Annotated in this window: 54 protein-coding genes, 2 tRNA genes, 1 pseudogene and 1 riboswitch (1 of these 58 cut by a window edge); of the genes and pseudogenes, 29 read left to right on the top strand and 28 right to left on the bottom strand. The window is 58.9% G+C overall.

The window, feature by feature from the left end; genetic code table 11:
* Positions 1-380, bottom strand: partial view of a DUF2946 family protein gene (locus ACOYNB_RS10650; protein WP_422839049.1) — the 5' portion only. The gene continues 16 nt to the left of window position 1, outside the view; only the first 380 of its 396 coding nucleotides appear in the window; its start codon is at positions 378-380; its stop codon lies off the left edge, out of view.
* 112 nt (positions 381-492) lie between these two features.
* Between ACOYNB_RS10650 and ACOYNB_RS10645 the strand changes: the two genes are divergently transcribed.
* Positions 493-1,119, top strand: coding sequence for a class I SAM-dependent methyltransferase (locus ACOYNB_RS10645; RefSeq protein WP_422839048.1), 627 nt, complete (start codon positions 493-495; stop codon positions 1,117-1,119).
* A 16-nt stretch (positions 1,120-1,135) separates the two neighbouring features.
* On the opposite strand, the gene ACOYNB_RS10640 is transcribed toward ACOYNB_RS10645, so the two are convergent.
* Positions 1,136-1,582, bottom strand: coding sequence for an OsmC family protein (locus ACOYNB_RS10640; protein ID WP_422839047.1), 447 nt, complete (start codon positions 1,580-1,582; stop codon positions 1,136-1,138).
* A gap of 11 nt (positions 1,583-1,593) precedes the next feature.
* Positions 1,594-2,463, bottom strand: a complete 870-nt coding sequence (locus ACOYNB_RS10635; RefSeq protein ID WP_422839046.1) for an MBL fold metallo-hydrolase — start codon at positions 2,461-2,463, stop codon at positions 1,594-1,596.
* Between the two features lie 73 nt (positions 2,464-2,536).
* Between ACOYNB_RS10635 and ACOYNB_RS10630 the strand changes: the two genes are divergently transcribed.
* From ACOYNB_RS10630 to ACOYNB_RS10605, 6 genes are all read left to right on the top strand, one after another.
* Positions 2,537-2,908 carry a metalloregulator ArsR/SmtB family transcription factor gene (locus ACOYNB_RS10630; RefSeq protein WP_374257570.1) on the top strand — a complete coding sequence of 124 codons (372 nt, stop codon included), beginning with the start codon at positions 2,537-2,539 and terminating at the stop codon, positions 2,906-2,908.
* Between the two features lie 25 nt (positions 2,909-2,933).
* Positions 2,934-3,296: a TIGR01244 family sulfur transferase gene (locus ACOYNB_RS10625; RefSeq protein WP_422839045.1), complete on the top strand. Its 363-nt coding sequence runs from the start codon at positions 2,934-2,936 to the stop codon at positions 3,294-3,296.
* Positions 3,293-5,083, top strand: coding sequence for a SulP family inorganic anion transporter (locus ACOYNB_RS10620; protein WP_422839044.1), 1,791 nt, complete (start codon positions 3,293-3,295; stop codon positions 5,081-5,083). The genes ACOYNB_RS10625 and ACOYNB_RS10620 overlap by 4 nt, the downstream gene beginning before the upstream one ends.
* A gap of 42 nt (positions 5,084-5,125) precedes the next feature.
* Positions 5,126-5,314 carry a YgaP family membrane protein gene (locus tag ACOYNB_RS10615; protein WP_374257573.1) on the top strand — a complete coding sequence of 63 codons (189 nt, stop codon included), beginning with the start codon at positions 5,126-5,128 and terminating at the stop codon, positions 5,312-5,314.
* A gap of 79 nt (positions 5,315-5,393) precedes the next feature.
* Positions 5,394-5,747 (top strand): carboxymuconolactone decarboxylase family protein, encoded by a 354-nt coding sequence (locus ACOYNB_RS10610; RefSeq protein WP_374257574.1) that lies wholly within the window; start codon positions 5,394-5,396, stop codon positions 5,745-5,747.
* Positions 5,748-5,763: 16 nt separating this feature from the next.
* A complete protein-coding gene (locus ACOYNB_RS10605; RefSeq protein WP_422839043.1) occupies positions 5,764-6,453 on the top strand; it encodes a class I SAM-dependent methyltransferase in 690 nt (229 codons plus the stop codon).
* Between the two features lie 23 nt (positions 6,454-6,476).
* On the opposite strand, the gene ACOYNB_RS10600 is transcribed toward ACOYNB_RS10605, so the two are convergent.
* The 5 genes from ACOYNB_RS10600 to ACOYNB_RS10580 form a co-directional block, all read right to left on the bottom strand.
* Positions 6,477-6,767, bottom strand: a complete 291-nt coding sequence (locus tag ACOYNB_RS10600) for a metal-sensing transcriptional repressor (RefSeq protein ID WP_422839042.1) — start codon at positions 6,765-6,767, stop codon at positions 6,477-6,479.
* Between the two features lie 132 nt (positions 6,768-6,899).
* Complete coding sequence (locus tag ACOYNB_RS10595) at positions 6,900-7,118, bottom strand: YgaP family membrane protein (RefSeq protein WP_422839041.1); 219 nt, start codon at positions 7,116-7,118, stop codon at positions 6,900-6,902.
* A 34-nt stretch (positions 7,119-7,152) separates the two neighbouring features.
* Positions 7,153-10,449, bottom strand: a complete 3,297-nt coding sequence (locus ACOYNB_RS10590) for an efflux RND transporter permease subunit (RefSeq protein ID WP_422839040.1) — start codon at positions 10,447-10,449, stop codon at positions 7,153-7,155.
* A complete protein-coding gene (locus ACOYNB_RS10585) occupies positions 10,446-11,543 on the bottom strand; it encodes an efflux RND transporter periplasmic adaptor subunit (protein ID WP_422839039.1) in 1,098 nt (365 codons plus the stop codon). The genes ACOYNB_RS10590 and ACOYNB_RS10585 overlap by 4 nt, the downstream gene beginning before the upstream one ends.
* A gap of 73 nt (positions 11,544-11,616) precedes the next feature.
* A complete protein-coding gene (locus ACOYNB_RS10580) occupies positions 11,617-11,997 on the bottom strand; it encodes a DUF3592 domain-containing protein (RefSeq protein ID WP_422839038.1) in 381 nt (126 codons plus the stop codon).
* A 139-nt stretch (positions 11,998-12,136) separates the two neighbouring features.
* Between ACOYNB_RS10580 and yfbR the strand changes: the two genes are divergently transcribed.
* From yfbR to ACOYNB_RS10565, 3 genes are read left to right on the top strand one after another with little or no spacing between them, the layout of a single operon-like run.
* A complete protein-coding gene (gene yfbR, locus ACOYNB_RS10575) occupies positions 12,137-12,745 on the top strand; it encodes a 5'-deoxynucleotidase (protein ID WP_422839037.1) in 609 nt (202 codons plus the stop codon).
* A gap of 6 nt (positions 12,746-12,751) precedes the next feature.
* Positions 12,752-13,714 carry a 3'-5' exonuclease gene (locus ACOYNB_RS10570; protein ID WP_422839036.1) on the top strand — a complete coding sequence of 321 codons (963 nt, stop codon included), beginning with the start codon at positions 12,752-12,754 and terminating at the stop codon, positions 13,712-13,714.
* Positions 13,715-13,722: 8 nt separating this feature from the next.
* Positions 13,723-15,366 (top strand): SulP family inorganic anion transporter, encoded by a 1,644-nt coding sequence (locus ACOYNB_RS10565; RefSeq protein WP_422839035.1) that lies wholly within the window; start codon positions 13,723-13,725, stop codon positions 15,364-15,366.
* Between the two features lie 48 nt (positions 15,367-15,414).
* Here ACOYNB_RS10565 and ACOYNB_RS10560 read toward each other — a convergent pair.
* The 12 genes from ACOYNB_RS10560 to ACOYNB_RS10505 all read right to left on the bottom strand — a co-directional run bounded on the left by ACOYNB_RS10560 (position 15,415) and on the right by ACOYNB_RS10505 (position 26,680).
* A tRNA-Asn gene (locus tag ACOYNB_RS10560) sits at positions 15,415-15,490 on the bottom strand.
* 50 nt (positions 15,491-15,540) lie between these two features.
* Positions 15,541-15,616: transfer RNA gene (locus ACOYNB_RS10555), tRNA-Asn, on the bottom strand.
* 96 nt (positions 15,617-15,712) lie between these two features.
* The gene (locus tag ACOYNB_RS10550; RefSeq protein WP_422839034.1) at positions 15,713-17,869 is read right to left on the bottom strand and encodes a TonB-dependent siderophore receptor; all 2,157 of its coding nucleotides are present in this window, start codon (positions 17,867-17,869) and stop codon (positions 15,713-15,715) included.
* Positions 17,870-17,951: 82 nt separating this feature from the next.
* Positions 17,952-18,059: riboswitch (TPP riboswitch) on the bottom strand.
* A gap of 30 nt (positions 18,060-18,089) precedes the next feature.
* Positions 18,090-19,166, bottom strand: a complete 1,077-nt coding sequence (locus tag ACOYNB_RS10545; RefSeq protein ID WP_422839033.1) for an NAD(P)/FAD-dependent oxidoreductase — start codon at positions 19,164-19,166, stop codon at positions 18,090-18,092.
* 31 nt (positions 19,167-19,197) lie between these two features.
* Positions 19,198-19,521 carry a ferredoxin FdxA gene (gene fdxA, locus ACOYNB_RS10540; protein ID WP_374257589.1) on the bottom strand — a complete coding sequence of 108 codons (324 nt, stop codon included), beginning with the start codon at positions 19,519-19,521 and terminating at the stop codon, positions 19,198-19,200.
* 65 nt (positions 19,522-19,586) lie between these two features.
* The gene (gene cobA, locus ACOYNB_RS10535) at positions 19,587-20,402 is read right to left on the bottom strand and encodes a uroporphyrinogen-III C-methyltransferase (RefSeq protein WP_422839032.1); all 816 of its coding nucleotides are present in this window, start codon (positions 20,400-20,402) and stop codon (positions 19,587-19,589) included.
* Between the two features lie 54 nt (positions 20,403-20,456).
* The gene (locus tag ACOYNB_RS10530) at positions 20,457-21,782 is read right to left on the bottom strand and encodes a sulfate adenylyltransferase subunit 1 (RefSeq protein ID WP_422839031.1); all 1,326 of its coding nucleotides are present in this window, start codon (positions 21,780-21,782) and stop codon (positions 20,457-20,459) included.
* Positions 21,782-22,735 carry a sulfate adenylyltransferase subunit CysD gene (gene cysD / locus ACOYNB_RS10525; protein ID WP_422839030.1) on the bottom strand — a complete coding sequence of 318 codons (954 nt, stop codon included), beginning with the start codon at positions 22,733-22,735 and terminating at the stop codon, positions 21,782-21,784. Before cysD ends, ACOYNB_RS10530 begins: the two co-directional genes overlap by 1 nt.
* 33 nt (positions 22,736-22,768) lie before the next feature.
* Positions 22,769-23,515, bottom strand: coding sequence for a phosphoadenylyl-sulfate reductase (locus ACOYNB_RS10520; RefSeq protein ID WP_422839058.1), 747 nt, complete (start codon positions 23,513-23,515; stop codon positions 22,769-22,771).
* A gap of 57 nt (positions 23,516-23,572) precedes the next feature.
* Positions 23,573-24,079 (bottom strand): DUF934 domain-containing protein, encoded by a 507-nt coding sequence (locus ACOYNB_RS10515; RefSeq protein ID WP_422839029.1) that lies wholly within the window; start codon positions 24,077-24,079, stop codon positions 23,573-23,575.
* 24 nt (positions 24,080-24,103) lie between these two features.
* Entirely contained in the window at positions 24,104-25,813 is a 1,710-nt protein-coding gene (locus ACOYNB_RS10510) for a nitrite/sulfite reductase (RefSeq protein WP_422839028.1), read from the bottom strand.
* 87 nt (positions 25,814-25,900) lie between these two features.
* A complete protein-coding gene (locus ACOYNB_RS10505) occupies positions 25,901-26,680 on the bottom strand; it encodes a sulfite exporter TauE/SafE family protein (protein ID WP_420816871.1) in 780 nt (259 codons plus the stop codon).
* Positions 26,681-26,894: 214 nt separating this feature from the next.
* On the opposite strand from ACOYNB_RS10505, the gene ACOYNB_RS10500 reads away from it, so the two are divergent.
* The gene (locus tag ACOYNB_RS10500; protein WP_422839027.1) at positions 26,895-27,719 is read left to right on the top strand and encodes a patatin-like phospholipase family protein; all 825 of its coding nucleotides are present in this window, start codon (positions 26,895-26,897) and stop codon (positions 27,717-27,719) included.
* Between the two features lie 18 nt (positions 27,720-27,737).
* On the opposite strand, the gene ACOYNB_RS10495 is transcribed toward ACOYNB_RS10500, so the two are convergent.
* Entirely contained in the window at positions 27,738-28,238 is a 501-nt protein-coding gene (locus ACOYNB_RS10495) for a DUF192 domain-containing protein (RefSeq protein WP_422839057.1), read from the bottom strand.
* Positions 28,239-28,326: 88 nt separating this feature from the next.
* Here ACOYNB_RS10495 and ACOYNB_RS10490 point away from each other — a divergent pair, with 88 nt between their 5' ends.
* The 8 genes from ACOYNB_RS10490 (at position 28,327) to ACOYNB_RS10455 (ending at position 36,016) form a co-directional block, all read left to right on the top strand.
* On the top strand, positions 28,327-30,705 hold the full coding sequence (locus tag ACOYNB_RS10490; protein WP_422839026.1) for a heavy metal translocating P-type ATPase: 2,379 nt from the start codon (positions 28,327-28,329) through the stop codon (positions 30,703-30,705).
* Between the two features lie 12 nt (positions 30,706-30,717).
* Entirely contained in the window at positions 30,718-30,879 is a 162-nt protein-coding gene (gene ccoS / locus ACOYNB_RS10485; protein ID WP_422839025.1) for a cbb3-type cytochrome oxidase assembly protein CcoS, read from the top strand.
* 65 nt (positions 30,880-30,944) lie between these two features.
* On the top strand, positions 30,945-32,372 hold the full coding sequence (ccoN, locus tag ACOYNB_RS10480; protein ID WP_422839024.1) for a cytochrome-c oxidase, cbb3-type subunit I: 1,428 nt from the start codon (positions 30,945-30,947) through the stop codon (positions 32,370-32,372).
* A gap of 13 nt (positions 32,373-32,385) precedes the next feature.
* Entirely contained in the window at positions 32,386-33,015 is a 630-nt protein-coding gene (gene ccoO / locus ACOYNB_RS10475; protein WP_420816428.1) for a cytochrome-c oxidase, cbb3-type subunit II, read from the top strand.
* Positions 33,016-33,027: 12 nt separating this feature from the next.
* The gene (locus tag ACOYNB_RS10470; protein ID WP_374258569.1) at positions 33,028-33,165 is read left to right on the top strand and encodes a cbb3-type cytochrome oxidase subunit 3; all 138 of its coding nucleotides are present in this window, start codon (positions 33,028-33,030) and stop codon (positions 33,163-33,165) included.
* Positions 33,166-33,179: 14 nt separating this feature from the next.
* Positions 33,180-34,115: a cytochrome-c oxidase, cbb3-type subunit III gene (ccoP, locus tag ACOYNB_RS10465; protein ID WP_422839023.1), complete on the top strand. Its 936-nt coding sequence runs from the start codon at positions 33,180-33,182 to the stop codon at positions 34,113-34,115.
* Positions 34,116-34,249: 134 nt separating this feature from the next.
* Positions 34,250-35,737, top strand: a complete 1,488-nt coding sequence (gene ccoG / locus ACOYNB_RS10460; protein ID WP_422839022.1) for a cytochrome c oxidase accessory protein CcoG — start codon at positions 34,250-34,252, stop codon at positions 35,735-35,737.
* 24 nt (positions 35,738-35,761) lie between these two features.
* A complete protein-coding gene (locus tag ACOYNB_RS10455; RefSeq protein WP_422839021.1) occupies positions 35,762-36,016 on the top strand; it encodes a nitrogen fixation protein FixH in 255 nt (84 codons plus the stop codon).
* Positions 36,017-36,117: 101 nt separating this feature from the next.
* Here the strand turns inward: ACOYNB_RS10455 and fnr are convergent, their stop codons facing one another.
* Positions 36,118-36,921: a fumarate/nitrate reduction transcriptional regulator Fnr gene (gene fnr / locus ACOYNB_RS10450; protein ID WP_422839020.1), complete on the bottom strand. Its 804-nt coding sequence runs from the start codon at positions 36,919-36,921 to the stop codon at positions 36,118-36,120.
* 97 nt (positions 36,922-37,018) lie between these two features.
* Between fnr and hemN the strand changes: the two genes are divergently transcribed.
* From hemN to icd, 3 genes are all read left to right on the top strand, one after another.
* The gene (gene hemN, locus ACOYNB_RS10445; protein WP_422839019.1) at positions 37,019-38,446 is read left to right on the top strand and encodes an oxygen-independent coproporphyrinogen III oxidase; all 1,428 of its coding nucleotides are present in this window, start codon (positions 37,019-37,021) and stop codon (positions 38,444-38,446) included.
* Positions 38,447-38,473: 27 nt separating this feature from the next.
* On the top strand, positions 38,474-39,271 hold the full coding sequence (locus ACOYNB_RS10440; RefSeq protein ID WP_422839018.1) for a sulfite exporter TauE/SafE family protein: 798 nt from the start codon (positions 38,474-38,476) through the stop codon (positions 39,269-39,271).
* 157 nt (positions 39,272-39,428) lie between these two features.
* Positions 39,429-40,682: an NADP-dependent isocitrate dehydrogenase gene (gene icd / locus ACOYNB_RS10435; protein WP_374258557.1), complete on the top strand. Its 1,254-nt coding sequence runs from the start codon at positions 39,429-39,431 to the stop codon at positions 40,680-40,682.
* A gap of 201 nt (positions 40,683-40,883) precedes the next feature.
* On the opposite strand, the pseudogene ACOYNB_RS10430 reads toward icd, so the two are convergent.
* Positions 40,884-41,078 (bottom strand): annotated as a pseudogene (locus ACOYNB_RS10430) (cold-shock protein); the annotation flags it as partial.
* Between the two features lie 247 nt (positions 41,079-41,325).
* Here ACOYNB_RS10430 and clpS point away from each other — a divergent pair.
* Together clpS and clpA are read left to right on the top strand one after the other, a co-directional pair.
* On the top strand, positions 41,326-41,679 hold the full coding sequence (gene clpS, locus ACOYNB_RS10425) for an ATP-dependent Clp protease adapter ClpS (RefSeq protein ID WP_422839017.1): 354 nt from the start codon (positions 41,326-41,328) through the stop codon (positions 41,677-41,679).
* Positions 41,676-43,994, top strand: coding sequence for an ATP-dependent Clp protease ATP-binding subunit ClpA (gene clpA / locus ACOYNB_RS10420; RefSeq protein ID WP_422839016.1), 2,319 nt, complete (start codon positions 41,676-41,678; stop codon positions 43,992-43,994). Before clpS ends, clpA begins: the two co-directional genes overlap by 4 nt.
* A 70-nt stretch (positions 43,995-44,064) precedes the next feature.
* Here the strand turns inward: clpA and ACOYNB_RS10415 are convergent, their stop codons facing one another.
* The 5 genes from ACOYNB_RS10415 to ACOYNB_RS10395 are packed head-to-tail and all read right to left on the bottom strand — an operon-like array spanning position 44,065 to position 48,361.
* Positions 44,065-44,853 (bottom strand): UDP-2,3-diacylglucosamine diphosphatase, encoded by a 789-nt coding sequence (locus ACOYNB_RS10415; RefSeq protein WP_422839015.1) that lies wholly within the window; start codon positions 44,851-44,853, stop codon positions 44,065-44,067.
* A 4-nt stretch (positions 44,854-44,857) separates the two neighbouring features.
* Complete coding sequence (locus tag ACOYNB_RS10410; protein WP_422839014.1) at positions 44,858-45,358, bottom strand: peptidylprolyl isomerase; 501 nt, start codon at positions 45,356-45,358, stop codon at positions 44,858-44,860.
* A 2-nt stretch (positions 45,359-45,360) separates the two neighbouring features.
* Complete coding sequence (locus tag ACOYNB_RS10405; RefSeq protein ID WP_422839013.1) at positions 45,361-45,915, bottom strand: peptidylprolyl isomerase; 555 nt, start codon at positions 45,913-45,915, stop codon at positions 45,361-45,363.
* Positions 45,912-47,255: a L,D-transpeptidase family protein gene (locus ACOYNB_RS10400; RefSeq protein WP_422839012.1), complete on the bottom strand. Its 1,344-nt coding sequence runs from the start codon at positions 47,253-47,255 to the stop codon at positions 45,912-45,914. The genes ACOYNB_RS10405 and ACOYNB_RS10400 overlap by 4 nt, the downstream gene beginning before the upstream one ends.
* Entirely contained in the window at positions 47,252-48,361 is a 1,110-nt protein-coding gene (locus ACOYNB_RS10395; RefSeq protein WP_422839011.1) for a tetratricopeptide repeat protein, read from the bottom strand. Before ACOYNB_RS10395 ends, ACOYNB_RS10400 begins: the two co-directional genes overlap by 4 nt.
* A gap of 268 nt (positions 48,362-48,629) precedes the next feature.
* Between ACOYNB_RS10395 and cysS the strand changes: the two genes are divergently transcribed.
* The 5 genes from cysS to ACOYNB_RS10370 all read left to right on the top strand — a co-directional run bounded on the left by cysS (position 48,630) and on the right by ACOYNB_RS10370 (position 54,500).
* The gene (cysS, locus tag ACOYNB_RS10390) at positions 48,630-50,012 is read left to right on the top strand and encodes a cysteine--tRNA ligase (protein WP_422839010.1); all 1,383 of its coding nucleotides are present in this window, start codon (positions 48,630-48,632) and stop codon (positions 50,010-50,012) included.
* Positions 50,012-50,716, top strand: coding sequence for a DNA-3-methyladenine glycosylase family protein (locus tag ACOYNB_RS10385; protein WP_422839009.1), 705 nt, complete (start codon positions 50,012-50,014; stop codon positions 50,714-50,716). Before cysS ends, ACOYNB_RS10385 begins: the two co-directional genes overlap by 1 nt.
* Positions 50,717-50,746: 30 nt before the next feature.
* A complete protein-coding gene (locus tag ACOYNB_RS10380; protein WP_374258541.1) occupies positions 50,747-51,718 on the top strand; it encodes an acetyl-CoA carboxylase carboxyltransferase subunit alpha in 972 nt (323 codons plus the stop codon).
* 17 nt (positions 51,719-51,735) lie between these two features.
* Positions 51,736-53,106, top strand: a complete 1,371-nt coding sequence (gene tilS, locus ACOYNB_RS10375; protein ID WP_422839008.1) for a tRNA lysidine(34) synthetase TilS — start codon at positions 51,736-51,738, stop codon at positions 53,104-53,106.
* Positions 53,107-53,243: 137 nt separating this feature from the next.
* Positions 53,244-54,500: an aspartate kinase gene (locus ACOYNB_RS10370; RefSeq protein WP_374258537.1), complete on the top strand. Its 1,257-nt coding sequence runs from the start codon at positions 53,244-53,246 to the stop codon at positions 54,498-54,500.
* The last annotated feature ends 113 nt before the right edge of the window (positions 54,501-54,613 follow it).

Raw genomic sequence — 54,613 nt, 5'->3', positions numbered from 1 at the left:
GGCGGGGCGCGGCTGCGTGCGTGGCGCATGTCGGGCGCACGAGGCACGGATGACTGTGTCATCCGATCTAGGATCTCGGCAGGGAAGACTGCGGCATACAACTCAGCGCTGTAACCGACGTGAATGCTTGGCGTACCACCCACCGCACAAACCGCGCAGTGAAGTGCCGAGCCCAATACCCCCGATGACGGTGCAGTCGGTGATCGCCTGGACTGCGGTTGCGTGGAGCAAATCTCAAACTGACCACCCAAACCCGCCAGGCGCTGGGCTGAGTGATATGCGCTGACCTGAGTCGCCGCCAACTGTGAGAACAGTGCAAGCAAACCAATCCACGCGGTCTGGCGAGCGCGCTGACGCATGGAGTGAATGGTGGTTTGCATGGAATGCATTCTACGTGGGTCGATGTCGTGGGGTTAGCGCCAGATCAAAGGTGCAGTGTGTTAAGTTCACATACGGTCCCAGGTATGTTGAACCTTCATTTTCATTTTTGCAATGAGCAACAGCGCACGTGATTTCTGGAATGCCAAGTTTTCGGGCGAAGGCTTCAAATACGGTGAACGTCCCAACCAGTTTTTGACTGAGCAAGTGCAACACTTGAAGCCCGGTGGCGCCGTGCTGGTGCCTGGTGATGGCGAGGGCCGAAACGGTGTGTGGCTGGCCGAGTCGGGTTTTCGGGTGACCTCTGTGGATTGTTCGGAGGTTGGGCTGGAGAAGGGACGTTTGCTTGCCGCCAAACGGCAGGTGGCGGTTCAATGGGTCCATGCCGATGTGACCGCATGGGCGCCAGCAGAAGCGAGCGTTGATGCGGTGGTGCTCTGTTATTTGCACCTGCCATCAGCCAGTCGTTCGCTGGTCATCGGGCGGTTGGCGAGGGCGCTGAAAGACGGCGGCGTGTTCATCCTGGAAGCATTCCATCCCAGCCAGTTGGGCCTCACCAGCGGGGGGCCGAAGGACGTGGACTTGCTCTACACCCTCGAGGCTTTGCGCTCTGATCTGCGTGCTGCCGGTATATCTGGAGATGAGTTGGTCGCAGACGAAGTCGAAACGAGCTTGGATGAGGGGCCCTTCCACCAAGGGGTGGCCCGAGTCACACGCCTGGTTTGGCAGCGTCAAATCTGAGTTTTGCGACAGCGCCTTACTTCAGTCGGTGCTGCGTCGCATCCCACACCTCCACAGCAATCGGGATGCCTTGCCCGACGCTTTGTGTGACGGTGCAATACGCCTCGAATTGGTCTAGCACGCGGTCGAGGTGTTCCAGTTGCCCAGCGGGGACACCCAGTCGCAACTGCGCGCGCATGTTCAGCACGCGCATGCGACCCTCGGGGTTGCGACCCACTTCTGCTTCGACGTCGCACTGAATCGGCTCAGGGCTCTGCTTGAATTTGCGCAGTGCAAAGAGCAGGGAATCTGAAAGACAGTTGCCCACCGCTGCGCACAGTATCTGAACCGGCGAGGGACCTTGCCCCGTGCCCAGCGGAGCGGGCTCATCACTGACCAGTACCGGCATCTGCTCATCGAACTGAATGTGGAACCGATAGTCCTGCGCTTGACGCAATGAGACATGGATCAACTTCTCAGGCATGTGCTCCTCCCTCAAAACACGTTGACGGGCAACTTCAGATAGTGCCGGCCGTCGGACTCTGCTGGGGGCAGTTGCCCAGCGCGGATGTTGACTTGAACAGACGGCAGGATGAGGTTGGGCATGGCCAAGCTTGCGTCGCGCGCCTGTCGCATGGTCACAAAGGCGTCTTCCGTCACACCATCACGCACATGGATGTTGTGGGCTCGCTGATCACCCACCGTGCTCATGGCCTGGGCTGAGCGCCCTTGCGGTGGATAGTCGTGACACATGAACAGCCGTGTCTCGGCAGGCAAAGACAAGATGCGTTGGATCGACCGATACAGTTGGTGCGCGTCGCCGCCAGGGAAGTCGCAACGTGCGGTGCCGACGTCCGGCATGAACAGGGTGTCTCCCACGAACACGGCGTCGCCGATCACAAAAGCCATGTCGGCAGGGGTGTGCCCGGGTACGTGCCACGCTTGGCCCTCGAGGGCGCCAAAAGAGAAGGCTTCACCATCGTCAAACAAGTGATCGAACTGCGATCCGTCGGTGGCGAAGTCCGCTTCAAGGTGAAAGAGTGTCTTGAACACGGACTGCACACGGGCGATGTCTTTGCCAATGGCAACTTTGCCGCCTACTTGTGCTCGCACGAAAGGGGCGGCCGACAGATGATCAGCGTGAGCGTGCGTTTCGATGATCCAGTCAATCGTCAGGCCTTTGGCTTTGACAAAGGCAATGACTTCTTCCGCGCGGGCCGTGGCAGTGCGGCCACTCTTTGCGTCGAAGTCCAGGACGGGATCCACGATGGCACCGTGACCACCGTCTCGGTCGTACGCCACATGGGTGTAGGTCCAGGTTTGTGGGTCAAAAAAGGACTGAACGTTAGCGGGGGTGCCGGTCATCACGAAATGCTGTGTGGGTGTTGTTCTCTTTACTTTATTGACAAACAATATGTCTGTCAACATAATGAAAAACATGAAAGTGTCTGAGCTTGAAACCCCTTGTGATCGCGTGACCCTGCCGCCGCCCGACTTGGTGGCGCTGCAGGCGTCTGCCGAAAAGGCGAGCGCGTTGCTCAAAGTCATGGCGCACACAGATCGCCTGGTCTTGTTGTGCCGACTGGCACAAGGTGAGTTTTGCGTGAGTGAGTTGGAGGCTCATCTCGGGATCCGCCAGCCGACGTTGTCGCAACAACTCGGTGTGTTGCGTCAAGAGGGCCTGGTTGGAACGCGCCGCGAGGGCAAGCACATTTACTACCGGCTGGTCAGCGAAGACGCGGCAGCGGTGATGCAAGTGCTTCACCACCGCGTGTGTGGTGCTGCCATGGGTGGCGCAGGTGCTTGCTGATCTTTAATCAAGTAAAGGAATGGAGATGACTTTGACCGTTCAACCCCGCCAGGTTTGCCCGGAATTTGCTGTGTGTGGTCAGATCGCCGTGGCAGACGTGGCCAAACTGGCGCAGCAGGGCTATCGCAGCATCATCAACAATCGCCCCGACGGGGAAGGTGGCCCGGCTCAACCTAGCAGTGCCGACATCGAGGCGGCGGCCAAGGCGGCAGGCATGGCGTACGTGCATTTCCCAGTGGCCAGCCTCATGATCACACCAGAACAAGTGTCGAAGTACCACGCCTTGTGTGCGGACTTGCCGCACCCCATCGTGGCATTTTGCGCTGCTGGTGGTCGAGCCAATGCACTGTTCCAGGCCACAGGCTGCCAGGTTGGTCGCTCTGCATGACCATGATCAGTAGGCAGCCTGTCAGGCTTCCGGTGCAAGCCGGGGCGCCATGGCGGTTGCCTCCGCCGTGGTGGCCTGCATGGCGCCGCCACGATCTGCCCGGCGATGTGTCCGCAGGGCTGGTTGTGGCAGTCATGCTGGTGCCCCAAAGCTTGGCTTACGCCATGCTGGCCGGTTTGCCGCCGCATGTGGGCTTGATGGCCAGTTTGCTGCCATTGCTGGCGTATGCGGTGTTTGGCAGCAGTGCGGTGTTATCGGTGGGCCCGGCTGCAATCACTTCTTTGATGGTGGCACAGTCGCTGTCACCGTTGGCCGATGTGGGCTCTTCTGCTTATATGGCGTTGTCTGCCCTGCTGGCGGCAGGGGTCGGCTTGTTGTTGATGCTCATGGGCGTGTTGCGCATGGGCTTTTTGTCGCAACTCATGAGCCGTCCCGTGGTGCAGGGCTTCACGGTGGCTTCGGCGTTGTTGATCATGGCCGGACAGTTGGCCCCCATCCTGGGTTGGTCCCGCTTTGGGTATAACCTGCCACAAATGCTCCAGTCCGTGGCGCAGCATGTGCAATGGGCATCAGATCGCCCTTGGATGGATGTCCGCTTTGGCGACTTTGCCGTGGGGACTTCTGCATTGTTGTTGCTGTGGCTTGGTCCCAGGTTGCTGACCGTCTTGTGGCGGGGCGCAGGTGGCTCAGCCGCGGCATTGCAAATCGCCGTTCGCATGTGGCCTTTGGCGGTGTTGGTGACCAGCACGGCCATCGCGGGCTTGATCCATCGGCACACCACATGGTCGGTGACGCAGGTTGGCGAAGTCCACATGACGCTCGACGCGATGGGGCGAACCTTTGCGGGCCTGGGGGACTTGCCCCATCTGCCGGTGATCAGTCTGTTGGTGCCGGTCGTGCTGGTGAGCTTGGTGACCTTTGTCAGTAGCATGTCGGTTGCCCAAACTTATGCCATCAAGTCAGGCGCGCGGGTGGATGCCGATCGTGAGTTGCTCGGCTTGGGGCTAGCCAATCTGGGGAGCACCTTGATGGGCGGCATGGCCGTGGCCGGCGGCTTGTCGCGAACCGTCGTCAACGAGGCAGCCGGTGCGAAGAGCCCATTGGCCGGCGTCATCACCACAGGCGTGCTGGCATTGATGTTGTGCGTGTTGATGCCTTGGTTGGCTTGGTTGCCGCGTGCGGCGTTGAGCGCCGTGGTCATCATGGCGGTGGTGGGCTTGGTCGAGTTCGGCGGCTTGCGTCGGGCATGGCGCTATGACCGCGCAGAGGCTTGGTCCTTTGTCACCACGGCATTGGGTGTCCTGTTGATCGGATTCGATGTCGGCATCCTGATGGGCATTGCCTGGTCCTTGGGGACCTTGATCTGGCGGCACAGCCAGCCTCACATGGCGGAGGTGGGGCGTCTGCCCGGAACCCATCACTTCCGTAATGTGGCCCGCCATGAGGTCGAGCGCTTGCCCGGCGTCCTGATGGTGCGTGTGGACGAGAGCCTTGATTTCACGAACATTCAGCAAGTGGAGCAGCGTTTGTGTGAGCTCGTCCATGGCAGTGACCCGATCCGGTCTGTGGTGTTGTTGCTGTCTGCCGTCAATCACATCGATCACTCGGCGATGACGGCACTGATTGAACTCGACGATGCGCTGCAAGCACAAGGCATGAGTTTGATGCTTGCCGAGATGAAGGGGCCGGTCATGGACCGCATGCAGCGGGGTGATCTGGACCAGCGATTCAAGGGCCGCATTTATTTGAGTGCACAACATGCGTGGGAAGACCTCGTTGTGCGATGAGTTTTTTTGGCGGGGCGAGTCCCCAGTTTTGAGGAGAAGAGCATGAAAGCAAATGTTGGTGGTATCGATCGCATTGCTCGCATTGGTGCGGGTGTGGTGCTGGTGGCTCTGGCCGCAACGGGCACCGTGGGCGTATGGGGCTGGATCGGCGTCGTGCCTTTGGCAACGGGTTTGACCGGCTGGTGCCCGGCCTATCTGCCTTTCGGTCTGAACACCTGCAAGACCAAGTGAGTGCGCGCGGTGGGTCCCACCGCGAAGCCATCCGCAAAGGGCTCCATGAGGGGCCTTTTCAACACGCTGAATTCAAACCATGAGCACTTTTGATCACACCGGTCTGATGCAAGACATCAATGCCTGCCTGGCACCGTTCCGCAAGTCGCAGAGCGAGGCCATGAAGGGGTTCTCGCAGCTGGCACAGGCGTCCATGGCAGAAGGCGCCATCAGTGCCAAGCACAAAGAGCTGATCGCACTGGCGATTGGTGTCAGCCAGCATTGCTCCGGGTGCATTGGCTTTCACGTCAAAGCGCTTCACAAGCTGGGCGGCACGCGTGCCGAGCTAGAGGAAATGCTCACGGTGGCGGTCTACATGGGCGGCGGTCCGTCCTTGATGTACGCCGCAGAGGCCCTCAAGGCATGGGATGTGATGACTGGCGCGACGGCCTAATAACAGGAGCGACAGCATGAGCGAGCCGCTGATCCATGACGAGTTGGACGTGTTCATGGCCTTGGTGCCATGTCGAAACCAATCCATCATCGAGCTGGGGTGCGGCAGCGCACGCATGGCACGTCAACTCTTGCTGAAAGAACCCTCCGTGACATATGTCGGGATGGAGGTGGATCGCATTCAGCATGACAAGAATCTGGCACAGCCCCAAGCGGGGATGACCTTTTTGTATGGCGCAGCCAATGCCATTCCGTTTGATCCTGCGACATTTGATGCGGCGGTCATGCTGAAGTCTCTGCACCATGTCCCGCTCGATGAGCTGGATGCCTCGCTGCAGGAGATTGCGCGCGTCCTCAAGCCGGAGGGGCTGCTGTACGTCTCAGAGCCTGTTTACGCAGGTGATCTCAATGAGATTGTCAAAGTGTTCAACGATGAGGGCGCGGTGCGTGCCGAGGCTCAGTGTGCGTTGGACCGCGCCTTGGTGTCAGGGCAGTGGACGCTCGTTGCGGAGCGACGCTTCAATATGCCAGTTTGTTTTGCGAACTTTGAGCAGTTTGAGCAACGCATGATGCGGCCGACTTTCAAAGATCATCGCCTCACGGCAGACCTCATTGAGCGCACGCGAGCCGTGTTTGAGCGATATGCCGAAGCAAGCGGCCTGACCTCAACACGACCCATGCATGTGCGCTGCTTGCGCCGCGCCTGAGTCGGTCATCGGAATCGACGGAATCAGCGGATCTTGCCGAGCAGCGTTTCGATTTCTTCCAGCATGGCGTCCATGTTTTCAGGCTCCTGGCCTGCACAGGACAACTTCTCTTCCATCTGCTGCTGCATGAAACACATGGTCATGCGCACATAGGTGCTGTCCAGCGCCTTGCGCACCGCTGCCATTTGCGTGGCGATGGGCAGACATGGTTCACCCTCTTCAATCATGCGCTGAATGCCGCGCAACTGCCCCTCCGCCCGTTTCAGACGATTGAGGATGTCGTTGCGGCTTTTGTCGTTGTGAAGGGCTGCCATGGCGCAAAGATCCGGCTCGTCAGGAGAAGGTGAAGGACTACCCTGCATTTTGCAACGCCTTTCAACGCAAAGCACAAACCGGATCAAGGCAGATCACAGCGTTTCCTGCTATTTCTTCCCGCAAATTGAGCTTCAGCAACAGTTGCTGGCGTCTTTGAATCCGAGTTTGCGCAACAGGATGGCCATGGGGCAGAAGTTCGTGAATCCGAACTGGAACAGGTTGGCGCCCACGAAAGCCGTGAAAGCCAATGCCCATTTCGAAATGAACAGTGGGCTGCCCTCTACGCCGAGTGCGAGCGACAGCATGATGAACATGCCGGCCACAATGCGAATCATCCGTTCAACAGTCATGTGAGTACTCCTCTTTGAAATTGATGCGACGGCGTCAGGCCGCCTCAAGGCGGCGACGGTATGCCGCGTAATACAGCACTGGGATCACGATCAGCGTCAGCAGCGTTGACACCAGAATCCCGAAAATCAAGGACACCGCCAGGCCGTTGAAGATCGGGTCGTCCAGGATGAAGAAGGCACCGACCATCGCCGCAATGCCAGTCAGGGCAATCGGCTGCGCACGCACCGCAGCCGAGTTCACCACCGCGTCCTTGAATGCCATCCCTTGCTTGACCTGCAACTCGATGAAGTCCACCAACAAGATGGAGTTGCGAACGATGATGCCCGCAAGCGCAATCATCCCGATCATGGACGTTGCGGTGAACTGGGCGCCCAGCAGTGCGTGACCAGGCATCACGCCAATGATCGTCAGGGGGATCGGCGCCATGATGATCAATGGTGTGCGGTAGGACTTGAATTGCGCCACCACCAACAAGTAGATCAGGATCAGGCCCACGCCATACGCAGCGCCCATGTCTCGGAATGTCTCATAGGTGATTTGCCACTCGCCGTCCCACTTCAGGCTGTAGCTTCTGAATGGATCGCTGGGTTGCTTGATCCAGTACTCATCGATGCCGCCCGTGTTAGGCAAAGCGGCGTCGCTCAACTTGTCGCGGATGGCAAAGAGACCGTACAGGGGCGAATCCAGCTTGCCTGCCATGTCGCCAAACACGTAGCTGACAGGCAGCAGGTCTTTGGTGAAAAGCGGCTTGTCAATCACGCCTTGTTCCACCCGTACCAACTCTGACAGCGGAACCAATTGACCATTGGCGGCGCGCAGCGGCACATTCAACAGGGCATCCAGCCCCACTTGTGACTCGCGCGGCAATTGAATGCGAACGGGCACCGGCATCTTGGACTGGCCATCGTGCAGGTACGCCGCATCCGCGCCAGACAAGGCTGCTTGCACCGCCTGGGCCACTGCGGCAACCGGAATGCCCAGGGATTCCGCACGCTGACGCTTCACACGCAGGAACACACGCGCGGCGTCTTCCTTCAGGCTGGTGTCAATGCCGACGATGTCGGCCGTGTCAGCAAAGCGCTTCGCTACGCGTTGAGCCAATGCCTGGCGGCCCGACTCGTCAGGGCCATAGACCTCCGCGACCAGCGGCGACATCACAGGAGGGCCAGGAGGCACTTCCACGACCTTGATGCGTGCGCCGTGCCGTGCCGCAATCTTCTCCAGATCGGGGCGCAGACGTTGGGCGATCGGGTGGCTTTGTTGCTTGCGGTGATGCTTGTCCACCAGATTGACTTGCAGATCACCTTGCTCCGCATCGGCGCGCAGGTAGTATTGGCGCACCAAACCATTGAAGGTGATGGGCGATGCCGTCCCAGCATAGCCCTGGATGTTCAGCACCTCGGGTTGCTTGGACAAAAACGCGCCCATGTCCTGCAGGACCGCAGCGGTGTCTTCCAGTGGTGTGCCCGCGGGCATCTCCACAATGACCTGGAACTCGCTCTTGTTATCAAAAGGCAGCATCTTCAGGATGACGCCCAAGCCGGACGAGGGGATGGTGGCCAGCCCCACCGACATCATCACTGCGGCCACGATGCCAAGGCCCATGGCCCAACGCTTGCCGCGATGCACCAGCAGCGGCATCAAGACCCGGTCGAAAATGCGATGCAGTTTGCCCGCCAGGCCTGTCGGGGCGACAGGTTGCGCATGGGCATCGTCGCTGTGGACGGTGTGCGATCGCATCAGCTTGAGCGCCAGCCACGGGGTCACGGTGAACGCAATGCCCAGCGAGATGGCCATCCCCAGGCTGGAGTTGATCGGGATGGGGCTCATGTAAGGCCCCATCAGGCCGCTGACAAAGGCCATCGGCAGCAGCGCTGCAATCACGGTCAGCGTGGCCAGAATGGTGGGGCCACCGACCTCATCAACGGCCAAGGGGATGATCTCGCTCAGTGGCTTGCCCGGTGTCAACTGCTGATGACGATGGATGTTTTCCACCACCACGATTGCGTCATCCACCAAGATGCCGATCGAGAAGATGAGGGCAAACAAGGACACCCGGTTCAAGGTGAATCCCCACGCCCACGACGCAAACAAGGTGGCCGTCAGCGTCAGGATCACGGCAGCGCCCACAATCACGGCCTCGCGGCGCCCCAGGGCCAAGCCCACCAGCAAAATCACCGAGCCGGTGGCAAAGGCCAGCTTCTGAATCAGCTTGTTGGCCTTTTCGGCAGCGGTTTCACCGTAATCGCGTGTGATCTCAAACTCGATGTCTGCCGGAACGACCGTGTTGCGCAACTCCTGAAGGCGTTGGCGCGCAGCGTGGGCCACATCGACGGCGTTTTGCCCAGGCTTCTTGGTCACCGTGAGCGTGACGGCGGGGAACGAACGGCCAGCCGTGTCAGGTGCACCGGCGCTGTTTTCGTGTTGAGCGCTCGCGCCAGGGGTGTACCAAACGTGGCGTGTCGGCTGTTGTGCACCAGCCAAGACATCGGCCACTTCCTTCAGATAGACAGGTCGCCCCTTGCTGACCCCCACGACGAGCTCGGCCACGTCGTCGGCCGAACGCAAGAACTCACCCGTTTCCACCGTCAGCAACTGACCGCGCCCGTCGGGTGTGGGCGACAGCACGCTGCCTGAAGGCAGACTCAGGTTGGCGGCAGCCAGAGATTGCTGGAGTGAGCTCAAGTCCACGCCGCGTTCCCGCAAGCGGCTGGGGTCTACCTGAACCATGACAGCCTGGCCTGGTCCACCGATGGTTTGAACCTCTCGGGTGCCAGGCACACGCTTGAGTTCGGCCTCCATCGTTCTGGCAATGCGTTCCAGCGTCACGGACGGCTCGGTTTGCTTGCTCCACAAGGTCACGGCCAGCACAGGCACATCGTCAATGCCCTTGGGCTTCACGATCGGCGGCAATGCGCCCAAGTTGCGCGGCAACCAATCCTGATTGGCATTCAGAACGTCATACAAGCGCACCAAGGCATCGGTCCGGGGGACGCCAACCTTGAATTGCACAGTGAGGATGGCGACACCGGGGCGCGCGACCGAGTAGGTGTGCTCGATGTCGGCAATCTGTGACAAAACCTGTTCGGCAGGACGGGCCACCATGTTTTGAACATCTGCGCTGGAAGCACCCGGAAAGGGGATCAGCACATTGGCCATCGTCACGTTGATCTGAGGCTCTTCTTCTCTGGGCGTCACCAAGACGGCAAACAAGCCAAGCAGCATCGCCACAATCGCCAACAATGGCGTCATGGCGTTGCTCTGAAAAGCACGGGCCAGTCGCCCGGCAACCCCCAGGCTGGTCACGGATGAGTCGTCGTGGTTCATCATGGCTTGGCGGGGAGAGCGTTGAGCAAACCGGCCTTGAGTGCATCGGTTGCGATGACATCACCGCTGCGGATGCCGCTCAACACGGTGACCGGGCCATTGGCGTTGGCGGGGGTGCCGGTGCGGATAGCCTGCAGCGCAAAGCGTCCGTCACGCACCACGTACACGCCTGTGAGTTCACCGCGACGCAACACCGCTGCGCCTGGAACAGTTAACAACTGCGTGGCCGCTGGGGCGCTGCCTTGTGCCTGAACGCTGCCAGCAAAACGGATCCGGACGGTCTGCCCGGGCAACACATTGACATCAGGCAGGTCCAGTCGCCATTCGACGGTTTGTGACACGGGGTCGGCACCCGGGAGCGCGATCACGTGCGTTGGCTTGATCCATGGCCCCGGGCTACTCAGGTTCGGTCCGGGCAGCTGGACCATGGCCGAACTGCTCTGGCGCACGCCATCCGCTTGAGATGCCGGCACTTGCACCACGGCCCGCAAAGGCTTGGGGGCGTAGATTGTCAAGATCGGTCGACCCGGCGCGGCCAGATCACCCACTTGTGCCTGAGTGGACAAAACCTTGCCGTCAAACGGGGCTGTGATCGTGCTGAAATCACGTGCCAAAGCGGCCTGCGTCCGTCCTGCTTTGGCCGCAGCTGCAGCGGCTTGCGCCGCTTTCCACTGTGCGTTGGCACTGTCCAGTGCGGCTGAACTGATGAATCCCTGCGCGTGCAGCGACTGGCTACGTTGCCATTGCAGTCGGGCGTTTTCAAGCTGTGCTTCGGCCTGCGCCACGTCGGCTTGACTGCGGCTCACGCCTGCTTGTACTTCTCGGTCGTCAATGCGTGCCAGCGGCTGCCCGGCCTTCACGCTGTCACCCGCCTTGACCAGCAACGCGGTGATGTTGCCTGGGACTTGTGCTGCGACTGTGCTCTGACGCACAGGTTCGATCACACCGTCCCATTCGTATTGCATGGCCACTTGCTGGGCCTGTACCTTCAGCGTGGGCACAGACACGGACGTTTGCCCGTGTGCAGCCAACTGAAAACACCCAAGCAAGCCGATCAATGTGGCTACAGGCAGGGCTTGTCTTGGTGTTCGGATCATGGATCGCTCCTAGTCTTCTTATACCTGGCGGAGTATACGCATACCATAGGGGGTATGCAAGCAAGGGTATGCGCTAGCCCGAAATCAGGACCGAGGACTTGGGGTTCGCTGGGTCGTAGTAAACCGGCACAGTGGCCCCGGCAGGGAAGGGCTGGAGTTCAGCCTGTGCAGATTCTTCGGTGAAGTGCCTCGCGCCAAAAGCGCGGATGCGGTTCCCTGTGTAGGTCGCACCGTTGACCTGGTACTGGTATTGGACCTCCGTCATCCAGTCGTGGCCCAGAACCTGTTCATTGCCGCCCACGCCATGTGGCTGGAAAACGCGGGCCTTCATGATGATTCCGTCTACATGCGGCCACCGCGGGCTGGCTTGCCGAATCTCCCATGCCCGCCAGATCAGGATGGCAAACAGCAGCAGGAGTCCTCCGGCGATATAGCGTCCAATGTCGTCGCTCATGTTCATGGATTGTGTTTTGCGCTGAGCCCATTGTGTGCCGAATGCGCAGCGGCCTCATATTTCGTTTGTCCGGGCAAACACAACCGGGGGAGTTCGGTGTTTTGCGCGAAGATGCTGACTTGGCTCTTCATTCGTGCTCATGTCGTCCAGCAACACCGTTCCCCGCAGCCCGTTCTACGCCCACCTGTCGCGCCTGCGTTTCATCAGAAGATGGGGGTTGATGCGCAATGCAGTCGAAGAGGACGTTGCGCAACACAGTTGGGAAGTGGCCGTGTTGGCGCACGCGCTGGCGGTGATCGCGCGCGACGTGTTCGGCCAGTCGGTTGACCCCAATGCAGTCGCCACCCGTGCGCTGTTCCATGACGCCACAGAAGCCATCACCGGAGATCTCCCAACGCCGGTCAAATACTCGCCGGCCATGCGCCACGCTACGTCCCACCTCGAAGATGAAGTGTGCGCAGAATTGGTCCATCAGATACCGGAAGTCATCCGCCCCTCGATGGCTACCGTGATGGATCATGCGCAGTGGCCAGATCTGGATGCGCGCTTGGTCAAGTCTGCCGACCGCCTGTCCGCCTGGTTGAAGTGCCGGGCAGAGTTGCGATATGGCAACCGAGAGTTCGAGCAAGCGGAGGCGCAGGTACGCCGCAAGTTGGATGAAACGATGACGCCAGAACTCCAGTATTTCCTTGACACCTTTGGTCCGGCGTACGACATGACGCTCGACTCCATGATGAAGGGGGAGTGATCCAGCATGGCGCGCCACCCCCAAAACAATCCCACCCCATTGCTGGATGCCAGTTTCGGCGAGCCGGAAGCCATGGCGCAGGTTCTGGATGCGCATCCCGACTACCGCGTGCTGCGACGGCTTCAGCCCAAACGAGAGTTCGGCCTCAAGCGCACAGGCGATGTGATGAAGGTGCTCATTCTGGATACCGAAACCACGGGTTTGGATCCAGCAAAGGACCGCATCATTGAGTTGGCCATGCTGTCGGTCGATGTGGATGTGGATGTGGCCAGCGGGCGCCCGATTCAGGTTCAAGACGTCTTTGATGAGTTGGAGGATCCTGGTATTCCCATTCCGGCTGAAGCAACCCGTGTGACCGGCATCACCGACAGCATGGTGGCAGGCAAGCGTCTGGATGAGGCTCGAGTTGCTGAGGTGATGCGTGGTGCGGGGTTGGTCATTGCCCACAACGCGCGCTTTGATCGCGGTTTTGTCGAGCGCCGATTGCCGGCATTCTCCGAGCTGCCTTGGGCCTGTTCGGTGGCCGAGATCGACTGGCAGTCTCTGGGACGCGGGTCAGCCAAGCTGGAATTTCTGGCCCACGAGTTGGGATGGTTCTACGACGCACATCGGGCCGAGATGGATTGCCATGCTTTGCTGGCCGTGTTGTCGGCACCTTTGCCCAACTATCCTGATGAGACGGCTTTGGGGCGCCTGCTTCAGGCCGCGCAAACGACCAGTTATCGCGTGTGTGCGACGGGGGCGCCATTTGAGTCCAAAGACCTGCTGCGGGCCAGAGGCTATCGATGGGATGCCGAGCGTAAGGTGTGGCACACCCAATTATCGTCCGCTGCGGCACTCGAGTTGGAGGGCGGCTGGCTGAAAGCTGAGGTCTATAAAGGTCGCACCGTGCGCATCGAGATCGAACGCATGACGGCGCGCGAGCGATTCTCGGTGCGAGGTGGTGATGTGCAGCACATGACCTTGTGAGGTGCAGCATGATTCGCATCCTCCGCCAATGGATTCCCGGCCAACCTGCGTGGCGTGATTTGATCGCTGGTCTGTCGGTCGCCGGGGTCTTGTTGCCAGAGGCCGTGGCTTACGCAGGCATCGGAAACCTGCCACCCCAAGCGGGTGTCATGGCCCTGCTGGCTGGTTTGTTGGCCTATGGACTGCTTGGCAGCAGTCGGTTCGCCATCGTGTCGGCCACATCGTCATCGGCGGCGGTGCTGCTGGCTGCAACCACCAGCATGGCAGGCACCGACATTGCCTTGCGGATGTCACTGGCTGTCGGGCTGGTTTTGCTCACGGGGCTTTATTTCGTCATCGGTAGCATGGCGAAGTTGGGCGCCGTGTCGGCCTTCATCGCCCGACCGGTCTTGCGAGGCTTCGCATTTGGCCTGGCGGTCATCATCATCATCAAGCAAGGGCCCAAGTTGGTGGGCTTGCTGCCGAATGGGCATGGTGCTGGACAGGTCGCCTGGCATCTCCTGGAACAATTTCAGTCCTGGCATGTCCCCAGTTTGCTGGTCGGGGGCGTGGCGCTGGTCACCTTGTTTGTGTTGCAACGCGTCAAACGGCGCTGGCCAGGTGCACTGCTGGTCATGGTTGCAGGCATTGCGGCCCAACATCTGGGCTTGCTGGAGCATTGGGGGGTGCTGCGAGTCGGCGACTTCAGCGTTCACCTGCAAGCACCTGATTTGCCCGCCTTGGCCCGCGAACACTGGCTCAGACTGGGTGAACTGGCGTTGGCCATGGTGTTGATTTTGTATGCTGAGTCGTATGGATCCATTCGAACCTTGGCTTTGCGTCATGGCGACGTGATCTCGCCTAACCGAGACCTGTTTGCGCTCGGCGTTGCAAACCTGTTCAGCAGCCTTTTGCACGGCATGCCGGTGGGGGCTGGCTACTCGGCCAGCGTGGTCAACGAGGCCAGTGGGGCCAAGTCGAAGTGGTCTGGTTTGTTCGCCGCGTTGCTGGTCCTGATTGTGATTGCGACCTTGCTACCCTTGCTGGCAGACATGCCCGAGCCTGTTTTGGGGGCGATCGTGATTCATGCTGTGAGTCATACCTTGAATCCTCAGGTGTTTCAGCCGTACTTCCAATGGCGACGCGATCGTCTGCTGGTGTTGGGTGCGATCGCCGCGGTGCTGTGGTTGGGGGTCTTGGACGGACTGCTGGTGTCGATCGGTGCAAGCCTGTTCCTCACGCTGCGTGGTTTGGCGCAGGCACGTGTGGTGGAGTTGGGTCGCGTGGGCGATACGCATGACTTCATCGACATCGACTTGTCTCCCCGGGTTCATCGCGTGCCGGATGTGCTGATCCTGCGACCTGAGGCGCCGCTGTTCTTCGGTAATGTCGAGCGTATGCTGGGTCAGGTTCGCCACGTCTTGGATGCGCAAGTCGGCGTCAAAACCTTGGTGCTGAGTCTGGAAGAGTCGCCTGATCTCGATGGCAGTTGCGTCGAGGCCCTGCGCGATCTCAGCTTTGAGTTGGCGAGGAGTGGCCGTCGCCTGGTCTTGGGGCGACTGAAGGCGCCTGCGTACGGTGTGTTGTTGCGCGCAGCGCTGACGGATACGCAACTCACCATGCTCAGCATGGAAGAGGCCGTCAGCATGGCGAGCACGCCGCCAGTAACGTAAGCATGAAAAAGAAAAGGCCCGAACGCATATGCGTACGGGCCTTATTTTTGGCTCCCCGACCTGGGCTCGAACCAGGGACCTACGGATTAACAGTCCGGCGCTCTACCGACTGAGCTATCGGGGATCAAACGATGTCGGGCTTTGCAAATCGGCAAGCAAAGCCGTCTTGAGTTTTGGCTCCCCGACCTGGGCTCGAACCAGGGACCTACGGATTAACAGTCCGGCGCTCTACCGACTGAGCTATCGGGGAACAGTTTTTTCGCTGTCGCGATCAACTGAGAGCGTGACTATAGCATGGTTTAAATGCAGTCCTCAAGTTGTTGCCGATTTCCATCATTTCCCATGATCAAAATTCGATCTGAGCCGACGCCGCGATGGTGCGCTCGGCCATCGGGAACAGGTAGATGTGATCAAAACTGTTTGGCGCTTCACGCCATGCGCGGGTATCCAGCACGTTGTTCACGGCCAAACGCCAGGTCACGGTGCGTGTGTCCAACGTCTGTGTCGCGCGCAAACTCAGATCAAGGCGGTTCCAGGCGGGGATGCGAGTGGTATTGGCCACGTCCACCCATCTGCGACCCTCGTGAATCAGGTCTGCCTGCAATGTCACGGGGGTGGGGTGCTTGAAGGTGTACGAGCCGCTCACCTTGAGCAACTGGTCCGGGACGTTCACGGGTGACTTGTTCGCCGCAAATTGACTGTTCTCTCGCTTGGCATCCAGCACCATGGCGCTGCTGCCCCATCCCCATGCGCCTGCGCGCCCTTGCCACGAGCCCTCAATGCCAATGTGTTTGGACTGGCCATCGATCAGATAGACATCATCGGCATTTGTTGCCCCTTCAGGTCGGGCAATGTGGAAGACGTTGACGCTCCACTGCTGGGTGCTGTGTGGGGTGTTGACCTGGCCTTTCACGCCCAATTCTGTCTGACGGCTCTTCAGCAGCGGCATGGGGGCGCCAGCGTTGGCTGTGTTGCGTGGGGCGTACTTGATCTCAACGCCTTCCCCCCAACTCACGTAGGCTTGTGTCTGAGGCGCCACGTTGTAGCCGATGGCAGCCCAAGGCGTATTGACCGCCTTGTGAATGACGCCCGTGGCAAAGCTGTTGTCTTCGCGAATGGCTTGGCGGCGGATCTGGCTATGTCGCAAGCCGATCCAAGCGCGCCAGTCACCGAATTGCAAAGCGTCGCGTAGAGACAACTCGGAGCTGCGCTCGTGTCGATCGGTATTGGGATAGCCGGGGTAGGGGTCCTGCGGCAGAGCTGGAAAACTGCCGCTGACATTGCCTTGTCCAACCGGCGGATAGTTGAACGATGCCATGTGCAGGTCGCTATTGAACACGCTGCGCAGGAATGACGCACCCATATCGTGCTTTACCGCGCCAGTGGTGACAGAGCCTTCTACTTGGGCCTGAAGTGATCGGGTCGTGCGACTTTCGTTGTTGGAGCGGAAGTCGTAGATGTCAAACGTGCCGTCTGAGCAGTAGCGGTCGTAAATGCCTTCGCTATCGCAACCGGAAGGGAACGCGGCACGGTCATGGGACTTCAGGTATTGGGCGCCGTAGGTCACGCTGCTGCGCCAGCCTTGGCCCAGGTCGCTCTTAATGCGAATCGTGCCAGTGGTGCCCCGGAACTGGCTGGGTTGCGTCCATGGCTGATGGTTCAAATTGACGCCGGGATCGATGTCTTTGGCCGATGGCAGGGTGTCGCCCAGCATGCTGAACCCAGGAATGCTGGGTTGGCTGGCATAACTGTGCTCGACTTCTGCTTCCAGAACGTGTCCGGGCGCCAGAACGTGGTCCATGGCGACGGCTGCCAGCCGGCGGTGCCCGTCGGTAGCATCGATGTGGGATTTCAGCTTTTCAATCGCTGCATTGACGCGCAGCCCCCACTCTTTGCGCTCGCCAAACCGGTCGCCCAAGTCCACCGACGTGCTGACATCACCTGCATCATCGATTGAGAGCGTCGCGGTTCGGACGCGACTCTCTGGCCGTTTCACCAAATAATTCACCAAGCCACCAGGAGAGCTGACGCCTGCCTGGATGCCACTTGTGCCCTTGAATAACTCAATCCCGGCTTTGTTGTCGAGCGCAATGCGCGTCTCTGCGCTGATCGGGAGACCTTCTCGGCGATAGTTGTAGGCGTTGTCGAGCGCAAAGCCGCGCACGGTCAGGTAGTCCCAGTAGCCGACCGTGTTGTAAGCATCGCTGGTGCTGGCATCCAGTTTGGTCAGGTCAGCCAGGCGCGTGACTTGCGCATCCCTCAGCGCATCTTGCGAGAAGGTCAGTGCTTGTACGGGCTGTTGCCAGGATGGCGCATCGCCCAAGCCGCTGATGCTTGCTTTTTGTTGGCGCTTGGCCGTTGCGGTCACGCCAATGCTCGGCAACGTTGTGTCGCCGACTTCTTGTGCGGCAACCGGCAAACTGAGGCTCAGTGCTGCAACGGCCAGCGGCGTGAGCAAATATGGGGCGCGCAATGAGCGGCGCGGCAGGGAAGGTCGGTGCATGTTGCATGTCTCCATACGGGTCTTGCAATGGGCATCGACGCGGCAGGAGCATGCGGGCAATCCATGGCCTGAAATGGCCTAGGCTTGCTGAAACTTGCTTCCCTACGCGAGGATGACCTCGTTCAGGTTCAAAGGGACTCTCTCAGCAACAAGCGCGTGAATCAGGCTTGGTGCACCCCTAGCAGGACGGTATTTTAAGCGCGTCGTGTGGCGATGCGCCTCATGAAGAACGCTTGACCCCCAAACGCTCGTGGAGAAGCGGGCTGGTGGTGGTATAGAGCAAGTGCTGCGGTGCCTCGGGTCTCACGATCGTGGACGCGGCATGGGCTGCCAGCGTGGCCTCGTGGAAGCCGCAAAGGAGCAGGCGTTTTTTGCCCGGATAGCTGTTGATGTCACCCACGGCAAAAATCCGGGGCACATTGCTCTCGAACGTGGCCGTGGAAACCGGGACTTGCTTGCGGTCCAGTTGCAGCCCCCAATTGGCCAAAGGGCCCAGCTTTGGGCTCATGCCTTGGCGCACGAGCAGGTGATCCAACGGGAGTTCGACTGTGGTGCTGTCTGGCGTCAACAGCGCGAGTGAGTGGATGACACCGTCAGCGCGATGGCAATCGGTAGGCATGCCGACCGTGACCTTGATGTCACCAGCCTGAATCAGCGCGTTTAAGCGCTCGGCCAAATCTGCATCGACCTGAAATTGATCCCGACGATGAAGCAGTGTGATGCGCGCAGCCCTGTGCGCTGCGTCAATTGACGCCAGCTCAATGGCGGCGCCGACCGCCTCTTCGCCACCACCTGAAATCACCACGTGTTGCCCAGCGAGCCTGGCCAACAGATCGTCATCCAGGTGGTGGTGAAGGTTGCTGGCACCCTCGAGTCCGGGCAGGTTGAGTGTGCGAGGCACAAACGCACCCGCCCCAGCGGCGACCATCACCGCCTTGCAGTTGAACGTCAACTGTCGGTGTGTGGTCAGGGTGAAACCGGGCTCGATGCCCGCATGAGGGGTCACCGATTCGACTTGATGCCCAAGGTGCAGCCGAGGGCTGTCTTCGTTGAGCGTGTCGATGCTCAGAAACGGCGATGCTTGCTTCAGCAGCAGCGAAGCAAGCTCACGTCCGGTGCAATGTGGGATGCCCGGCACATCATAAATTGGCTTGTCGGGGTAGAGTGCGATGCACTGCCCCCCGGCCTCAGGTAGCACATCGACCACATGGGCATCGATGCCCAGCAGTCCCAATTGGAACACTTGGAACAGCCCGACTGGGCCTGCTCCAATCACCACCACATCGGTGTGAATCATGTGTGCGGCGTGCACCGTCAGGCAGACAGAATCAGCGGATCAGCTGATCCAGCTTGCCCGTCTTGTCCTTCCATTCGTCGGCATCAGGCAGCGCATCCTTGCGCTTGGTGATGCTGGGCCACTTCTTGGCCAGATCTGCGTTGATCTGAATAAATTGCTGCTGGTTGCCGGGCACATCTTCTTCAGGGAGGATGGCGTTGGCAGGACATTCCGGGATGCAGACGGCGCAGTCAATGCACTCGTCAGGGTCGATCACCAGGAAGTTGGGGCCTTCGCGGAAGCAGTCCACCGGGCACACGTCCACACAGTCCGTGTATTTGCATTTGATGCAGGCTTCGGTGACGACGTGGGTCATGTCAGGTCTCTTGAAACAGTTGAAGTGAATTGAGAATTTTACCGGGCTGTGACAGCCCGATGCGATCAACCTTCGCCACACAGGGCGATATGGGTCAAAGGTTGGTCAGGAATATCTGTCGCGCCGGCGCCCACAATCACCAAAGTAGGTCGTCCGGCGTGAATGGTGCTGGCTTCATCGAGGCTGCCAACGGTGTGCAGAGAGTGACGCATGTCAGGCCAACCGGCGCGTGACACCACACTGACAGGGGCGTCCGCCGGCCAACCCGCATCCGAGAGGCCTTTGGCCAGCGGTGCCAGTTGCCGACCAGCCATGTAAAACACCTCTGTATCCGCACGCTGCCCCGGGCCCATACCGCACTGGAGGTCGCCTGTGCGGGTCATGGCTGTGGTGAAACTGACACTGCGCCCGCTTCCCCGACGGGTCAATGGGCGTTGGGTGGCCGCCGCAGCGGCCAATGCCGATGTCACGCCGGGCACGATTTCGCAGGGGATGCCCGCATCGCGCACGGCATGCAACTCTTCTTCCAGTCGGCCAAACAGGCTCGGATCGCCCCCTTTGAGACGCGCGACCAAGCCTTGCTCGCCATACGCCTGGCCGACGGCCAACGCGTGCTCAACCAGCAAACGATTGATGCGCGTCTGACCATTGAAGTCGCTGCCTTCCTTGCCGGAAAAGCCGCGTTTGCCCACGTCGATCCAGTGGGCATCCGGAGCCAGGTTGCGCAGGCTCTCATCTGCCAAGGCGTCAAACAGCACCACTTGTGCTTGGCTGAGCAGGCGGCTACCACGCACGGTGATGAGATCAGCTTCACCCGGGCCGGCCCCAATGAAAACAATGCGGGCCGGTTGGGTGCGAGGGGTGGATGTGTGATCGGTCATGCCGTCAGCTTATGAGCGCAACGTGGCTGCACACCTTAATGTTGGTCAATTACGTCAGGCGGTTTTGACCAACAGTGCACCGCTGGTGCGGTTCGTGGTGGGGTCCACCACGATCAGTGCACCACCCACGCGGTTGTCCACGTAGGCTTCCACCGGCAGCGGCTGCTGGGTCTGGATTTGAACGGTGCCAATTTCGTTGACGGCCAACTCGTGTGCATCGGTGTCGGCCAGCGTATGGATGTCCAGACGATTGTCGATCGAGGTGATGCGCGCTTGCACCCAACGGTTGCCGTGGCGAACCCAGTACTTGCGTCCGACCACAGCGGGCTCGGTGTCCAGCCACGCCAGGGTAGCGCAGAACTCGGCCTTCGGCTTGATGCTGCCAGGGGTATGGATCCAGTCACCGCGTGAGATGTCGACCTGGCGGTCCAGCACGATGCCGGCCGACTGGCCTGCTTCGCATTGGTCCACCACCAGCGCCGAGTGACGCACTTCGGCCACGATGGCGGTTTCGCCTGATGGGAAGATTTGCACTTCGTCGCCGGCCTTGACGCTGCCGTGTGCGATGCGACCCCAGAAAGCGCGGTATTGGTGGCCGGTGCCCGAGGCGGTGGCTTCACCTTCGCCCACGCTGTCGCGGGTCACGTATTGCACCGGGTGCAGCAGAGTGCCGTCATGACGCTCGTCGCTGGCCGGCAGTTGTTCCAGCACTTGCAGCAAGGTCGGGCCTTGATACCAGGGCCAGTTGGCGCTTGGCGTGGTCACATTGTCTCCGCGTAGGGCTGATACCGGGATCACGCCCTTCACGGAGATACCAGCTTGAGCGGCAAAACCTTCCAGAGAAGCCTTCACAGCGTTGAACGCCGCTTCGGTGTCTTGGTCGATCGCATCCAGCTTGTTCACAGCAAAGACGATGGAAGGCACGCGCAGCAAATGCGCCAGCAGGCTGTGGCGACGGGTTTGCGCCAGCAAGGGCACGGGCGACGCTTTCCAGTCGATCTTGGTGATGTCAACCAGGACCACAGCGGCGTCCGAGCCGGCAGCAGCGGTCACCATGTTGCGGGTGTACTGCTCGTGGCCTGGGGCGTCAGCGATGATGAACTTGCGGGTCTTGGTCGCAAAGTAGCGGTAGGCCACGTCAATCGTGATGCCTTGCTCGCGCTCGGCTTCCAGACCGTCGGTCAGCAGTGACAGATCAATCGGGGCACCTGCGGCACGCTTTTCAAGCGCATCCAGTTGGTCGGCCAAAATGGCGCGGCTGTCAAACAACAGTCGACCAATCAGGGTGCTCTTGCCATCATCCACGCTGCCAGCTGTCAGGAAGCGCAGTGCCTTGTGAGCCAGTTCATTGCTGGCTTCGTTGTGGGTCACGGTAGTCATCAGAAATAACCTTCCTTCTTGCGACGCTCCATCGATGCTTCCGAGGTGCGATCGTCCATGCGGGTGGCGCCACGTTCGCTCACGGTCACGTGCAGGGTTTCGGCAACGATGTCGGCCGCGCTGGTTGCGGTCGACTCAACCGGGCAGGTGCAGGTCATGTCGCCCACGGTGCGGAAGCGCACGTCGACGGTTTCAATGGTTTCGCCGTCCAGTGCGGGGGTCACATCGGTCAGCGGCACCAGCAAGCCCTTGCGACGGATCACCTGGCGTGCGTGCTTGTAGTAAATATTGGGCAGCGGGATGCCTTCGCGGGCGATGTAGAGCCACACATCCAACTCGGTCCAGTTCGAGATGGGGAAGGCTCGGAAGTGTTCACCCGGCTTGATGCGAGTATTGAACAGGTTCCACAACTCAGGGCGCTGTTCCTTGGGTTGCCATTGGCCGAAGCTGTCGCGGTGCGAGAAGATGCGCTCCTTGGCACGGGCCTTCTCTTCGTCGCGACGGGCGCCGCCGATCAGACAGTCGAAGCGGTTGTCTTCGATGGCTTCCAGCAGGGTCACGGTCTGGTGGCCGTTGCGCGATTCCAGCGGGTGAGCCAGACGCACGGTGCCGCGTTGGATGGAATCTTCCATGTGCGCGACGATCAGGCGCTCGCCAATCTCGGCCACACGGCTTTCACGGAATTCGATCACTTCAGGGAAGTTGTGGCCGGTGTCGACGTGCAGCAGCGGGAAGGGGAGTTTGCCTTCCAGCTTGCCCGTTTCCGGGTTCTTCATCTTGAAGGCCTTTTCGGCCAGGTGCAGCACCACGCAGGAGTCTTTGCCGCTGGAGAACAGCAGGCCAGGACGCTCGAAGCTGGCGGCCACTTCACGCAAGATGAAGATGGCCTCTTCTTCCAGCGCATCCAGATGGCGGTGATCCACTTCCGCCAGCAATTGGTTCACATCAGTCATAGCTTCTTGTACCGTTAATCTTGTTCGGTCCGGTCACTTTTGGTGAACGTGCAGGCCACATTCCTTGGCCTTCTCATCTTCCCACCACCAGCGGCCAGCGCGGAAATCCTCGCCCACTGCGATCGCCCGCGTACAGGGGGCACACCCAATGCTGGGCATGAACTGATCGTGCAGCGGGTTGTAGGGCACGTGGTTGACCGACACGTAGTGCCAGATGTCGCCCCATGTCCATTCGATCAAAGGGTTGAATTTTGCACGTCCCTTGTCATCTTGTTCGCGCGCAGCCATGTCGCCGCGGTTGTTGGACTGTTCGCGGCGCAAACCAGTGATCCAGGCCGACCGCTCTGCCAGCATGCGGCTCAGGGGCTCCAGTTTACGGACGCCGCAGCAGGCTTTGCGGAGCTCAATGCTCTCGTACATGGCCTTGTCGCCGTTCTTGCGCACGAACTCGATCACCGCTTCCGCCGCGGGCTTGTACACCTCCACATGCACGCCTGCATCGGCATAGTGCGTCTCGATGGTGCCGATCAGTGAGGCCGTTTCCGGGTGCAGGGCGCCCGTTTCCAACGTGCCGATCGCGATGGGCAGGCGGTGGCGGGCGATCAAGTCGGTCAACACCATGTCTTCCACACCCAGGCTGGTGGCTTGCACCACCTTGTCAGGATGCTCAACAGCAGCGGCCTTCAGCAACTCGATGGTGGAATGGACCTTGTCAGCGTAGTCGGTGCTGGGCTTGTTGTAGAGCGTGATCGCGGAGCCTGCGGGCGCGGCGGCCCCCATCAAGGACGACACGCCACCAATTGGAGAAGAGTCACTCATGAGTTTGCTCCAGCGTTGTCATGCCGCACGACCAAATACGGGCTTTGTGACCTGCACATCACCTTGGTAGTGACCTCGGGCGGCAAAGAAGCCCAAGGCACGTTCTGCGTCTGCACGATCTTGGTCATGACGCAGCACCACGGCATCAAAGCCTGTGCGTGCCAGCAACGGCATCATGTCGACCAGTACTTCACCGGTCGCACGAATTTCGCCGGCGAAGCGGAAGCGCGTGCGCAGGATATGAGCTTGACTGTAAGCACGACCATCGACCCACTTCGGGAAGTTCAGTACCACCAAGGCGAGCTTGGGTAGGTCAGCTTCAATCGTTTCGATGTCGGTGTCGTTGCTGATCAGTACGCCCGCAGGCTTGTAGTCAGGCGATGTCTGCGAAGGCCATTGCTCGCGCACGGCATGCCACTGGGCCAGCGTCAGCAGGCTGTTACTCTTGACGGGGGGGTGAGAAACCGGGCCATCTTCCCCGCCGACGGTGTGCCACTGGTCGTGGTGAATATCGATGAATTTCATGGTGTCGTTCCTTCTGCGGGGCGATCAGGCTGCTTTGGCTGTGGTGCGACGCACCGCGTTTGCTGCGGCTTTGAACGGGTCGATGCCGACACGCTTGACGGTGTCAATGAACTTTTCGTTGGCGGCACGCTGCGTACGGTAGGTTGCAATCACAGCCTCAATCACGTCCGCCACTTCGTCGGCGGAGAACGATGGGCCGATCACCTTGCCAGCCACGCTGGTGGGGGCGTGGTCGGAGCCGTCCGAGCCACCCAGCGTAACCTGGTACCACTCGGACCCGTCCTTGTCGACGCCCAGAATACCAATGTGACCGCTGTGGTGGTGACCGCAAGAGTTGATGCAGCCCGAGATGTGCAGATCGATGTCGCCGATGTCGTACAACTCGTCGAGGTCTTGATAACGCTCGATCAACTCGTTGGCGATCGGAATGGACCGCGCATTGGCCAGCGCGCAGAAGTCGCCGCCGGGGCAGGCAATCATGTCGCTGAGCAAGCCGATGTTGGCCGAAGCCAGGGTCGAGGCTTTGGCTGCTTGCCACACCGCGAACAGATCCTCTTCGCGCACGAATGGCAGCAAAGCGTTCTGGTCATGCGTCACGCGTAACTCACCGAAACTGAAGCGATCGGCCATGTCAGCGATGGCATCGAGTTGCGCATCGGTGACGTCGCCCGGGGCTTGTCCGGGGCGTTTCACAGACAGCGTCACACACTTATAGCCGTCGACCTTGTGGCCGCGGACATTGCGCTCCAGCCACTTGAGGAACTGCTTCTTGTCGCTCTCCGAGGCATCATCAGGCAAACCGTTACCTGTTGCCTGATGAGCCTGCACGCCAGCAGGGAATACAAAGCTGGCTGCCACACGGTCAAACTCGGCTTGAGGAATGATGTGCGCAGCACCATCAATGTCGCGCTTCAAGATCTGCTCGAATTCAGCATTCACCTGATCAAAGAACTTTTGCCCCTCGGCCTTCACCAGAATCTTGATGCGGGCCTTGTACATGTTGTCGCGACGACCATAGCGGTTGTAGACCCGCACGATCGCTTCGATGAAGACAAGGATTTGTTGCCAAGGCACAAAGGCGTTGATCTCGCTGGCCGTGATCGGCGTGCGGCCCATCCCGCCGCCGACCAGAACGCGGAAGCCGACTTCACCCGCGTCGTTTTGGATCAGATGCAGGCCGATGTCATGCCAGTACGTGGCGGCGCGATCTTCCTTGGCGCCACTGACGGCGATCTTGAACTTGCGTGGCAAGAACGCAAACTCCGGGTGCAAGGTCGACCATTGGCGCAACACCTCGCAGTAAGGGCGGGCGTCAATCACTTCATCATCTGCCACGCCAACCATGGCGTCGGCCGTGATGTTGCGGATGCAGTTGCCCGACGTTTGGATGCCGTGCATGTTGACATCCGCCAGCAAGTCCATCACATCAGCGCTTTTCGTCAGTGGAATCCAGTTGAACTGAACGTTCTGACGGGTGGTGAAGTGCGCATAGCCGCGATCGTACTCGCGAGCAATGCGTGCCAACTGGCGAACCTGGGTTGAAGAAATTTCACCGTATGGCACCGCAATGCGCAGCATGGGTGCATGGCGCTGAACGTACCACCCGTTCTGCAGACGCAGTGGGCGGAATTCGTCATCACCCAATTTGCCCGCCAGGTTGCGTTCAAGTTGATCGCGGAACTGGGCGGCACGCTGGTGCACAAACTGTTTGTCAAAGTCGGTGTATTGATACATGGCATCAATCCGGTCGGAAGCCGGCTGTCACGGTGTCAAAAAACGGGTCGGTGGGGGCATGGCCGTCGCCACCACGAAAAGAAGGCGTCAGGCAGTCATGAGAATCTTCTTGGCTGCCAACACCAGGCAGATGCACAGCGCGATCCGCGTGATTGTCTCAGGAAGGTGCTTGGTCAGCTTCGCGCCAACCCAGATGCCTGGGATGGAGCCCATCAGCAATTCAACCAACAGCACCCAGTTCACGTTTCCCAGTGAAGCGTGCCCAATGCCGGCCACGATGGTCAATGGCACGGCGTGGGCGATGTCGCTGCCGACCAGGCGTTTCATGTCCAGACGTGGATAGAGCAGGAGAATCATCGTCGCACCCAGCGCGCCAGCACCAATGGAGCTCAGCGATACCAGTACGCCCAAGATGGCGCCGCACAACACAGTCAAAGCTGGGCGAGTCTCACGTGTGATCCAGCGCTCCAGCCAGATGCCAACGCGATACCACACAGGGCGGAAAGCAACAGTCACCGCCGTCAGCAGCAGCGCAATACCAAGCGCATAAGCCAACATGTTGTCCCCGCTTTTCTTGATGCCTTCCACGTGCATGAACACCATGGTTGCGATGGTCGCGGGAATGCTGCCGATCAGCAATTTTTTTGTAATGTGATAGTCGACGTGATCTTCCCGGTGATGGGCGATCGAGCCAGACACTTTAGTCAGTCCGGCAAACCAGAGGTCCGTACCAATTGCGATGGCCTTGTCAAGACCAAACACGGAAATCAACAAAGGTGTCATCAGCGAGCCGCCGCCAACGCCGGTTACTCCGACAATGAGGCCTACGCCTGCTCCGGCGGCGACAGCAATCCAGTCAAAACTCATGACGACACTTCAGCTTTCTGGGCGGACTGCTTGAACAGCATCCTTTTTGTAAGAAGCTGAAATGTAGAAAATCTCTTTATAAATGAGAAGAACATTTTTGAAAGTTGTTTATTCCTACGTGGAATATAAGGGGCGCCTTGTGCGCGTCGGCGTGGCGACAATGCTCCCCGCGTTTTTAAGTGCATGTGCTGTTCTGAGCCCGCAACCTGATGCCGTGCCCAGCAAGCCGGCGACGCCACCCGTGGTTATCAAGCCTGCGCCCAAGCCTCCGCGGATCGGTTTGGCGCTTGGGGGGGGCGCGGCGCGCGGGTTTGCGCACATCGGCGTGCTTCAGGTTCTGGAAGAGCAGGGGATCAAGCCGGACATCGTTGTGGGGACGTCTGCTGGCAGCGTGGTGGCAACACTCTACGCTTCAGGCAAGACGCCCACAGAATTGGGTCAAATGGCCATGAGTCTGGATGAGTCCAGCATCACCGATTGGGTGTTTCCCGGCCGGTCGATTCTCAAAGGGGAGGCCTTGGCCAAGTTTGTGCGCACTGCAACCAACGGGCGCCAGATCGAAAACATGAGGGTGCCGTTGGGCATCGTTTCTGCCGATCTTCAAAATGGACAACCCATTTTGTTCCGACGAGGCGATCCAGGTGTCGCGGTGCGTGCATCCAGCGCAGTCCCGGGTGTCTTTGAGCCCGTGAAAATCGCTGGCAGGGAATACATCGATGGTGGCGTGGTGTCGCCTGTGCCCGTCCGCTTTGCAAAGCAAATGGGAGCAGATGTCATCATTGCCGTGGATATCTCCGCGATTCCGGAGGGGCAGCCGACCAAAGGGGCCCTCGACATCCTGATGCAGACGTTCAACATCATGGGGCACTCGATCAGCCAGTTCGAGTTGGCGGACGCTGACGTGGTGATGCGGCCCAAGTTGGAGGGGGTTGGCAGCGCCGAGTTCAGTGCCCGGCGTTTGTCGATCCTTGCCGGGCGTGAGGCAGCATTGACGGTTTTGCCCCAACTCAAGGAGCGCATCGCGCAAAAGACGCGCTAAAAACGCATCAAGAGATGCTTAACGAGGGGTGCCGAACGGTATCCCTGTCAGCTTGAACCCCGATTTGATGCCGCGCTTGCTGAACCAGCCCTTGTTCATTTCCAGCACGAAACGAACGGGTTTGGTCGAGCAATGGTTGTCCAGGGTTTGCGGCAGCATCTCATCTACGTTGACCACCGTACCATCGTCGGCAACAAAGGCAACGGCCAGCGGGATCAGTGTGTTTTTCATCCAGAAGCACTGTTGGGCAGGCTGCTCGAACACGAACAGCATGCCTTCGTTGCTTCCCATCGACGTGCGGTGCATCAATCCGATTTGATGCTCTTGAGGTGTCAAGGCCACTTCCGCCGTGATGTTGTGCATGCCTGCACCCAGTTGGACGACGGTCTCAAGACGTTGTGCGTGACTTTGCGCCAAAGCCTGCGTTGGCGCAAACAAGCCCAAAGTAGACAGGCAAGCTGCGACAAAAGCCAGCTTCAGCGATAGGGCGTACTGTTCTTGAAACACAATTCGGGTCATTGATCTAATTCCTTGTGCGGGATGCCTTTGACTATTTGCAAGATAGTTTGCCTTGGCATGGCCCTGCCGCACTGTATCAGCGCGATCCATGAGCAATCCAGTCACGCCCTCCCAAAATGCGCCCTTGCCGCCACTGACACAGGCGCAGGCCGATGGCCTGAATGATCCTGACTTGCTGATGCAGTGCGTGGTCGAGGCCCCGCTGGGCAGCAGTTTGCGGCGCGTGGGCTTGGGTTTGTCGGGGATGTATTGCGCGGCGTGCTCGATCACGATTGAAGACGCTCTGCTCAAGGTGCCCGGGGTGTCAGAGGTGCAGGTGCAGGCGACCAGTCAGCGTGCACGCATCTTGCTCGATCCCGGCAAGACCAAAATGGCTGATCTGGTAGATGCCGTTCAGCGCGTGGGCTACAAAGCGTGGCCGGATGCTTCGGCTCGTGCGGGACACGAGCGCCTGAAAGAGCGGCGGCAGCTCTTGTGGCGTTTGTCGGTCGCAGCGTTTTGCATGATGCAGGTCATGATGATCACCACGCCGCAATACGTGGCGGGGCCTCATGAGATCCCCATGGATCTTTGGAACCTGATGAATTGGGCCTGCTGGGTGCTGAGTCTGCCCGTCATGCTGTTTTCTTGCGGGCCGTTCTTCACAGGTGCCTGGCGGGCGGCGAGGCAAGGCCGTATCTCGATGGATACCCCTGTGGCGCTAGGGATCGCTGCCACATTCATTGTGAGTTCTGGCGTGACGCTGGGCGCTCAGGATGTCTTCGGCACCGAAGCGTATTTTGACTCGCTGACCATGTTTGTGACCTTTCTGCTGGGCGGTCGATGGCTGGAGAGCAGGGCGCGCGAAAAAGTGACGCAGTCCCTGGAGTCTCTGTGCGTCCGATTGCCTGAAGCAGTGGAGCGCGCCATCGATGCTGATGCTGACCTCTCTCAAGTTCGGGTGGAGTCGGCGCCGTTGTCTTCCTTGCGACACGGAGATCGGGTGCGCGTCTTGGTCGGTCAGGCTTTTCCGGCGGATGGCCTGTTGCTGGACGGGGTCACAGATGTGGATGAGGCGCTCCTGACTGGAGAGTCCAGGGCGGTGCCAAAGGTGGCAGGGCAGGTGGTTGTGGCAGGGAGTCTCAATCTGACTGCGCCTGTTTGGATGTGCATCGAGCGCCTGGGGCCTGATACCCGCTATCAGCAAATTGTGTCCTTGGTTCACCAGGCGCTGACAGAAAAGCCTGGTTGGATGCGTGCGGCAGACCGTATTGCTGGCCCATTTTTGTGGGGGGTTGTGGCCTTGGCATTTCTGGGGTGGTTAGGGTGGCATTGGATTGACCCATCTCGTGCCATATGGGTCGCCGTCTCTGTTCTGGTCGTCACATGCCCATGTGCGCTTTCGTTGTCCGCGCCAGCAGCCCTGCTTGCAGCCGCTGGTGCCATGGCCAAACAAGGGTTGTTGGTACGGCGTTTGGATGCGCTGGAGGCCTTGGCCGTGGTTGACCAGGTTTACTTTGACAAAACCGGCACCTTGACTGAGGGTGAGCTCAAGCTGGTCTCACTCGTTCATTCCGAAGGTCTGGTTGATGTCCGTGGCGGATTGCCTGCGGCACTTTCGTCAAAGTGGGGGCTGGCGGCCTCATTGGCCTCATATTCTCAACATCCCTTGTCTCGTTCGCTGGTGCAGGCAGCGCAGTCCGTGGGTGGATGGCCTGCTCAATCGTGGCTTGATGTGCGTGAACTCGCGGGCAAAGGTGTGCAGGCGACGGACTCCCACGGCTCGACTTGGCGACTGGGTTCCGCGTCCTGGGTGCTCGGTGATGCGCAGAGCGCATTAGCGCTGACCGGCGCAAATTATCAAGATGCGCGTGTCTGGCTGGCGGTGCAAGGCCATGACGGCTCAGTGGATGTGTCAACCGCCTGTGGTTTCGTCTACGACGAAGTGTTCCGTGACGAGGCCATGCCGACCGTGCGACGCCTGAGGGAGTTGGGGTGCAAGACATCCTTGCTGTCTGGAGACCATGAGGCGCGGGTGTTTGCTGCCGCAGCACAACTGGGTCAGGGCGAAAATATGCACGTTGCGGGCGCTCAGGTGACGCCCGAGCAAAAGCTCCAAGTTATTGCAGATGCGCAGTCTGCCGGGCGCCATGTTGCCGTTGTCGGAGATGGCATCAATGACGCGCCGGTCTTGGCGAAGGCCAGTGTGTCGATTGCATTGGACCAGGGGGCTGCGCTGGCTCAGTCGCAGGCCGATTTGATCATCCTTGGGGGACGTCTGTTGGGCTTGTCGGACGCCGTGCAAATCAGTCGACGGGCCATGCGCACCGTCCGTCAAAACCTGGTGTGGTCGGTTTTCTACAACATGGCTTGCATTCCCCTTGCGTTGGCCGGCTTGCTGCCGCCGTGGTTGGCAGGCTTGGGGATGGCGTTCAGTTCCCTGGGTGTTGTATTAAATGCACTTAGACTCGGCGCCAATCGTCATTAAGAACGGCTACTCATGGAAATACTCTACGTCCTTATTCCAGTGTCTGTCTTGCTGGTGCTTCTCATCCTGGCAGTCCTGGGGTGGGCCGTTCATCGCGGGCAATTTGAGGATATCGAACAAGAGGGTTTGCGAATCCTCCAGTCGGACGATGTGAACGACCCCGACGAACGTTGAGCCTCATCAAAATTAGATATGGATTTGCACGCACAATCCACCCTGTAACAATAGGAGAACAAGAGATGGCAACCACCCACTCTGCCACGTACAACGATGGGGTTGTCCGGGCCTTCGCCATTGCCGCCGTGGTCTACGGCGTCGTTGGCATGGCTGTCGGCGTCCTTATCGCGTCCCAGCTGGCATGGCCGGAACTCAACTTCGGCATTCCATGGCTGACCTATGGTCGGCTGCGTCCACTGCATACCAATGCGGTGATTTTTGCGTTTGGGGGGTGCACCCTCTTTGCGACGTCTTACCACGTCGTGCAACGCACGTGTCAAACACGCCTGTTCGCAGGCCCGCTTGCCACGTTCACCTTCATCGGCTGGAACCTCGTGATTCTGGCGGCAGTGGTCACGCTGCCTCTGGGTATGACCACCGGTAAGGAATATGCCGAACTGGAATGGCCAATTGACATCCTGATCACACTGGTCTGGGTGGCTTACGCTGTCGTGTTCTTTGGCACGGTCGGTACCCGCAAGGTTCGTCACATTTATGTGGCGAACTGGTTTTATGGGGCTTTCATCATTGCCGTTGCTCTGCTGCACATCGTCAACAGCGCTGAAGTCCCTGTGTCTCTGTTCAAGAGCTACTCGGCTTACGCTGGTGTGCAAGACGCCATGATCCAATGGTGGTACGGTCACAATGCCGTGGGCTTCTTCCTGACCGCCGCCTTCTTGGGCATGATGTACTACTACATCCCCAAGCAAGCCGGTATGCCCGTGTACTCGTATCGTCTGTCGATCGTGCACTTCTGGGCGCTGATCTTCACTTACATGTGGGCGGGTCCTCACCACCTGCACTACACCGCGCTGCCTGACTGGACTCAGTCCATTGGTATGGTGTTCTCGCTGATCCTGTTGGCTCCTTCTTGGGGCGGCATGATCAACGGCATCATGACCCTGTCGGGTGCTTGGTACAAGCTGCGTGATGACGCTATCCTGAAGTTCCTGATCGTGGCTCTGTCGTTCTACGGCATGTCGACGTTCGAAGGTCCGATGATGTCCATCAAGACCGTGAACTCGCTGTCTCACTACACCGACTGGACCGTTGGTCACGTGCACTCTGGCGCTCTGGGCTGGGTGGGCATGATCTCGATCGGTTCGCTGTACTACCTGATCCCTCGTCTGTTCGGTCGTACCCAGATGTACGCTCAGTCGGCCATCGCGCTGCACTTCTGGGCTGCCACCATCGGTATCGTGCTGTACATCGCTGCAATGTGGATTGCCGGTGTGATGCAAGGTCTGATGTGGCGTGCTGTCAACCCTGACGGTACCCTGGTTTACACCTTCGTCGAAAGCGTGAAGGCAACCTATCCGTTCTACGTGATCCGTGTCGCAGGTGGCTTGCTCTACCTGGGCGGCATGATCCTGATGCTGTGGAACGTTGTGATGACTGTGCTGGCTGGCCGTGCCGTTCAAACGCCCGTGCCTGCACCAGCTCACGCTTGAGGAGGAGAACAACATGGCTAACAATCACAACCCCTCCCTTTTCTCGCACGAAAAGATTGAGACCAGCAACTTCCTCATGATCGTTCTGATCCTGTTGGCAGTGGTGTTCGGTGCTCTGGTTGAAATCGTGCCGCTGTTCTTCCAACGCAGCACCACTCAGCCTGTGGAAGGCCTCAAGCCCTACACCGCACTGCAACTGGCTGGTCGTGACGTGTACATCCGCGAAGGCTGCTACAACTGCCACTCGCAGATGATTCGTCCATTCCGTGCTGAGACTCTGCGCTATGGTCACTACTCCATGGCTGGTGAGTTCGTGTACGACCACCCCTTCCAGTGGGGTTCCAAGCGTACAGGTCCTGACCTGCATCGTGTCGGCGGCAAGTATTCGGATGAGTGGCATGCCGCTCACCTGAACAATCCCCGTGACGTGGTGCCTGAGTCGAATATGCCTGCCTATCCATGGTTGGCCAAGGCCAAGCTGGAAGAGGCTGCCCCGATTGCTCCTCGCATGAAGGCGCTGCGTATGGTCGGTGTGCCGTACACCGACGACGAGATCAAGGCCGCTGACGCTGACGTCAAGGGCAAGACTGAACTCGACGCAGTGATCGCTTACCTGCAGGTGCTGGGTACAGCCGTCAAGTAAGGAGTGACGCACATGGACATCAACCTCGTACGAAGCATTTTCACCGTGGTGTGTCTGTGCGTTTTCGTGGGCATTGGTGTGTGGGCTTTCTCCCGCAGCAACAAGGCCCAGTTCGAAGAGGCAGCTCGCCTGCCTCTTTCAGAAGATTGATTGGAGGCTCATAAATGAGCGACTTCATTTCCAGTGGATGGTCGTGGTACGTCATCGCGATCGTCGTGTTCGGCCTGGTGTACTGTGCGTTCGTGCTGATCGGCGCAGCAAAGCACAAGGTCATCTATGACGCCGACGGCAACGTCGACAAGACCACCGGTCACGTGTGGGATGGCGACTTGCGTGAGTTGAACAATCCGCTGCCTCGCTGGTGGTTGATGCTGTTCATCATCACTTTGGTGTTCGGTGTGGCTTACTTTGCGCTGTACCCCGGTCTGGGTGACGCCGCAGGCAAGCTGAACTGGTCTTCCAAGGGCCAGCTGGATGCCGAAATTGCCAAGGCACAAGCGGAAGAAGCCAAGGTGTATGCCAAGTTCAAGACAATGTCTGTTGAAGACATGGCTCGCGATCCTCAGGCTCACGCCATTGGTCAGCGACTGTTCCTGAACAACTGCGCGGCTTGCCACGGGTCTGACGCCAAGGGTGCGAAGAGCTTCCCGAACCTGACCGATACCGACTGGCTGCACGGCGGTTCTCCTGACAAGATTCTGGAAACCATCACGCATGGTCGTCGCGGTCAGATGCCTGTCATGGCCGCTGCCGTCGGTGGCCCTGAAGAGGTTCGCCAGGTTGCCAACTATGTTCTGAGCTTGTCCGGTAGCGGTCACAACTCCATCCTGGCTGAACTTGGCAAGGAGAAGTTCAAGGCTGTTTGCGCAGCCTGCCACGGTGCTGACGGCAAGGGTAATCAAGCCATCGGTGCGCCTAACCTGACTGACAAGATCTGGTTGCACGGTTTTGGCGAGCAGGCCATCATGGACATGGTCAACAACGGTAAGACTAACGTCATGCCGGCTCAAGAAGCCCGTTTGACGTCTGATCAGATCAAGGTTGTTGCTTCCTACATCTGGGGTCTGTCCAACGTCACCCAGGCAGCAGAAGCTAAGTGATGAGGGTTGCCCCTGATTGCGTCGAGCGAGATCGCTTGATGTCAATCAAAGGGGTGACTTATTTCAAGCGGTAGCAGTGTGAGCGTGATACCCTACTGGGTATCGTCACCTGCACCGCTTTTTTCATTTGTGTCATGACTGACTCGACCAATACACCAGAAAGCAAGACTGCAGAGACGGCCAACCAAGCCGCCCCACAGTCCCCCGGCCAGCAAACTGCTCACGTTCATGAGCAAGTTGTTTCGCTCTATAAAAAGTCCGAGAAGATTTATGCCCGCGAGGTAGAGGGGTGGTTCACGCGATGGCGCTGGGTCATGGTGTGGGTCACGCAGTTGGTGTTCTATGTCACCCCCTGGTTGACGTGGAATGGTCGCCAGGCGGTTCTGTATGACTTGACCGCGCGACGCTTCTACATGGGCGGGTTGGTGCTCTATCCCCAGGACTTCATCTTCCTGACGGCACTGCTCGTGATTTCAGCGTATGGCTTGTTTCTGTTCACGGCAGTGGCGGGGCGGCTCTGGTGTGGATACGCATGTCCGCAATCGGTCTACACAGAAATCTTCATGTGGATCGAGAACAAGATCGAAGGCAGTCGCGTCAAACGCATGAAAATGGACAAGGGTCCTTGGAATGCGGAAAAGCTGGCCCGTAAGACGGCAAAGCAGACAGCGTGGATCGCTTTTGCTTTGTGGACGGGTTTCACATTCGTGGGCTACTTCACGCCGATTCGCGTGTTGGCACAAGAAGTGGTCACCCTGGGCATGGGCCCGTGGGAGATTTTCTGGGTGCTGTTTTATGGCTTTGCCACTTACGGGAATGCCGGCTACATGCGCGAGCAAGTCTGTAAGTACATGTGCCCCTACGCACGTTTCCAAAGTGCGATGTTTGACCGGGATACGCTCATCATCAGCTACGACGTCAAGCGTGGTGAGCCGCGCGGCAAGGGCAAGAAGTCGGCTGACGGTGCTCCACAGGGTGATTGCGTCGATTGTTCGTTGTGCGTGCAAGTGTGTCCAACCGGCATCGACATCCGCAAGGGTTTGCAATACGAGTGCATCGGTTGCGCAGCCTGCATTGATGTTTGTGATGGCGTGATGGATAAGATCGGCAAGCCGCGCGGACTGATCCGCTATGCAACGCTGAACTCCATGGACAACGGGTGGGGCCGCAAAGAGATGTGGGCGCGTGTGGCACGTCCCCGCGTCATGATTTACACGGCCATCTTGTTCGCAGTTGTCGCGGTGTTCTTGTACAGCTTGTATAGCCGTGTACCCTTCCGGGTCGACATTGTTCGAGATCGTGGGGCCTTGGCCCGCGTGGTGGACGAAGGTTTCGTTGAAAACGTCTATCGAGTTCAGGTCATGAATGCGAGCGAAAGCAAGCAGAAGTACCGCATCGGTGTGGAACAATTGATGCAGGCTCAGGTCTCCGGTGGCGAAGAAATTGTTCTTGGCCCCGCAGAAGCGCGATGGGTGCCAATTGCGGTGCGTGTTCCGCCTGATGTCAGTAGCCGTATGGGCTCGGGCGCTTTTGCAATGACGCTGGTGGTCGAGCAGTTGCGCCAAGGTGATCAGCCTCAGTTGGATGTTCGTGAAAAGACTACGTTCATGGTGCCGCGTTAAGGCGCAGCCCGAACAGGAGTAGATATGTCTGAAGTTAACGATCAAGATGTCAAGCCACAGGACAATCCACCTTGGTGGAAGTTGCCCATCGTGTGGATGGTGATTGCCGGCCCTGCACTGGTGGTTGTCGCCTCGCTGTTCACGGTTGGTATCGCTGTGCGCCACGTTGATCCCGTGCTGGATACCTCGGCATCCAAGGCTGGCGCCATCAAGGACATGCCGGCCATGCAGGGGCGCAACAAGGCTGCTGAAGGGTCGCGTGAGGCCGCCGATCAGTAATTGGTGTGTTTGACCTGGCGTGTACGGTCAGGTCTCCAACAAAAAAGCCCGCATGAAGCGGGCTTTTTTAATGAGGCGTGCAACTTGGTGCTGGATGCTGTTCAGGCTCTCACGTTGTTGACCAACGCGCGCAGGCCAGCCTCATTGGTGATGCGAATGTCGCGCTGTTTGACCTCCAGAAGGCCTTCTTCCTGGAACTTCGAGAAGGTGCGGCTCACCGTTTCAAGCTTCAGGCCGAGGTAGCTGCCGATTTCTTCGCGAGTCATGCGCAAGACTAGTGCTGAGGCAGAGAAGCCTCGTGCATGCAAACGCTGAGTCAGGTTCAACAGAAAAGCCGCCAGGCGCTCTTCTGCGCGCATGCTACCCAGCAGGAGCATCACGCCATGGTCGCGAACGATTTCGCGGCTCATGATCTTATGGAACTGATGTTGCAGATCCGAAAACTCTCGGGACAGGTCTTCCAGTTGTGCGTAGGGAATCACGCACACTTGAGAATCCTCCAGAGCGATGGCATCACAGGCGTGGCGGTCCGTGCTGATGCCATCCAAACCAAGCAGCTCGCCGGCCATTTGAAAACCAGTCACCTGGTCTCGGCCGTCTTCAGATGACACGCGAGTCTTGAAAAAGCCAGTGCGGACCGCATAAACAGACCGGAACGGATCGCCTGTATGAAACAGCGCGTCGCCGCGTTTGACTGTCTTGCGGGTGGCGACCAGCGAGTCCAGGTGATTCAGTTGTGGTTGGCTCAAACCAACTGGCAAGCAAAGCTCACGCAGGTTGCAGCTAGAGCAGGCAACCTTGAAGTTGTCCAGTTTCACTCCGCCACACGATGCTTGCCCGTGATCACATTGGTGTGCTTTGTCTGTAGCGTTGGCGTCGGCGATCGGAAATGTACTGTTCAACATGAGAAACCTCAAAACGTGCCCGATTGTTCCCAGAACACCGTTCCGGAGCTTGAGTTGGATCAACCCTGCAAGCCGTGAGTTTGGCACAGTCGCCGGCATGAGTGAATCCGCCTTGATTTCAAACGGTCCGGTTGGCCCCGTCGTGACGACAGACATGCTCGCACGACTGGATGTCAACGGGCCTCGATACACCTCGTATCCTACCGCGGATCGATTTGTGGAAGCCTATGGCCCCACGCACTACATCCAGGCGTTGCAGCAGCGCGCAGACGGAGCGGGTGCTGTTGGTGGCGGTGTCGCGCCGTTGTCGGTTTATGTGCACATTCCCTTTTGTGAATCGGTTTGCTATTACTGCGCCTGCAACAAGGTCATTACAAAACATCATGACCGTGCTGTCGAGTATCTGTCCGCGTTGAGAACAGAGATTGACCTGACGGTCGAGCACCTTGGCCGTGGGCAGACACTGTCCCAGTTGCATTTTGGTGGCGGAAGTCCAACATTTTTGAGCGACGACGAGTTGGAGGGACTGATCTCGACACTGCAGGATGCCTTCAGGTTCGTGCCTGGTGGGGAGTACTCCATCGAGGTCGATCCCCGTACGATTGATGTGGGTCGATTGAAGCGATTGGCTGCGATGGGTTTCAATCGCTTGAGCTTTGGCGTGCAGGATTTTGATCCGCACGTGCAGCAGGCTGTCCATCGTGTTCAGCCTTACGAGCAGGTTGCTCAGCTGGTGGAGGCCGCCAGGGCAGAGGGATTTGGGTCCATCAACATGGATCTCATTTACGGACTGCCGAAGCAGACGCCGGAGAGCTTCGAGCGGACTCTGGCGCAGGTGGCAGGCCTCAAGCCGGATCGCATTGCGCTGTATGCATACGCGCACTTGCCGCAGCGGTTCAAGCCGCAGCGTCGCATTGATGCGGCCGCGCTTCCAAAGGCCAATGACAAGATTGGCATGTTGTCCATGGCCATTGAAAAGTTCGGGGCTGCTGGGTACGACTACATTGGCATGGACCACTTTGCCTTGCACCACGATAGCTTGGCCGTTGCGAAGCGCCAAGGACGGCTGCATCGCAATTTCCAAGGTTACAGCACGCATCCTGACAGCGATCTGATTGGCTTGGGCGTGTCTGCCATTGGCAAGGTGGGGGCGCATTACTGCCAAAACGCCAAGACCCTGGAGGACTACTACGACTCCCTTGAGCGTCGTGAGTTGCCGATCGTGCGCGGATTGGCTCTGTCAAGAGACGATTTGGTGCGTCGTGCCGTGATCATGGCGGTGATGTGTCAGGGGCGTGTCGACATTGAGTCGATCGAACTCGCATACTTGATCAATTTCCGGCAATACTTCGAGACTGAGTTGCGCCTGTTGGAGCCGCTCGTCGAGTCGGGGCTGGTGCAAATGGAGTCGGATGGTGTTCGGGTTACGCCGCTGGGTTGGTATTTCGTGCGAGCGGTTGCCATGGTCTTCGACCGCTACATCCAAGCCGACAAGACGCTCGAAAAGTTTTCTCGCATCATTTGATCAGATGATGTTTGGCGGAGGTCGGTCATGCTGACCGGCCTGATGTTTACCGCCTTCCTGATGGGGTTGGGCGGTATCCCGCATTGCGTCGCGATGTGCGGCACGGCCTGTGCGGCTGCATTCCCGCGGGGTATCTCGCCTTTGGCGATGGCGGGGCGGTGCATTGGGTACGCTGTTCTCGGGGCTGTTGCGGCTTCAGCAGCCGGGCTGGCATCGCAATTCGGTCGTTCAATGACCATCTTGCAGCCCTTCTGGGTGATGCTGCAGGTCGGCGCCGTATTTGTGGGCTTGTGGTTACTGTGGTATGGCGTTATGCCGCGCCAACTCGACATGTTCGGTGTGCGCGTTTATCACTGGGTGCGCAGCAAGTTTGGTGTGCCTGCGCCGGTAACTCGCTCCCCGTTCATGCGGGCGCTTGTGCCGCTGCTGTCCGGTTGCCTTTGGGCTGTGCTGCCTTGCGGTTTGCTGTATGCGGCCGTCGTCGTCGCAGCGTTGGCGCCCAATTCGTTGGGGGGGGCGCTGGTGATGCTCGCGTTTGCGCTCCCTGGCGCGGCGGGTATCTGGTTTACGCCGCAGTTGCTGCGCAAGCTTTCCGGGCAGAGCGCAGGAGCAGCGCCTTCGCCAGCGGGCGCTGGTGGAGCGGTGGTGCCCATCCTCTGGCACGGATCGACGCCCAAGGGTGAGTCTTCTGTGCCTGCTGCAGGTGTGGCTGTGGGTGGTGATGCGCGATGGGCCGTCCGGCTCTCTGGCTTGTGCTTGTCCTTGATGGCTGCGTGGGCTGTGTGGCACCAGTTGGTGGCACAGTGGCAAGCGTGGTGCGCCTGATTTGGCGCAATTAGTCGCAGCTAATCAGCAACCCTTCAGGGGATTCCCGATGTAGAAGTGCTGGTACTGTGGAAAGCGTCGCGTAGAATCAAAACACGCAATGCCGATATCCATGGCATTGCTTTTCACGGATACGCCAAACGCGGAGACCACAACTATGTATCAGCACATCAAGGTGCCCGAAGGTGGGCAGAAGATCACGGTGAACCCGGACTTCTCGCTCAACGTACCTCACAACCCCATCATCCCCTATATCGAAGGGGACGGCACTGGCTTCGATATCACGCCAGTGATGATCAAGGTGGTGGACGCCGCAGTTGAGAAGGCTTATGGCGGTCAGCGCAAGATCCACTGGATGGAAATCTACGCTGGCGAAAAGTCAACGCGCGTGTACGGCCCGGATGTGTGGCTGCCTGAAGAAACTCTGCAAGTCTTGAAGGACTACGTTGTGTCCATCAAGGGACCTCTGACGACACCCGTTGGTGGTGGCATTCGTTCGCTGAACGTGGCCTTGCGTCAGGAGTTGGATCTCTACGTTTGTCTGCGCCCAGTCACGTACTTCAAGGGTGTACCTTCGCCTGTGAAGGAGCCCGAAAAGATCGACATGGTGATCTTCCGTGAAAACTCGGAAGACATCTATGCCGGCATTGAGTTCGAAGCACAAAGCGACAAGGCCAAGAAACTGATCAGCTTCCTGCAGACCGAATTCGGTGTGAAGAAGATCCGTTTCCCAGAAACCTCAGGCATCGGCATCAAGCCAGTGTCCAAGGAGGGGACCGAGCGTCTGGTGCGCAAGGCCCTGCAATACGCCATCGACAATGACAAGCCCAGTGTGACCATCGTTCACAAGGGCAACATCATGAAGTACACCGAGGGTGGCTTCCGCGACTGGGGTTATGCACTGGCTCAAAACGAGTTCGGCGCCGAGCTGATTGATGGCGGTCCATGGTGCAAGTTCAAGAACCCCAAGACTGGCAAGGACATCATCGTCAAGGATGCGATTGCTGACGCCTTCTTGCAGCAAATCCTGTTGCGTCCAGCTGAGTACAGCGTGATTGCCACCTTGAACCTGAACGGCGACTACATCTCTGATGCGCTGGCTGCGCAGGTCGGTGGTATCGGTATCGCTCCAGGTGCAAACCTGTCGGATTCGGTTGCCATGTTCGAGGCGACCCACGGTACAGCGCCGAAGTACGCAGGCAAGGACTATGTGAACCCCGGTTCCGAGATCCTGTCCGCAGAAATGATGCTGCGTCACATGGGCTGGTTTGAAGCCGCCGACCTGATCATCAGCTCGATGAACGGTGCGATTCAGAGCAAGAAAGTGACATATGACTTTGCTCGTCTGATGGACGGTGCGACCCAAGTGTCGTGTTCTGCCTTTGGTCAGGTCATGATCGATCACATGTGATCGATGGCAGGCTCGTGTGCCTGTCAAAAAAAGCCCGCCTTGAGAGGCGGGCTTTTTTGTTTGCCGTACGACGGACTCAGTAAAGCCCGTGTACCTGGGATATCAATGCGGGCGCAGGCCGCTTTGTGTGCTCATGTCACGGAAGTGCAGGTCGCTCAACGGGTCGGTCACCGTTCCGACTGGCGTGCTGCTGTCAATCGGCTGGATGTTCTGTGCCAACATGCCCTTGGGGCCGGCAATCAGTTCGTACTGAACTTTGGATCCTTGCTTGAGGGTTCTGAAGCCATCCATTTGAATGGCCGAGAAGTGGGCGAATACGTCGCCTCCACCTTGATCGGGTTCAATGAAACCAAATCCCTTGGCATCGTTGAACCACTTAACGGTACCAGTAGCCATACCACATCCTCCTTGTTAATTTGTTCACATTCTGGGATTCTGCGGACGGGGGTGTCAAGCGCATAAATTAGGGGATTCGGTCAGTGGATTCCCTGAGGTGATGCCGGTCTTTTTGGCAGGTCGCAGGTGAGGTTCGGTACGTTCGTTCAATATGTCGGTAATCTGATGCGGCTTTTCTTCGCTTGAACGTTGGGCTTCAGCCCCAAGATGGGAACTGTGGCTGAGGGTGTCCCGTAGAATCTTTTTCATGACCTTTCCGTTACTGATCCAGTCATCGACGACGCCAGAGGGACCGGCCGACGAAGGGCTTGGTGCGGCTGTTGTCGAGAAAGAGAAGCTCGCACTTCAGCCGCCGAACCTGTTCAAGGTTGTGATGCTCAACGATGACTTCACCCCAATGGAATTTGTGGTGTTTGTGTTGCAAGAGCATTTCCGTCACGATATCGAGACGGCGACTCAGATCATGCTGAAAATCCACCACGAAGGTCGTGGTGTGTGCGGTGTCTACACCAAAGATGTCGCGGCCACCAAGGTCGAACTCGTTCTTGCCGCCGCCCGCGAAGCCGGGCATCCCCTGCAGTGCATTCTGGAGACCGCATGATTGCGCAAGAGTTGGAAGTGAGTCTGCATCTGGCCTTCGTCGAGGCTCGTCAGCAACGCCATGAGTTCATCACGGTTGAACACTTGCTGCTGGCCTTGGTCGACAACCCCTCTGCTTCCGAGGTGTTGAAAGCCTGCGCGGCCAACCTGGAAGAGTTGCGCAAGAACCTCGACCAGTTCATTCGTGACAACACACCCACGGTTGGTGGGACGGACGAGGTGGATACGCAGCCCACGCTGGGTTTCCAGCGCGTGATCCAGCGTGCCATCATGCATGTCCAGTCGTCTGGCAATGGCAAGAAGGAAGTGACCGGTGCCAATGTGCTGGTGGCCATTTTCGGCGAGAAGGATTCCCATGCGGTGTACTACCTGCATCAGCAAGGTGTGACGCGCCTGGATGTGGTGAACTTTATTGCGCATGGCATTCGCAAAGTCGATCCTCCCGATGCCGGCAAGACCCCTCAGGATGCTGGCCCCGTAGAGGGCGAAAAGGAAGAGGTAGAGAGCAAGGCCTCGCCGCTGGAGCAATACACCCAGAACCTCAACCAACTGGCTCGCGATGGCAAGATCGATCCGCTGATCGGGCGCGACGTGGAAGTCGAGCGCGTCATTCAGGTTTTGTGTCGTCGCCGCAAGAACAACCCGCTGCTGGTTGGCGAGGCGGGCGTCGGCAAGACCGCCATCGCGGAAGGCTTGGCTTGGCGCATCACCCAAGGTGACGTGCCGGATGTCCTGGCGGACGCGGAGGTGTTCGCGCTGGACATGGGCGCGCTGCTGGCTGGTACCAAGTATCGCGGCGACTTTGAGCAGCGTCTGAAAGCTGTGATCAAGCAACTGAAGGAGCAACAGGGTGCTGTGCTCTTCATCGACGAAATTCACACGCTGATTGGCGCAGGGGCGGCCTCGGGCGGCACGCTGGATGCCAGCAACCTGCTCAAGCCTGCCTTGAGTTCGGGGCAACTCAAGTGCATCGGTGCGACCACTTTCACCGAGTTCCGTGGCATTTTCGAGAAGGATGCTGCCTTGTCTCGTCGCTTCCAGAAGGTGGAAGTGGCCGAGCCGACGGTGGAGCAAACGATCGAGATCCTGAAGGGCTTGAAGTCTCGCTTTGAAGAGCATCACAGCGTCAAGTATTCGCTCAATGCGCTACAAGCGGCGGCAGAGTTGTCTGCCAAGTTCATCAATGACCGACACCTGCCGGATAAGGCGATCGATGTCATTGACGAAGCCGGGGCCGCGCAGCGTATCCTGCCCAAGAGCAAACAGAAGAAGACCATCACCCGTGCAGAGGTCGAGGAAATCGTGGCCAAGATCGCCCGCGTGCCGTCGACCAGCGTCTCCAGTGATGATCGCTCCAAGCTTAAGAATCTGGATCGCGACCTGAAGAGCGTGGTGTTCGGGCAAGACGCCGCGATCGACGCTTTGGCATCGGCCATTAAGATGGCGCGCTCAGGCCTGGGCAAGCCGGATAAGCCGATTGGTTCGTTCCTTTTCAGCGGACCCACGGGCGTGGGCAAAACCGAAGTGGCCAAGCAACTCGCTTACATCCTCGGGATTGAGTTGATCCGCTTTGACATGTCTGAGTACATGGAGCGGCATGCGGTCAGTCGCTTGATCGGTGCGCCTCCCGGCTATGTGGGGTTCGACCAAGGTGGTTTGTTAACCGAGGCGGTGACGAAGAAGCCGCATGCCGTGTTGCTGCTCGACGAAATCGAGAAGGCCCACCCCGATGTGTTCAACATCCTGCTTCAGGTGATGGACCACGGCACGCTGACGGACAACAACGGTCGCAAGGCAGACTTCCGCAACGTGTTGATCATCATGACCACCAACGCGGGTGCGGAAACGCTACAGAAGTCGACCATCGGTTTCACCACTCAGCGTGAGCAGGGCGATGAAATGGCCGACATCAAGCGCCAATTCACCCCCGAGTTCCGCAACCGTCTGGATGCGATCGTGGGCTTCAAGCCCTTGGATGAGGAAGTCATCCTGCGCGTGGTGGACAAGTTTCTGCTGCAACTGGAAAGCCAGCTGGCAGAGAAGAAGGTGGATGTCACGTTCACCGACACCTTGCGCCGTTATCTGGCCAAACGAGGATTCGATCCGCTCATGGGTGCTCGCCCGATGCAGCGGCTCATCCAGGACACCATCCGTCGCGCCTTGGCCGACGAGTTGCTGTTCGGTCGTTTGGTCGATGGTGGGCGTCTGACGGTGGATATCGATGAGAAGTCGGGGGGCGACGCTGAAGTCAAACTCGATATCCAGCCGCTAAAGAAGTCAGACAAGGCCAAGCCTGAGGCCGCAACAGCGGTGTGACGCCAGAGCGAAGGGTCGGAAATTTCCGACCCTTTGTTTTTTGCGCGCCCCCGGTGGTGACGGACGTTTTCTACCGCCAGATCAAGCGTGAAAAGCCGTCGGGAGTCCAGCGCAGCACTTCTGCGCGGGGATGCTCGTGATCCAGGTCCCAGTCTGACAGCACGTGACGGACGCCGTGAGCGATCTGTGCGCTGCCGAACGGCTGGGTTTGGGGATGGTGGGTGTGCCCGTGGATCAGGATGGGGGCCTGCGCGGCGGCCATCCACTGCCCCGCAATGGTTTCGTCCACATCTGCCCACTGTTCGGGCATCTGCGACTTCTGGTGCATCTGGCTGGCGTTGCGCATTTGCTGGGCCTGGGCCAAGCGTGCGGTCAATGGTGCCCCCAGGAAAGCCTGTTGCCACGTAGATTGACGGACCTGAGCTCGGAAGCGAAGGTAAGCCTCGTCCGCTAGGCACAGTTCATCCCCATGCATCAACAAGGCACGTTGGCCAAATGCACTGAGCACGGTGGGGTCGGGTAGGTGTTGCGCGCCGCAAGCGTCCAGCATGCCGGCGCCCAGCAAGAAGTCACGATTGCCCACCATCATGAACAGGCGGGTGCGCCGGCTCGCGTGGGCGAACATGTCGGCGCATTGCTGTTCATAGGGTTGGGTGCGCATGTCGTCACCGACCCAAGCCTCAAAGATGTCTCCCAGCAAAAACACGGCATCGGCGGGCGTGGTGTCGAGGTAGCGAGCCAGGGCAGCAGTGGTCCTGGGCAGGTCCGCGTGCAGGTGCAGGTCGGAGATGAAATCAATGCACCGCCACGAGGGCGGTGCATTCAGTGTTTCCGACGTGGGGAAGGGAGGCTTCCCCATCACATCAGACTTCAACAGCCTGGGTGATCACAATGTCTTCCAGCGGCACGTCGTCATGGAAGCCCTTGCGACCGGTGCGAACCTTCTCGATGGCGTCAATGACTTCGGTGCCTGCCACGACCTTGCCGAACACGGCGTAGCCCCAGCCTTGCATGGACTCCGACTTGAAGTTCAGGAAGTCGTTGTTGGCACTGTTGATGAAGAACTGTGCGCTGGCCGAGTGCGGTGCGCTGGTACGGGCCATGGCAATGGTGTACTTGTCGTTCTTCAGGCCATTGTTGGCTTCGTTCTGGATCTCGGCCTTGGTTGCCTTTTGCTTCATGCCGACTTCAAAGCCGCCGCCTTGAATCATGAAGCCCTTGATCACACGGTGAAAAACCGTGCCGTTGTAGTGGCCGGCGTTCACGTAGTCCAGAAAGTTGGCCACGGTGATGGGGGCCTTGGCGTCATCCAGTTCCAGACGGATCACGCCAGCGGTGGTTTGCAGTTCAACGGTTTTGGTCATGTTTACTTCTCGATGGAGGCTTGTTTGATGATGACGGGTTGAGCGGGAACGTCGCCGTACATGCCGCGCTGCGTGGTCTCAACCTTGCGAATTTTGTCGACGACATCCATGCCCTGCACGACTTTGCCGAAGACGGCGTAGCCGTTGCCATCGGGCGAGCGGGCCGCGTCAAGGAACAGATTGTCCTTCACGTTGATGAAGAATTGCGATGTGGCCGAATCCGGCACATTGGTGCGCGCCATGGCGATGGAGCCGCGAACGTTGCTCAGTCCGTTGCGGCTTTCCAGCGGGATGGGGGCGCGTGTGGGCTTTTCACGCAGATCGGGCGTCATGCCACCGCCCTGAATCATGAAGCTTTCGATCACACGATGGAACACAGTGCCGTTGTAGTGGCCCGCCTTCACGTATTGCACAAAGTTGTCGACCGTCTTGGGGGCCTTGGCGGCGTCCAGCTGCACGACGATGTCTCCCATGCTGGTGCTCAGTCGAACGTTTTGGGCCTGTGTGGCCAAAGCGGTGAGGCCGATCACGCCAGCCAGAATCAGTTTACGGATCATCCGATCACTCCTTCATAGAAGATTTTCCAGAGGCCACCCTCTTTGCCCCAATATTGACGCTTGAGGGCGCCTGTGCGTTGACCGTCAGAGACTTCGCCAAAGGTGACGACCAGAACGTCACTCTTGTCTCGCCAACCCAGGATGGCGAGATCTTTCAACTGGAGCGAGTGTCCCCGCAGTTGATTGATATCACGCTGCAGCAACTGGCGCCATTGATTCACGTCCTTGCCACTGCTCACGAACTGCGGCGAGTAAAAGGACATCAGCCTCGTGACGTCACCGCTGGCTCGGGCGACGCGCCAGCCCTCAATCAGGTTTTGCAGGTTGCGGCGCTCGGGTTCTGCCTTGGATGGGGGGATCCATTGCAGAGATTTGGCGATCACCACGGGTGTGGTGCGGGGCTGTACCCGGTTCAGGATGGTTTGCAACTCTGGGTTGGCCAAGGCGACGCAGCCGTCGGTGCTGTTGGGGCTGCGTGCGTAGCTGTCGCTGGGCACGCCATGCAACCAAATGCCACGCCCGGTTCGTCCTAATCGCCGGTCGTATTCGTTAGGGTAATTCAAGGGCAGGGCGCCTGCTCCATAGAAGTCGGTCAGCTGGCTGGCATCGAGTCGGCTGGTGATGTAGTAAACGCCAAGCGGTGTGCGCTGGTCGCCCTCGAAGCTCTTGTCTGATCCCAGGCGACCGATTGAGGCGTAGTGGTCCGCGACCAGTTGAAGGCCATTGGGGCCGTTCTCGAACAAATAAAGCCGAGATCGACTGGCATCCACAGCAATCGCGTGTTTGGTCGTGGGTGGCACAGCAATGAACTGCGCGGGCAGTGCGCCAGCAGGGGGCTTCTCGGTCAGCGCTGAGAGGCGTCGCCGAGCTTCTTCGCGCAGTTGTTCTAGTCGCGCCTGCGACGTTGCCGCGATGTTGGCGGGAGCGTTGCCCATGGTGGGCAATACCTTGGTACGCGAAAGCAAAAGATCGCCGTAGACCAACTGCGCCAACTGGAAATTGGGTACGTCGCGAATAAGCTGCTCTGCTTTTTGCAGAGCATTGCCACCTTTGCCGTCACCAATCAGTCGGTAGACCTCCAGAAGTCGAGCCTCGGCAGAAAACGATTGCTGCGGGATGCGCGGCTCACTGTTCTCTGTTGGCTTTTGTTGAGGCCTTGGCAGTGCATGCTTGGCTGTCTGGGGCTTGTCCTTGTGAGGGCTAGCGCAAGCTTCGTCCGACAAGGGAGCGAAAAGGCAGAAAGCGAAAATGGCCCCCAGAGCCATTCCGTTGACCAGTTTCAGTTCGGGTAGCAAACGGCGCACGACGCGGAGCTCCCAGCGCGTCAACGAACGAATCACGATCCCGCGCTTTCCTTCACGATGACCCAGCCACCACCAGAGCGAACGAGGTCAAGGCGCTTGCTGCTGCTGACATTCAGGTTGTCAGCTTTGTATTCTTGACGGAAGCGGGCCACGGCCTTGCTACCGTTGACATCGACCTGCATACCGCTGATCTTGACGGAAATGTTGCGCTTGCCGTTGATGCGGTCACGACGCTCGGTTTCCCACGCCTTACGGGTTTTGCCACCGTCGAAGTCACGGCTGTAAGACGCGAAGTACCCCTTGAGATCCTTCTTGCTCCAAGCCGCAGCCCAGTCACGCACGGCATTTTCGACGTCACGCTCGGATTTCGCGCCGCTGTCTTTGCGAGCTTCTGTGCGTGGCTCAGGTGCTGTTGTTGACGCAGTTGCCACTGGCTTGGCGGCAGGGACGACTGTGGCTACAGGCGCCTTTGCAACCGGTGCCGGTGCGGGCTGTACAGAGGCTGGTGTCGGTGCGGGCGTTGGCTTGGCTGCTGGAGCCGCTACGGGTGCTGGAACAGGTGCTTGAACAGGTTGTGCTGCAGCAAGGATCGAGTTGCGTTCTTTGGGGAACAGGTCTCGGATCATGGCCAGCTTGGGGGCAACCGCCGAGCGCGTGTCGATTTGCAGCGCCTTGGAGTAGGCCTGGCTGGCCAACTTTGCGTACACATCTCCCAAGTTCTCATAAGCCGTTGCATAGCTTGGGTTGGTCCGGATGGCCATTTCCAGTGCGTTGCGAGCCTTGTCATATTGACCTTGCTGCGCGTAAAGCACGGCCAGGTTGTTGAACGGTTCGGGCAACTCTGGGAAGTCTTCTGTCAGCTTGGTGAAGGCTGTGATGGCTTCGGGTGTGCGACCGGCTTGCGATAGGCTGATGCCGCGCAAGAAGCGCATCATGGGGTCACGCGGCTTGTTGGCCAGGAATTGGTCCGCGCGTTGCAGTGCCTCGATGTTTTTGCCGGCTGCCAGCAATTTCTGGACATCACCGACATCGTCGGCGAGTGCGCTGAACATGGTCAGCGAGAGGGCTGCGGCAGTCAGGCACTTGGCGGCCAGGGCGGTCAGTCGGAGTCCGTTGGAAGGCACGGCGTCGAAGAAAGGCATGAGCAATCGTGGTTGTCGGACGCGCACGGGGCGCAGAAAGCCGCAGGCGCCAAGACGGTTGCATTTCGCGCCATCTTCAGCCCGCAATAAAGCAGTAAGAATAACAGTCCTGACTTGTCCGCCGGGGCTTGTCACCCCCTGATCACAGGTGGACCGCTATACTCGCCGGATTGTATCTGAGCGGGGCGAGCGCTTAACGGCCAGCATCCTGTCCGTGTGTCGTGCATGTGGCACACCCCGACCTCGCCGAAGATCCCCGATATTTCTCATGAGTTTGCGTCTTTTCAATAGTCTGTCGCGTCAGATCGAGGTGTTTCACCCCCTGACTCCTGGTCAGGTTCGCATGTATGTGTGCGGGATGACCATCTACGATTACTGCCACGTAGGGCACGCCCGCATGATGATGGCGTTCGACGTCGTGCAGCGTTGGCTCAAGGCTTCTGGCTACGACGTGACCTATGTCCGCAACATCACTGACATTGACGACAAGATCATCCGTCGCGCCGTTGAGCGTGGCATCACGATTCGTCAGCTGACCGATGAGATGACGCAGGCGATGCACGATGACATCGCTGCGCTCGGTATCGAGCCGCCGACGCACGAGCCGCGGGCGACCGAATACGTCGGCCAGATGTTGGACCTGATTGGTAAGCTGGAGGCCAACGGACTGGCCTATCGCGCCAGCAATGGCGATGTGAACTACGCTGTGCGCAAGTTTCCGGGCTACGGCAAGCTTTCGGGCAAGAGTCTGGATCAGTTGCGTGCTGGCGAACGTGTCGCTGTGGATGATGGCAAGCAGGACCCTCTTGACTTCGTCTTGTGGAAGTCGGCTAAACCTGAAGAGCCTGCTGATGCCAAGTACGAGTCGCCTTATGGCGCGGGGCGTCCGGGTTGGCACATCGAGTGTTCGGCCATGAGCTGCTCCTTGCTGGGCGAGCACTTTGATATCCACGGTGGTGGGTTGGACCTGCAGTTCCCTCATCACGAGAACGAGATCGCGCAGAGCGAAGGTGCGTCCGGAAAGTCGTTTGTTAATTACTGGTTGCACAACGGGTTTGTGAACGTTGACAACGTGAAGATGTCGAAGTCGCTCGGCAACTTCTTCACCATCCGTGATGTGTTGAAGCACTTTGATGGCGAAACCCTGCGTTTCTTCATGCTGCGCACTCAATATCGCAGCCCCTTCAATTTCAGTGATGCGGGTCTGGAGGACGCGCGCAGTGGTTTGCGTCGCCTGTACACCACTCTGGATTCTGTGGCAGCAGTAGATGCCTTCGACATCGATTGGGCTCACCCGCAGGCGGCGCGTTTCAGGGCTGCAATGGATGAAGATCTCAATACGCCGATTGCGATCGCGGTGTTGTTTGATCTGGCGACCGAAGTGAATCGCTCCGGGGCAGGAGAGTCCGCTTCGTTGCTGAAAGCGTTGGCGGGTCTGTTGGGGCTGTTGCAGCAAGAGCCCAAGGCTTATCTGCAAGGTGGTGTCGGTGCTGATGCTGACGTGTCGGCCATCGATGCGTTGATTGCAGCGCGCGCGGAAGCGAAGAAGGCCAAGAATTTCGCGGAGTCGGATCGTATTCGCGATGAATTGGCTGCCCAAGGCATCGTCCTCAAAGACGGCCCGCAGGGGACGACGTGGGTGAAGGCCTGATGACTGCTGCTGCGACACCTGTTTCCGACGTTACTGCCGAAGCCGTGCTGGACGCGCAGCTGGTCACGCCGCATTACTGGGATGAGGCGTGCAAGCACCTGTCCAAGCGTGACCGTGTGATGCGCAAGTTGATTGTGGATCACGGCCATGCGCGTTTGTATAGTCGTGGTGATGCGTTCACGACGCTGGCGAGGTCCATCGTTGGTCAGCAGATTTCTGTGAAAGCGGCGCAGTCTGTTTGGGATCGCTTCTTGACCCTTTTGGGACGTGACATCAGTGAGTCACGTGCGCCGATTCCTGTTGCTGACGTGTTGCGGCAGGCGCCCGACGCCTTGCGCCAAGCTGGTTTGTCTGCGCGCAAGGTGGAGTATTTGCGCGACTTGGCCTGTCACTTTGATGAGGGGCGTGTGCATGTCGAGCAGTGGCAGCAGATGGACGATGAATCCATCATTGATGAGCTGACCGACATCCGTGGGATCGGCCGCTGGACAGCCGAAATGTTCTTGATCTTTTATTTGATGCGCCCGAATGTGCTGCCCCTGGACGACCTGGGGTTGATCAAGGGCATCAGTCAGAGTTATTTCAGTGGTGAGCCAGTGTCCCGAGCTGAAGCGCGGGACGTGGCCGAAGCCTGGGCGCCCTACCGTACAGTGGGGACCTGGTATCTGTGGCGCAGCCTCGACCCGCTGCCCGTGGAGTATTGACGCCAACCCGGCGTGATGAAGGAATTTGCCATGAGCAAACGACACTTCCTTGAGTTCGAGCAACCGATTGCCGAGCTGGAATCCAAGATTGAAGAGCTGCGTTATGTGCAGAGCGAGTCAGCGGTGGACATCTCTGAGGAGATTGACCGACTGAGCAAAAAGAGCATGCAGCTCACCAAGGACATCTACTCGACGCTGTCGCCGTGGCAGGTCACCCAGATTGCCCGTCATCCCCAGCGTCCTTACACGCTGGATTACGTGAACGAGTTGTTCACCGACTTCCAGGAAATGCATGGCGACCGCCACTTTGCGGATGACTTGTCAATCGTCGGGGGGCTTGCGCGTTTCAACGGGCAGCCTTGCATGGTACTGGGGCATCAAAAGGGCCGCGATACGAAGGAGCGTGCAGCGCGTAACTTCGGCATGTCCCGTCCAGAGGGTTACCGCAAAGCTTTGCGTCTGATGCAGACGGCGGAGAAGTTTGGGTTGCCCGTGTTCACCTTTGTGGATACGCCTGGTGCTTATCCTGGCATTGGTGCGGAAGAACGCAATCAGTCAGAGGCCATCGGGCGCAACATCTTCGAGATGGCTCGCCTGGAAGTGCCCATCATCACCACCATCATTGGTGAAGGTGGCTCGGGCGGCGCTTTGGCGATCAGTGTGGCCGATCAGGTTTTGATGCTGCAGTATTCCGTGTACTCCGTCATCTCGCCTGAGGGCTGCGCGTCGATCTTGTGGAAGACGTCTGACAAGGCTTCGGATGCTGCGGAGGCGCTGGGCATCACGGCTCACAGACTCAAGGCTTTGGGTCTGATTGACAAGATCGTCAGCGAGCCCGTGGGTGGCGCACATCGTGATCACAAGCAAATTTGTGCCAACTTGAAGCGCGCGCTGAATGACGCGTTCCGCCAAGTGAGCGACTTGAAGGTCAAGGATTTGCTGCAACAGCGTTATGACCGACTGCAAAGCTACGGTCGATTCACTGATACCAAAGAGCATTGATCTCTGTTGCTTCAGGCATGCTGTCTGACCACGTGCGTGAGCAGGTCATCGCTGTGGCTTACAGCGGTGGACGCGACTCCACGGCGTTGTTGCATGCATGTGCTGTGGCGGCAAAAAGTGAGCCTGCGCTTCGCGTGGTAGCTTTGCACGTTCACCACGGACTGAGTGCGCTGGCCGACGACTGGCTGGCGCACGCCCAGATGACATGTGATGAATGGGCTCGGGCCGGCTTGCCTGTCAGTTTGGTGGTGCGCCGGGTGTCAGTGGATGTGTCTGGCGGTGCCAGCGTGGAGGCCCGAGCAAGGGCCGCCCGCTATGCTGCGTTGTCGGACATGGTGACGATGGTCGGCGGAGATTTGTTGCTGCTCGCGCATCACCGAAGAGACCAGGCTGAAACCTTTTTGCTTCAGGCATTACGAGGCGCGGGCGTCGCAGGATTGGCCTGTATGCCCAAAGATGAATGGCGTGATGGCATTCGTTGGGTCAGACCATGGCTTGATCATCCTCGAGAGGCCATTGAAGCTTATGTTGCGGCGCACCGATTGCAGTACGTCGAGGACGATAGCAATTCAGATGTGAGATTTGCCCGCAATCGATTGCGGGCGAGTGTCTGGCCAGCCCTGCTGGAAGCATTTCCTGACGCGGAGCGTGCGTTGGCATCGTCTGGCAGCAAGGTTGCCGATGCTTTGCCCGCCATGGCATCGTGGCATCAGCAGCTTTTGCAAAGCGCAACCGTACCGAGCGATGTCGGTACAACGTCGATGGCGTATCCAGATCTGAATGCCATTCAATGGGCTGTATGGGCGGTTGGTGCGCGGCGGGAGGCATTGCGTGCTTGGTACCAGCAAGTCGCTGGCCGGAGTCTGACCGCCAGTTGGGTCTATCGCCTGGCCGATGAGGTGCCTGGCATGATTGAGCGTCAGTCCTCGTCCAACTGGGATGAGATTGGTGTTTCGCTGTACCGGGGGCTGTTGAGCTATTCGTCGCGGCGCTCCCCGCGGTGTGCCAGTGGTGTGTCCGAAGTATCAGCGGTCACGCTCGGGCCGTTGACGGAAGGGGTGCACCGCGTAGCGTCCTGGTTGGGCTGCTTGCATGTCCGTCGGGTGGAGATTGGGGGGGTGTCGGCCCAATCGCTGGAGGATGTTGCTTTGCGGCCGCGCGTTGGTGGTGAGCAATTCCAGTCTGCGCCAGGGCGTCCTCTGCGCGCGCTCAGGAAACAGTTTCAGTGTGCGGGCGTTCCATCGTGGTTGCGCCAGGGCCCTTTGGTCTACGGAGGGGGGCGCTTGTTGTGGGTGCCGGGGCTGGGTGTGGATGCACGTGCTGTTGCACCTGATGGCGATCCCCAATATGCCTTTGAGTGGCATCCCGATTCGTCAAGTGCGACTTGATGCCCATTGTTTAAGACCCGACCGAGTGGGTTCCGGGTCTGGCTCAGGCTAAAATCAAGGGTTTGATCGCGTGCGTGCATCCAGGATGAGGTGCACTGTGTGTGTTTGGCACGCGATTGTTTCCAACAACATCTGACATGGCACTGATCGTTCACAAATACGGCGGCACGTCGATGGGCTCGACCGAGCGCATCCGTAACGTGGCCAAGCGTGTGGCCAAGTGGGTGCGGGCAGGTCATCAGCTTGTGGTCGTTCCTTCGGCCATGAGCGGCGAGACCAACCGTCTCCTGGGCCTGGCCAAAGAACTCTCCGACCGCCCTAGCGAGCGCGAACTGGACATGATCGCCTCGACCGGCGAGCAAGTTTCTGTTGGTTTGCTGGCGATTGCTCTGCAAGCCGAAGGCTTGGAATCAGTCAGCTACGCTGGCTGGCAAGTGCCCATCAAGACGGACTCGGCCTTTACCAAGGCACGGATTGAGAGCATTGATGATGCGCGCGTTCGTGCAGATCTGGCCGCCGGTAAGGTTGTCGTGATCACTGGTTTCCAGGGCGTGGATCCGAACGGCAATATCACGACGCTGGGTCGCGGTGGTTCCGACACCTCCGCTGTGGCTGTGGCAGCAGCGATGAAGGCCGATGAATGCCTGATTTATACCGACGTGGATGGCGTGTACACGACCGATCCTCGCGTGGTGCCCGAAGCCCGTCGCCTCAACAGCATCAGCTTTGAAGAGATGCTGGAAATGGCGTCGCTGGGCTCCAAGGTTCTGCAGATTCGCTCTGTGGAATTTGCCGGCAAATATCGCGTTCCCCTGCGTGTGCTGTCCAGCTTCACACCGTGGGACATCGACCTGGCAGAAGAAGCCAAGTCGGGCACGCTCATCAGTTTTGAGGAAGACGAGAAAATGGAACAAGCCGTTGTTTCGGGCATCGCATTCACCCGCGACGAAGCCAAGATCACCGTGGTCGGCGTGCCCGACACCCCTGGCATTGCCTACCAGATCCTGGGTAAAGTTGCCGATGCCAACATTGATGTGGACGTGATCATTCAGAACGTTTCGCACGATGGCAAGACCGACTTTTCGTTCACCGTGCCTCGCGGTGACTATGCGCGCACCGTTGAGTTGCTGAAGGCCAATGTGCTGCCGGCGCTGGGGGCCCGTGATGTTGTGGGCGACGCCAAGATCGCCAAGGTGTCGATCGTGGGCATCGGCATGCGCAGCCACGTTGGCATTGCCAGCACGATGTTCAAGACGCTGTCTGACGAAGGCATCAACATCCAGATGATCACGACCAGTGAAATCAAGACATCGGTTGTGATCGATGAGAAGTACCTGGAATTGGCCGTGCGCGCGCTGCACAAGGCATTCGGTCTGGACGAAGCCAAAGCCTGATGTTGTTTTGAGCGCAACAGGCCGAAAGCTCAAATTTCTGGGCTAGAATGCTTGCTGTTGCTGGAGTCGTGACCGAGAGGCCGAAGGTGCTCCCCTGCTAAGGGAGTATGCGG

The sequence above is a fragment of the Aquabacterium sp. genome (assembly GCF_049317225.1).
Lineage (GTDB): Bacteria > Pseudomonadota > Gammaproteobacteria > Burkholderiales > Burkholderiaceae_C > Aquabacterium.
The sequence above is the reverse complement of the archived record's forward strand: the minus strand, read 5'-3'. Positions and strand labels throughout refer to the sequence as shown.

What these genes read in the sequence shown, in the direction of transcription:
- ACOYNB_RS10545 (WP_422839033.1), bottom strand. Translation starts at nt 19,166, where the DNA reads ATGATTCACACCGATGTGGTGGTGATTGGAGCAGGCCCAGTCGGGCTG.
- ccoP (WP_422839023.1), top strand. Translation starts at nt 33,180, where the DNA reads ATGAGCGACTTCATTTCCAGTGGATGGTCGTGGTACGTCATCGCGATC.
- ACOYNB_RS10385 (WP_422839009.1), top strand. Translation starts at nt 50,012, where the DNA reads ATGACTGCTGCTGCGACACCTGTTTCCGACGTTACTGCCGAAGCCGTG.
- ACOYNB_RS10585 (WP_422839039.1), bottom strand. Translation starts at nt 11,543, where the DNA reads ATGATCCGAACACCAAGACAAGCCCTGCCTGTAGCCACATTGATCGGC.
- ccoG (WP_422839022.1), top strand. Translation starts at nt 34,250, where the DNA reads ATGACTGACTCGACCAATACACCAGAAAGCAAGACTGCAGAGACGGCC.
- ACOYNB_RS10415 (WP_422839015.1), bottom strand. Translation starts at nt 44,853, where the DNA reads ATGGGGAAGCCTCCCTTCCCCACGTCGGAAACACTGAATGCACCGCCC.
- ACOYNB_RS10615 (WP_374257573.1), top strand. Translation starts at nt 5,126, where the DNA reads ATGAAAGCAAATGTTGGTGGTATCGATCGCATTGCTCGCATTGGTGCG.
- ACOYNB_RS10380 (WP_374258541.1), top strand. Translation starts at nt 50,747, where the DNA reads ATGAGCAAACGACACTTCCTTGAGTTCGAGCAACCGATTGCCGAGCTG.
- ACOYNB_RS10520 (WP_422839058.1), bottom strand. Translation starts at nt 23,515, where the DNA reads ATGGGGGCCGCCGCGCCCGCAGGCTCCGCGATCACGCTCTACAACAAG.
- ACOYNB_RS10640 (WP_422839047.1), bottom strand. Translation starts at nt 1,582, where the DNA reads ATGCCTGAGAAGTTGATCCATGTCTCATTGCGTCAAGCGCAGGACTAT.
- cysS (WP_422839010.1), top strand. Translation starts at nt 48,630, where the DNA reads ATGAGTTTGCGTCTTTTCAATAGTCTGTCGCGTCAGATCGAGGTGTTT.
- ACOYNB_RS10630 (WP_374257570.1), top strand. Translation starts at nt 2,537, where the DNA reads ATGAAAGTGTCTGAGCTTGAAACCCCTTGTGATCGCGTGACCCTGCCG.
- ACOYNB_RS10470 (WP_374258569.1), top strand. Translation starts at nt 33,028, where the DNA reads ATGGACATCAACCTCGTACGAAGCATTTTCACCGTGGTGTGTCTGTGC.
- ACOYNB_RS10635 (WP_422839046.1), bottom strand. Translation starts at nt 2,463, where the DNA reads ATGACCGGCACCCCCGCTAACGTTCAGTCCTTTTTTGACCCACAAACC.
- ACOYNB_RS10530 (WP_422839031.1), bottom strand. Translation starts at nt 21,782, where the DNA reads ATGACTACCGTGACCCACAACGAAGCCAGCAATGAACTGGCTCACAAG.
- fdxA (WP_374257589.1), bottom strand. Translation starts at nt 19,521, where the DNA reads ATGACCCACGTCGTCACCGAAGCCTGCATCAAATGCAAATACACGGAC.
- ACOYNB_RS10370 (WP_374258537.1), top strand. Translation starts at nt 53,244, where the DNA reads ATGGCACTGATCGTTCACAAATACGGCGGCACGTCGATGGGCTCGACC.
- fnr (WP_422839020.1), bottom strand. Translation starts at nt 36,921, where the DNA reads ATGTTGAACAGTACATTTCCGATCGCCGACGCCAACGCTACAGACAAA.
- tilS (WP_422839008.1), top strand. Translation starts at nt 51,736, where the DNA reads ATGCTGTCTGACCACGTGCGTGAGCAGGTCATCGCTGTGGCTTACAGC.
- ACOYNB_RS10580 (WP_422839038.1), bottom strand. Translation starts at nt 11,997, where the DNA reads ATGAGCGACGACATTGGACGCTATATCGCCGGAGGACTCCTGCTGCTG.
- ACOYNB_RS10605 (WP_422839043.1), top strand. Translation starts at nt 5,764, where the DNA reads ATGAGCGAGCCGCTGATCCATGACGAGTTGGACGTGTTCATGGCCTTG.
- ACOYNB_RS10600 (WP_422839042.1), bottom strand. Translation starts at nt 6,767, where the DNA reads ATGGCAGCCCTTCACAACGACAAAAGCCGCAACGACATCCTCAATCGT.
- ccoS (WP_422839025.1), top strand. Translation starts at nt 30,718, where the DNA reads ATGGAAATACTCTACGTCCTTATTCCAGTGTCTGTCTTGCTGGTGCTT.
- ACOYNB_RS10490 (WP_422839026.1), top strand. Translation starts at nt 28,327, where the DNA reads ATGAGCAATCCAGTCACGCCCTCCCAAAATGCGCCCTTGCCGCCACTG.
- clpS (WP_422839017.1), top strand. Translation starts at nt 41,326, where the DNA reads ATGACCTTTCCGTTACTGATCCAGTCATCGACGACGCCAGAGGGACCG.
- ACOYNB_RS10510 (WP_422839028.1), bottom strand. Translation starts at nt 25,813, where the DNA reads ATGTATCAATACACCGACTTTGACAAACAGTTTGTGCACCAGCGTGCC.
- ACOYNB_RS10455 (WP_422839021.1), top strand. Translation starts at nt 35,762, where the DNA reads ATGTCTGAAGTTAACGATCAAGATGTCAAGCCACAGGACAATCCACCT.
- ACOYNB_RS10395 (WP_422839011.1), bottom strand. Translation starts at nt 48,361, where the DNA reads ATGCCTTTCTTCGACGCCGTGCCTTCCAACGGACTCCGACTGACCGCC.
- ccoO (WP_420816428.1), top strand. Translation starts at nt 32,386, where the DNA reads ATGGCTAACAATCACAACCCCTCCCTTTTCTCGCACGAAAAGATTGAG.
- hemN (WP_422839019.1), top strand. Translation starts at nt 37,019, where the DNA reads ATGAGTGAATCCGCCTTGATTTCAAACGGTCCGGTTGGCCCCGTCGTG.
- ACOYNB_RS10645 (WP_422839048.1), top strand. Translation starts at nt 493, where the DNA reads ATGAGCAACAGCGCACGTGATTTCTGGAATGCCAAGTTTTCGGGCGAA.
- ACOYNB_RS10590 (WP_422839040.1), bottom strand. Translation starts at nt 10,449, where the DNA reads ATGATGAACCACGACGACTCATCCGTGACCAGCCTGGGGGTTGCCGGG.
- ACOYNB_RS10495 (WP_422839057.1), bottom strand. Translation starts at nt 28,238, where the DNA reads ATGACCCGAATTGTGTTTCAAGAACAGTACGCCCTATCGCTGAAGCTG.
- cysD (WP_422839030.1), bottom strand. Translation starts at nt 22,735, where the DNA reads ATGACTGATGTGAACCAATTGCTGGCGGAAGTGGATCACCGCCATCTG.
- icd (WP_374258557.1), top strand. Translation starts at nt 39,429, where the DNA reads ATGTATCAGCACATCAAGGTGCCCGAAGGTGGGCAGAAGATCACGGTG.
- ACOYNB_RS10440 (WP_422839018.1), top strand. Translation starts at nt 38,474, where the DNA reads ATGCTGACCGGCCTGATGTTTACCGCCTTCCTGATGGGGTTGGGCGGT.
- cobA (WP_422839032.1), bottom strand. Translation starts at nt 20,402, where the DNA reads ATGACCGATCACACATCCACCCCTCGCACCCAACCGGCCCGCATTGTT.
- ACOYNB_RS10570 (WP_422839036.1), top strand. Translation starts at nt 12,752, where the DNA reads ATGGCGCGCCACCCCCAAAACAATCCCACCCCATTGCTGGATGCCAGT.
- clpA (WP_422839016.1), top strand. Translation starts at nt 41,676, where the DNA reads ATGATTGCGCAAGAGTTGGAAGTGAGTCTGCATCTGGCCTTCGTCGAG.
- yfbR (WP_422839037.1), top strand. Translation starts at nt 12,137, where the DNA reads ATGTCGTCCAGCAACACCGTTCCCCGCAGCCCGTTCTACGCCCACCTG.
- ACOYNB_RS10625 (WP_422839045.1), top strand. Translation starts at nt 2,934, where the DNA reads ATGACTTTGACCGTTCAACCCCGCCAGGTTTGCCCGGAATTTGCTGTG.
- ACOYNB_RS10550 (WP_422839034.1), bottom strand. Translation starts at nt 17,869, where the DNA reads ATGCACCGACCTTCCCTGCCGCGCCGCTCATTGCGCGCCCCATATTTG.
- ccoN (WP_422839024.1), top strand. Translation starts at nt 30,945, where the DNA reads ATGGCAACCACCCACTCTGCCACGTACAACGATGGGGTTGTCCGGGCC.
- ACOYNB_RS10405 (WP_422839013.1), bottom strand. Translation starts at nt 45,915, where the DNA reads ATGATCCGTAAACTGATTCTGGCTGGCGTGATCGGCCTCACCGCTTTG.
- ACOYNB_RS10620 (WP_422839044.1), top strand. Translation starts at nt 3,293, where the DNA reads ATGACCATGATCAGTAGGCAGCCTGTCAGGCTTCCGGTGCAAGCCGGG.
- ACOYNB_RS10505 (WP_420816871.1), bottom strand. Translation starts at nt 26,680, where the DNA reads ATGAGTTTTGACTGGATTGCTGTCGCCGCCGGAGCAGGCGTAGGCCTC.
- ACOYNB_RS10515 (WP_422839029.1), bottom strand. Translation starts at nt 24,079, where the DNA reads ATGAAATTCATCGATATTCACCACGACCAGTGGCACACCGTCGGCGGG.
- ACOYNB_RS10610 (WP_374257574.1), top strand. Translation starts at nt 5,394, where the DNA reads ATGAGCACTTTTGATCACACCGGTCTGATGCAAGACATCAATGCCTGC.
- ACOYNB_RS10565 (WP_422839035.1), top strand. Translation starts at nt 13,723, where the DNA reads ATGATTCGCATCCTCCGCCAATGGATTCCCGGCCAACCTGCGTGGCGT.
- ACOYNB_RS10595 (WP_422839041.1), bottom strand. Translation starts at nt 7,118, where the DNA reads ATGACTGTTGAACGGATGATTCGCATTGTGGCCGGCATGTTCATCATG.
- ACOYNB_RS10410 (WP_422839014.1), bottom strand. Translation starts at nt 45,358, where the DNA reads ATGACCAAAACCGTTGAACTGCAAACCACCGCTGGCGTGATCCGTCTG.